This is a genomic window from Paenibacillus doosanensis, from assembly GCF_025060755.1.
Lineage (GTDB): Bacteria > Bacillota > Bacilli > Paenibacillales > NBRC-103111 > Paenibacillus_S > Paenibacillus_S doosanensis.
This window is the reverse complement of record NZ_JANYUY010000021.1, coordinates 1-57,671: the sequence shown is the minus strand read 5'-3', so window position 1 is coordinate 57,671 and position 57,671 is coordinate 1. Positions and strand designations below refer to the sequence as shown.

Here is a 57,671-nt window from a genome sequence, read left to right as displayed (position 1 = left end):
GTCCGCAGAGATACCCTTCGTCTGTGCTTCATCGCTCTCCTGCAGACTTTGCCTCCGCGGCAGCGCGCGGTACTCATTTTGAAGGATGTATTTGAATGGTCCTCCAAGCAGATCGCGGACACGTTGGCGATGTCGCCGGCAGCGGTGAACAGCGCCTTGCAAAGAGCCCGAGAGACGATGGATCGGGCGCAGCTTCGCTCGGATGAGCTCAGCAGCATGGACGTTCAACCGGAGCAGCTGCTGCTGTCCCGGTATGTGGAGGCCTTCGAGCAATTCGATATTGCTGCGCTCGTCGCGTTGTTCCACGAGGAAGGCTGCATGTCGATGCCGCCCTTCGAGATGTGGATTCGCGGCAAGGAAGATTTGTCCGCCTTCTATTCGCTTACTCGCTGGCATTGCGAAGGTTCGCGATTTGTGCCCATTTCGGTGAATGGCGGTTATCCGGCGTTGGCCCAGTATATGCCGAACAAAGAGGGCTCCTCTGGCCTGGTACCCTGGGGCATCCACGTTATCGAAACCAAAGAAAATCAAATTCTGCACGTTCAAAACTTCATTCATACGCCATTATTTTCGCGATTTGGGCTGCCTGAGCGAATTGACCGATGAATTTCGCCATCGGCTTACGTCTATACATTGAGAATAACCAAACGACGAATATCATGAGAGAGGTGTCTATTTAAAATGGAAATGAGTCAACCGACGAAAGTAACCGTGCAAGCCGTCATTCAAGCCCCTGTCGAGAAGGTATGGCGCTATTGGACCGAGCCGGATCATATCACGAAGTGGAATCAAGCGTCCGAGGACTGGCATGCGCCGAAAGCCGAAAACGATCTGCGGGTCGGCGGCAAGTTTCTGACACGGATGGAAGCGAAGGATGGCAGCATGGGCTTTGATTTTGGCGGCGTCTACGATGTCGTGAATCGGCATGAGGCGATCGGCTACACCATGGAAGACGGAAGAAGAGTGGATATTGCTTTCGTCGATCAAGAGAATGAGACGAAGGTCATTGAAACGTTCGACGCGGAAAGCTCCAATCCCGTCGAGTTCCAGCAAGCAGGCTGGCAAGCGATCATGGACAATTTCAAAGCCTATACCGAACAAAACTAATCATCGCGAAGAAGACGCAGGGGAAGATGCCCGGCGTCTTTCTTTTTGAACCTTAGTACGAGCGTGTTTTCCGTTAGCCTTAACCTTGTGCCGCATCCATGTTCATGTAGTTAATGGCCCACAGATGGCCGTCCAAGTCCACGAAGCCCCAATGATACATGAACCCATGATCTTCAGGTTCAGCGTGCAATTTCCCGCCCAAGGAGACCGCGGTATTTACGATTTCATCGACCTTTTCTCGGTTTACGAAGGCTAATGCGATCGTCATCTGCGCATACTTGCTCGTATCGACGGATTCCTTCTCCGTGAGTGTATTAAAGAATGCTTGATGGATCAGCATGACCTGCAGGTTGTCGCCGATCACGATGGCTACCGAATTCTCGTTGTCGGGGAATTGCGGGTTGAGCTCGAATCCGAGTCCGGTGAAGAACGCCTTCGATTGTTCTACGTTTTTTACAGGCAGGTTGAAGCTCGTGAATGCGGACGTTAATGCCATTTTCAAAACACCTCTTCGTCAAATTAGTTTGTGTTCATTTATGCCTTCGTTTATATAGACGACAGCCGATCCGGGAATTCATCGGTCTCATGGATTCGGAAGCGTCAATTTTGAAAAATAACTTGGTGTTGAGTTCGGATACCCGCCATTCCCGTAAGGTTGCTCATTCTTATTGTACAGGGATAAAGATCGAACCTCTCTAAAAAGGAATTCGTCTGAATATATGACAATTATAGGGTGGGTATGGAGTGACGGAATGAGGGCACGGTATGGAAACAAAACTGTCCCTGAATAAAAATTAGTATCCACCACTCACAAAGACTGGAAAATGCAAGGGCCTTTCCCCAAGCGTTTCTCCCGTCTTTTTCTTTGCCGCGGCATACAGAAGAAGGAAATTCCTGGGCGATCTCGAATTTTTTACCCAAGCCTAAACCTAAGTATTTCATCATAGTATGATGGGATGGTGAAAATTGTGATATGGGTGCCTGACGACATAACCAAGACTGGCCTCTATATGATCCATCCAGAATTCGTTGATAAACAAGGCGAGATTATTTTAGATCGCGAGATGGCGATTGCATTAGAAGGGACGGCAAGAATGTGGGTCGTGATTCCCGAAATGCGAGAAGCCGTACATCGACACCGAATTCAACCAGGGTTAAAGGATATTTCATGGAAGGGTCAAGGAAAGTTGGAGAGGTTGAAGTTATTAAGGTAGTAGGACTATTTGCGAGAAAACAAACGAATTGTCGGAGAAGAAATTCATCAAGCTGGCATAGGTTGGGTGATATTTTGAAGGATTCAAATAATGGAGATGAGGAATTCATAAATCAGGATAATCCCCCATTTATTTGGTGTCTTGTCGGCAATATTATTGAAGAAAGATATGTTGGAGAAGCAAAAGTAATAGGAAAAGGGACGAAGAAATTTTCCCCCAACTCAAAAGTGTATTGTTTTCCAGCGTTGTGGGGAGATGGATATGAGGAGATCAAAGTCATTGGAAGAACAAGAAGACGACGCAATTATTCGATTGTAATAACATCATCCAAGTATATAACCAATTGGAGATTACAGAAAGTGTTTGCTCCATATATTGTAAAGACAATGCTGGCTAATCGCGGATGGGATGGAACGGAAAAATCAAAGGATACGATAATGTCGATGTTAATGTGGTTGCCGAATGTAACAATGAAGATTATAGAAACTGGAGAAAATATGAAGTCTCAAGGGGAAGTAGGAGATCTTGACTGACTTCATCTTTATATCGATCTGGAAGATCGTGAAAATGATTCGCCAAGTGCGTCTCAGATCTGCGAATTTATGATGAAATATCCTCGAGTTGAACTTTGACTACGCTTACAAGGAACGGTGATTGGATGCGGTTGATTAAAAGAATAACGGATAGCGATTTTATGGGAGGCGCCCCTGTATGGATAGACAAGGTTTCACGCTATGGGTCCAGAGGCGTCTTGGTAGACGGAGAGATGAACGTAGCCATGATGTATATGGCCAAAACAAAACTTTACAAGTTGCCCGGCGGAGGCGTAGACGAAGGAGAAGATAGGCAAGCGGCATTCTTGCGCGAAATCAAAGAAGAAACAGGCTATGAGGCCGAAATTGTTCATGAATTAGGTTACATCGAGGAGCATAAGAACAGAAATCAGTTTATGCAATATTCCTACTGTTTTATAGCCAAGGCCTGTAAGAAAGGCGTCACGATGCTTAGTGAGAATGAAGCGCGGCTTGGTATGGAAACAAGATGGATGCCGCTGGACCAAGCATTAGAAGCGATGAATAACTCAGCTCGGAATTGTGAGGAGTACTCGGCTAAATTTATGATTTTACGCGATAAGACGATACTTGAAAAAGCAATGGAGTTCTTTTCCACGAAGCTATAGTCTCGATGGGCTGCTCTATTTTGGTTCAATCGAGCTTGACGATAAAACGATATGACGTTTGTAATTCAAGTAATTGATTGAATACATATTCGAAATCGCAGACTTTTTTGTCATCCTTATGAAGAATAAGCAGGCTGTGGAGATTATGCACAATGCGGGATTTACGGCATTTCGTGTGGAGGAAGGGGTATATGAATGGCAGGAATATCAGGCACAGATGCACTAAACTCGATTTATTTGGACTATAACGCAAGTACGCCGGTGGCTCCTGAAGTGCTTCAAGAAATGTGGCCGTATCTGCAGCGGCACTACGGCAATCCTTCCTCATCGCACTGGGCTGCAGCAACGCTCAAAGAGACGATAGAGACGGCGAGAAGCAAGATAGCTGCCGCTTTGGGGGCCAATGCCGGCGAGATTATATTCACAAGCGGCGGAACGGAAGCCAATAACCATGCTTTGAAAGGCGTCTTTTTTGCTGCACGTCAGCGGGAGCGGGGCTGTCATATTATTACAACGACGATTGAGCATCCGGCGATATTAAACCCCTGTGCCTTCCTTCAAACACTTGGCGCAGAGGTCACCTACGTTCCGGTCGATCGTTTGGGTAGAGTAGCGCCTGAAGATATCGAACGGGCGATTCGCAGCGATACGATCCTGATTTCCGTCATGCATGCCAATAGCGAGGTAGGAACGATTCAACCCATTGAGGATATTGCCAAAATCGCCGAGCACCATGGCATACTTTTCCATACGGATGCGGCGCAGACCTTCGGTAAAATTCCTGTCCGAGTCGACTCGCTGGGGGTGGACTTATTGTCCGTCGCCGGACATAAGCTGTATGCCCCCAAGGGCATCGGGGCGCTTTATGTGCGTGAAGGCGTAGAGCTTGCTCCTTTGGTGCATGGCGCCGGTCATGAATACGGAAGACGTGCGGGAACGGAGAATGTGCCTTATATTGTCGCGCTGGGCAAAGCTGCGGAGCTGGCAGCCGAGCAGGCGCACTCCCCGGCGGCACATGCCCTGAGAGAAGCATTGCGAGAAGGCTTCCGTTCTGCCTTTGGTGATCGGGTTCGATTCCATGGCGATCCGAAGCTGAGCCTGCCGAATACGTTAAACGTAAGCTTCGTAGGGATGAACGGCCAAGACATATTGCGTCAATTTCCGGAAATCGCAGCTTCCACCGGTTCAGCTTGTCATTCCGGAAGCACCTCCCTTTCTCCGGTGCTTCGGGCTATGGGGGTCAGCGAATATGAAGGATTGGGAGCCATCCGCTTCAGTTTGGGCCGATTCACGACGAGGGAAGAGATCGAGACCGTCCTCGCTTTGTTTCAAGAGCGTCTTCCGTCTATTATCGGCATGTGATTGCGGGATTGTAGATTGCTCCTTATTTGGAAAAGCTTTTTTGCAAGGCAAGGGATGTCTTTGGGGAGAGGGGGGGATATGCCGCTGGAGCGGTGCGTGGATTGATACGGATTTGGGGCTAATCAGAGATTTTTACCGATCATCCCTTCTCGTTTCATCTCGGTTATAGGGGACTTCAAGCAAATCATAGGCTGGAAATGGCTCGGTTTTTTACCCAAGCTTGTTTCCGGTCTTTTTTCATCCGCCGCGGTGAACAAGGCAGGCAATTCTCAGTTTGATGTGACGTTTGTTATCCCAAGGTCGAAGTCAGTGAAAAGACTGGCGCTAGGTTTGACGCGTCCTCATCACCATGTTCTTTGTAGCTTTTTTACCGCTAAAATATGGTCATATTCTTCCAGTTCTATGGTATTATAGAAACATTATGTAGGAGCTGGGAGAGGGATAGAGCTTATGTCGTTGGAGCTTATTGAGGATATTCATAAAGCGGTATATCATCAACTTGAAGAAATCGTGCGGAAGCTGGATGATCGGTTAGAGCTTAAACTGTACGCCATTACATGTCAGGAAGAAAGCAGCTCGCGGGCGGCTGCTAGAATTAAACGGGTCTTGACCGGATCGCGTGATGAAGAAACGCGGGTCATGCTTGAAAACCTGACCGGGCCTGACGAAGTATTGACCAAGCTCGGCCTAGCTGACCTGCCGTGGGACGATTCCGTAGAGCAGCTGAACCGGAGCATTACGGAAAAATCGCGCAACAGGAAGCCGGCGGCTGATGCTGCGGCAGAGTACCCAGCGGTGGACTCGACAGAGGACTCAGCATTGGAGGATTTTATAGGCAAGACTCAACCGGTTGCTGTTCCGGCTTCTATACAAGGCTCGATAAAAAGCATCCTATATCCTAACCAGTTAAATTTGACTCTGCAAGGGAAGCCGTTTGATTTGGTCTATATTTTGTCGATAGATTACGCCGGACCGCAAGTTTACGATATGTTTTATGAGATGCCGCAGTTCTCCTTTCTCCGGATGGTGCTTGATTATTATTTCGCCGATTACTACAAGGAGGATGCGGACGGCAGACTTGGAGAAGAGTTGGAGTCCAAGTACAAGGAGAATGAAGTCGGTTTCTTGCAGCGCATGGCACGGGTATTTCTAGGCAAGATTCAGCAGTATATTACGGAAGGGAATGAAGCTGACAGCGAATATTCGCTTGGCGGGTATCAAGAACCGAACCAACAATACTACGTGAATATGCTGATGGAGAAAATCGAAGGCATCGCTACCAGAACCTATGAGGGAGAAAGTCCGTTTGGCTGCATGCTGCTCATGAGCAGCGAGCTGTTAAGCACGCGGACCGGGCTGGTGAATTACGCGATTCAATTCGACGGGGAACAAGGAATTGCCCTGGAGGACGGTCATCGGATACGCAAATTGCTGGAGATGACCAATAACGAACGCGATTTGTTCCTTATTGCCGATGAGCAAACCATCTATGGGATCGGAGAAGTCGATTGGAGCTTGCTGGGAACCGATAGTGTGTTTAAGCTGGAATTCAAAGGCTTGTCCCGTTATGATCTGATGCTGATCACGCTGCAAAAAGAGGCAGCTACAGATAAACGAGTTGAGGCGGACGAAGATAAGAAGCTGTTCAAAATGACGACCAACCTTCGCATCGTTTCAACGAAACTGCTAGGGGTATCTTTTAAAAACCCGGAAATAGGGCGCGATCGGTTCGATCCGGATTTATTCAAGCGGATCGCTTCAGCCGTGTTTGCCGACGATACGACGATTCAAGAGAAAAATTTGGACAAGCTATGCAAATTAATAAAAGAGGCGACCCGGCAGCAAAGCGGCACGATGGTTGTCATCGCCAAACCGGATACGGCCGAGGCGGAAGTACGGCGATTGAAGAAGCAATCTACGCCAATTATTAAGACGCAGCTGAATCCTGCGTTCATTAAGCATTTGACGGCGATCGACGGCGCGTTGTATTGCGATACCGATGCTTCCTGCCATGCTATCGGCGTCATTCTCGACGGGCTGGCTCAAGAACATATCGGAGACGCCAGCCGCGGAGCCAGATTCAATTCAGCGCATCGTTATCTGGAGAAGCTGAAGCTGGAGCCGACGCCCTGCGTCATCGTTATTATCTCCGAAGACGGTATGGTGAATTTGATACCGGAGCCGATTACCGAAAGAACGGCACGGAAAGTCGTCAAGGAATATGTTGATTACATCAAGGAAACCGAGAAAGAGAAGATTGCGGAAGGAAAAGTAAAATCGTTCGAGGAACGGTTGGCGCAAGCGGGAAGAACCGTCGAAATCGACGATGAGAATTATTTTCTTTTGGGTGATACTTGGTTTAAAAAGGGGAATTATAAGAAATCTGCGGAATATTACGAAAAGGTTCTTGATCATAGCGAGAAGCCGTATATTTATTATCGCAGATTGCTGGTAAGGTCATACCTTAACTATTGTTACGAGGCAGTTGGGAAGGAACAGGTACAAATAGCACAAAAGTTTCTGGATATTACCGAGTATATTATTGCGAATGGATCTAAAGAAATCAACTATAATGATTACAATCGGCGTGCAATCGCCTTGCATGTTAATGGGGATATATCCGAGGATTCCAAGATGAAAGACGACTACTATAAAAAAGCGTTGGAAGATTATAATCAATCCATGAGACTTAAAGCCAGTCAAAAGAATATCTTGTTTGCCAACCGTGCTAGACTTTACGCTTCTATGACCAGATACGAAGAAGCAATAGACGATTTCATCAGCGCAATGTTTGAGAAGAACCTAGACTCGTACAACGAAGAACTTATGGTGGTGGCTAGCTTTAGCCCGGAACTTCTGATCTATGCACTTACTCGTTATGCAGAGCGTAAAGGGGAAGGCTGGGGTGAAACCGAACTGGGCAAGCAGTTGGTAGAGAAAGGAAAGCAATGGGAGTCGAAACATCCGGAGGTGGCTGCGGCATTGCAGCAATTAGTTACGGGGAACAGCATCTCGCCGGATTCCGAGTAGTAAGCAAAGCGGAATGTTAAATTAATCGTGAGATGAGGAGAGCAGCTATCATTTCTGTATAGGGATGAGCACCCTCGCACCGAATCCTGAAACGTTGGATTATCAAGCACGGTTGGTTTGAAGTATGAGAGTTGTCTAAAACTATGAATAATATAATAACATCGAATGTTATAAATTTAAGAACAAGGAAATTGAAATGCACATGGGATTTATTGGTAATTTTTTTTGTGCGGAGGGTTCATTTCCTGTCTGTTTAAGTAACGGCTGATTGATGGCAATCGGTGTCGCATCCCGCACGGGGGGCGCGGCTTAAAATCAACAATCAAAGGCCGAGGGGCCTATGAGTTGGAATTGCATCGACGTATGTCATATGAAATGACGTATATGTGACATGGATGAAAGCAGGAGGGAAACAGGAAGGCTGGAGCGCAATCGGGGGATTCCCGTTCGCGCTCCAGCCTTTTATATTTCGGATGAAATTGCATGTCGGTCAAGCTGGTTATCATCCGCAGCTTGGGCTACGTCGTGGTTGGCCGAATGTTCCTGGAATTCGCTGTCCGAGGTGACGAACCGGTTCACGAGCGCAAGGAGCTCACCGGACATGTTCAGCAGTTCTTCGGCCGAATCGTTGACTTTATCCATGAGATGAGCCTGCTGTCCGGATTTTTCTGCATATTCTTGATTGATACTGGAAAAATTGACGGTATACGTTTCAATCCGTTTGATCGATTGGTCAATTTGCTCGCTTCCGGCAGCCATTTCTTCGATGGTTGCCGTAATATCTTGTACTCTGTCGTTCATAGCTCGTATCCATTCAAAAATTTGCCGGAAAGCGGCGGATACCTCGCTTACTTTCGTATATCCCTCATTCATTTCGGCCGTTGAGGCTTGGCTGGAACGGGCAAGCTCCTGCGTACTCTCGAGAATACGCTTTATGACGGACCCAACGTGTCCGGCAGCGTTTTTGCTGTTTTCGGAAAGCTGGCGTACTTCGCTGGCTACCACGGCAAAGCCTTTGCCGGCTTCTCCGGCGCGCGCGGCTTCGATGGAGGCATTGAGCGCAAGTAAATTGGTCTCCTCGGCAATCTGTTTGATGGTGATCATGACACTTTCAATTTCTTGCGAATGCTGGCTTAAAGTTTGGACAACGGCATTGGTTTGCTCAGATTTGCGCTGTATCGTCTGCATGGTTTCAAGCGCGGTCGCAACGATCTTCTGGCCCTGATCCGACGCTTTCTCCATATCGCTTGACAAGCTGCTGACGTTGTCGATAGCGGCTGCTACCTGTTTTAAACCAAGGGACATTTCCTTGATGACGACGGCGTCGTCGGACACGCGAGCGGCCTGCTCGTCCGACATAACGGCAGCTTCCTTCAGTCCGCCGTAAATGTTCTGCGAAGCTTCGCCCGTCGTTAGCGCATCTTGGCGAATATCGCGGGCAACGGCAGATAATACGCCCACGGACTGCTTCGTTTGCGACACGATGGAGGCGACGCTTTGCCTCATGTTCTCAAAACCGGCGGCAAGCTGCCCCAATTCGTCCCGGCGGTTGATTTCGGCCTTTTTCGAGAGGTCCCCGGATTCCATGCTTCGGAATGCAGCTAACAGCCGGTTGATCGGCTTCAGCATGGAGAAGGTCATGATGGTGCCGACGATAGCGGACAGCAGCAGCGACACCGCCAGAATTATAATGGTGGACCATTTGATCGATTGATATTGGCCGAGAGAAGCCGAGTATCGGGTGTCGGCCTTTTGCTGGTTCAATTCGATAAAGCCTTGAATCGTTCGATCGATACCATCCTGCTTGGTCAACAATTCCTTCTCAAGCACCGACTTGGCAAATTCCGTTTGATTTTGGTCCGCAAGCTGCAGCACCTTCTCGATGGATGGAGGATAGGTGCTCCAGAGAAGTTTAACCAGCTCCAGCTCCTTCTGCTCCTGCTCGGTTATCGGCGAACCGGCAATGGATGCCATACGGTCTTTGATGATTTGCTGCTGTGCGGCGATCGTTTCTTTCGCGTTCGCTCTCGTGTCGCTGCTGTTCAAAAGCACATAGCTGCTTACGGAAGCGTTGACGAGATGGAAAGAGCTTGATATTTCGCCTAACTGCTTGATGGTTTTTAAATCATTTTCATACAAATTGACCAGATTGTTATTCATGTTGCCTGCATTCAGCAGCCCCATTCCGTTGCCGATCATCAAGATAATGAGAATGGCAGCAAAGCATCCAACAAACTTCACAGCAATGTTTAAATTATGAAACCACTTCATACTGCGCCTCCGTCTCCTGTCTTCTTCATGTAGTAATCCAAATATGTAAAATTTCACAAAGGCCATTATATAGCAGGAGGCTCGAAGAAAACAATTGAAATTTATTCAGGCGGAATTGGGGCAAACTGGTAATAATTAAATTATTAAAAAAACATTGACACTGAAAGCGCGATTAAATATGATAGAGGACGTAGATAGATCTAACATAGATCTAAGATAGATCCGAGATTCTGTTGCATAGTTTTGAACGCTAAATTCATCAATAGTTTTTTCAGAGACAGGGGGGATTCGATCTTGGAGCAAAATCGGATTTTGGCCTCTTACTACATTGAAACGGCTTATCCTCTGGAACACGCCGCCGAGGTTATGGCTGGCGAGCAATCGACGGGAACGTTCATATCCGTACCCGGTGAAACGCCGGAGCTGCAGGAGATGCACGGCGCTCGCGTTGTAAGCATTACCGAGCTTGAATCGGTCGACCATCCGTCCTTGCCTGGAGCAAAGGTTCCCAAACAGAGCGGCGCAGGCGCGGGCTATCGGCGAGCGATTGTCGTCCTGTCCTTTCCGCTTGATAATGTGGGTCCCTCGCTGCCGAATTTGATGTCGACGGTTGCCGGAAATTTGTATGAATTGGGCGAGTTCTCCGGTTTGCGGTTAATCGACCTGGAGCTGCCGGATGCATTCGCTAACAAATATCCGGGTCCGCAATTCGGTATCGAAGGTACGAGGACACTGAGCGGCGTGCACGATCGTCCGTTGATCGGCACCATTATTAAGCCGAGCATTGGATTGCATACGGAGGATTATGGACCATTGGTCAGACAACTGGCGGAAGCCGGAATCGATTTCATTAAGGACGACGAGCTGTGCGCTAATCCTGCATTTGCACTGCTGGAGCAGCGTGTAAGGGTTGTCATGGATGAAATTAACCGTGTGGCGGATCGGACAGGGAAGAAGGTCATGTACGCTTTTAACATTACAGGCGACATCGATGAGCTTCGCCGGAACCACGATCTTGTCGTGAAAGCCGGTGGAACCTGTGTAATGGCCTGTGTCAACAGCTTAGGCTTTGCCGGAACAGCCTACTTACGCAGCTTTTCCGAGCTTCCGATACACGGTCATCGTACCCAGTGGGGAGCGATGTCCAGAAGTCCGCTGCTGGGAATGAGCTTTACGGTATTCCAAAAGCTTTGCAGACTGGCCGGGGTCGATCATCTGCATACCAACGGACTTAACAATAAGTTTTCTGAGGATAATGCAACGGTTGCACGTGCGATTCAAGATTGCATGAAGCCGTTTTTGGGTGGATATCCGGTCATGCCGGTGCTATCTTCCGCGCAATGGGCCGGAACGGCCGTTCCTACGTACGAAGCTGTGCAAACGACGGATGTCATTATGGTCGCCGGCGGCGGGGTTCTTGCTCATCCGGGCGGCATTGCGGCCGGAGTTCGCAGCGTACGCCAAGGGTGGGAAGCGGCGGTACAAGGCATTCCGCTCGCAGACTATGCGGAGCGGCACGAAGAGCTGTGGCAGGCGATACGTACTTTTTCTAAATAACAAGCTGGAGGAAACATGATGACGAAAGACAACGGACTGCTGCTCGCATTTTACGGCGATGACTTTACCGGATCTACGGATGCAATGGAGGCGCTTGCAATAAGCGGTTACCGGACCGTGCTCTTTCTGGAGCCTCCGACGGCGGAGATGGTTGAACGGTTTGACGGCATCCGCTGCATCGGCGTTGCCGGAACGAGCCGGGCGAAAAATCCAACGGATATGGAAGCGGAGCTGCAGCCGGTGTATCGGCAGTTTGCAGATATTCAAGCGCCGATAGTGCATTATAAAACCTGCTCTACATTCGATTCGGCTCCGGAAGTAGGCAGTATCGGCAAAGCGATTGAATTAGCCAGAAGCTATTTCAAGGATCAGGCTGTCATTCCGCTGCTTGTGGGCGCCCCGCCGCTTGGCCGCTTTACTTTGTTCGGCCAGCATTTTGCCAGAATGCATGATACCGTGTACCGGCTGGACCGCCATCCGGTCATGTCCAAGCATCCGATTACACCTATGAAGGAAGCGGATCTTCGCCTTCATCTGGCCAAGCAGACCGATGAGCCGATCGAGCTTATGAACATTTTGGAGCTGGAAGGCGACATCGAAGCGGTTAAAGAGAGGTACAACGGCAAAGCGAACAAGCCGGGCGTGTTGCTGTTCGATGTGCTGGATGAGGAGCGCATGCGTGTAAGCGGCCGGCTCATCTGGGAGTCCGCTGCGGAGAGCGGGCATACTCATTTTGTGGTCGGTTCGTCCGGCGTCGGCTATGCACTGACCGCTCATTGGAATGCGGCAGGCATGGGTACGGGTGACAACGCGCAGCATAAGGCGCAAGTAAAACCGGCTAAGCAAGTATTTGCCGTATCGGGCAGCGCTTCGATGGTTACTCAGCAGCAGATTGAGAATGCCATGAAAGCCGGCTTTCATGCGATCCGGGTTTCGGTAGATCAAATCATGAACGCCGAGTCGGCGCCGCGAGAGCTTCTGGATGAGGCAATCCGCCTCGTCAAGCAGGGAGAAAGCGTCATTCTGTACACGGCGATGGGTCCGGAGGACGAAGCGATTGCTGCTACGCGCGAACGGTTCGCGCAACTCGGAATGCCTGAGCTTCAGTCGGGCGAATTTATCGGCAGACAGCTGGGCCGTTGGACACGGGAAGTGATGGAGGCTACCGGCATCCGTCGCGTCATTGTAGCAGGCGGCGATACCTCGGGATTCGTTACACGCGAGATGGGGATTTACGGTTTGGAGATGCTGCTCCCGATTTCTCCGGGCGCTCCGCTCTGCAAAGCCTATTCTGCGGAAGCGGAGATGGAGGGCGTCGAACTGGCGTTGAAAGGCGGGCAGCTTGGCGGACCGGACTTTTTCGAAAATGTAAGAAAGGCTTCCAGCCTGTAAGGATGGATGCCCTTTCGAAATACAAGAAGGCGGTATGAGGATGGACAAGGAACATACAAACGACAAGCCTGCATCCAGTCCTCTTCTGAAGGACGTGGCTTATCAGGTTATTAAAGAGCATATTCTGGACGAGCGTTTCGCTCCGGGGCGCTTTCTGTCCGAGCGTGAGCTGATCGAGCTGCTGGAGATGAGCAAAACGCCGATCAAGTCGGCGCTCGTGCGATTGGAAACCGAGGGATTTGTTACCGTCTTTTCCAAGCAGGGGGTTATCATCAACGATCTGACAGTAAATCGGATCATGGATATTTATAATCTCCGCATTGCTCTGGAGACGTATATCTGCGCGGAAATTACCGACAAACTGACAGAAGAGCAGTGCAGACTGGTGGAGGAGAACCTTCGCAAAACGGAAGAGAAGGTCAATGAGCTGGACGGCAAAGGCTTTGCCCAGCTGGATCACGAGTTTCACCGGCTGCTGTGCGAGTTTTCCGGCAATCAGGAAATTTACCGCGTGCTGCTCAATTATCAAGACCACTTGCTGCGCATTACATTGCGGCACTTAAAGAGAGATCCTCATCGGATGAGGCAGTTTTGGCAGGAGCATGTAGAGATTTACGAATTATTGAAAAACGGGGATCTTCGCAGTGTTGATAAAATGAGAGATCACCTGCAGCAGTCCAAACAAAAGCTATTTTTGTAGATCCGGAAGAAGGACAACAACAGAGAGAAGCACTTTATATTCAGTGGAGGGAAACCAGATGAAAGCTGTATTTGTCGACGATGCCTACAAGGTTGTCGTAAAAGATGTAGAAGTGCCTGAAATCGCTGCGAATGAAGTATTGATTCAAGTGAAAGTCACAGGAATTTGCGGTTCCGATATCCATACCTACAAAGGCTTGCATTTATTCCGGAAGCCGCCGGTTATCATCGGTCATGAAATTGCCGGTGAAGTCGTTAAGGTGGGTGACGCTGTAACTAAATTCCAGATTGGCGACCGGGTAACGGTTGAGCCTCAGACAGGCTGCGGAGTTTGCGAAAGCTGTTTGACCGGCAACTTGAACTACTGTTCACGCCGCGGCGCGCCGGGTCTCAACGGATGGTACGGCACCATGGCGGAATATTTCGCAGCTCCGGAGCAGACGGTCTTCAAGCTGCCGGAATCTATGAGCTACGATCAGGGCGTATTGGTAGAGCCGTTTGCGGTTGGCGTACATGCGGTTCGTAAAGCGGATATTCAGCTTGGCGACCGGGTAGCGATTCTTGGCGCGGGTCCGATCGGTTTGCTGGCTATGGCCGCTGCGAAAGCGGCGGGCGCAACAACGACTCTCGTGACCGACGTGATCGATTATGCGCTGGAAGGTGCGGTTGGCATGGGCGCCACACATACGCTGAACATTATGAACAAGCAGGATTGGACGACGGAAGCGAAGGAGCTTATCGGAGGGGAATTTGATAAGGTATTGGTCGCTGCCGGCGTTCCGGGTATCGTCGACAATGCGATTTCGCTGCTTCGCAAAGGCGGACGCTGCGTAACGATCGCCATGTTCCACGGCACGCAAACGTTCGATATCGTTAATCTTCAGCAGGGCGAGAAAGAAATTGTAGGCTGCATGACGTATACTCGCGAGGATACGATTTCGGCCATCGATCTGATCGCTGCAGGCCATGTGAAGGAAGATGTGATTATTACGCATAAGCTTCATTACAATGAAGCGGCCAAGGGCTTCCAGATGGTTGATAAGAAAGAGGATTCCTCGTTAAAGGTCCTTGTACACTTTTAATTCGTATTTCTACATTTATAATTAAACAAACTTTTGGGGGTATAACTCATCATGATGTTGAAAAAAATCGGCGTATTAGCATTGACTGTAGTTCTCGGCGCAAGCCTTGCCGCTTGCGGACAAAAAGGAGGCACTCAAGGCGCGGATAGCGCTGCCGGCGGAGCAAGCGCCAAGCCGGTGAAATTGAAGCTGGGTCACATTGCGGGGGAAGACGATCCGTGGAATACGGGCGCCAAGAAATTTGCCGAACTCGTCAAGCAAAAAACGAACGGCAGCGTACAAATCGATCTGTACCCGAGCTCTACGCTTGGCAATGACCGTGACCTGATCGAGGGCATGCAATTGGGCTCTATCGACTTCGCACTCGTTGCGGGCGTGTTGTCCAATTTCTACGAGCCGTTCTCGATCTTGGAGCTTCCTTATTTGTTCCGCGACAAAGAGCATATGGACAAAGTGCTTTACGGACCTGTAGGCGAGAAGCTGAAGGAAGATTTGTTGAAAAACGCGCAAATCCGCGGTTTGCAGTTCTGGGAGCGCACGCCTCGCGAGCTGACAGCGAACAAGAAGATAACGACGCCTGCCGACTTGAACGGTCTGAAAATCCGCGTTCCGGAAATTCCGGCTTCGATCGCCGCTTGGAAAGCAATGGGCGCTACACCGACGCCTATGGCATTTAGTGAAGTGTACTCTTCCTTGCAAACCGGCGTAATCGATGCGCAAGAAAACCCGCTTGCTTTGATGACAAGCTCCAAGCTGCAAGAGGTTCAAAAATATTTGATCAACACGAACCACGTTTACGGTTACGTTATGCTTACCATGAGCGACATTACGTATAAGAAGCTTACGCCGGATCAGCAAAAAGCAGTTGAAGAAGCGGCCAAGGAAGCTACAGATTTCGAAAACAAGCTTGTATTTGATCAAGAAAAAGAGCTTCTGAAGAAAGTAACTGACGCAGGCATGGAAGTTGTCGATATTGATACAAAGCCGTTCATTGAAAAAGCGAAAACCGTTCACGCTGAATTTGCGAAAAAATCTCCCGCGGATCAAGAGCTGTATGACGGCATCATGAACACGAAGTAATAAAAGGCGCCGAGGATAACCGATCCGCGCGAGCGGATCGGGAACCTCTTTCTTTTTCGAACTTGGAAACAAAGGGGATGCATCATGCAACAAGTAGTCAAAATTATCGATGGCTTGAACAAGGTCGTCGGCATAATTCTTGCTATTATGCTCGGGGTTATGTCGCTTTTGATCATCGCACAGGTTATCTGCCGTTTTTTCATCCACTTTCCACTCACCTGGTCTGAAGAGCTATCGCGTTATTTGATGGTGTACATCGTTTTTTTGGGTGCAAGTCTCGCTATGCGTCACAATAAATTGATTTCCATTGAGCTTCTTCCGGAGCTTTTGACCGGCATGAAGCGCAAAGTTCTTCTTTGCCTTGTTTTTATCGTTTCAATTGTGTTTTTCGTAATACTGTTCAAACAGGGGATCGATATGCTAAGCCGGGTAAAAATGCAGTCTTCCGCATCGCTGGGAATTTCGATGGCTTTTCCTTACGCGGCCATACCGATCGGGGCTGTGCTCCTCACCATTAACACCATTGCGGCGCTCCTGGATCAGTTTATTCCTAAGAAGGAGGACGCTCACTAATGGCTGTTATATTAATGATTACGATGCTGCTCCTCTTCATTATCAGCGTACCGATTGCCGTATCTATGGGTCTGGCCTCCGCGGTCGCCTTGTGGTGGGACGGCGGCACGCCGCTTATCGTATTGGTTCAGCGTTCGTTTACCTCTATTGACTCGTTCCCGTTGATGGCTATTCCATTTTTTATTTTGGCAGGTACGTTAATGGAGTTCGGCGGTATTTCCAGACGGCTGATTGCGCTTGCCAACGCATTAACCGGACACCTGCCGGGCGGTCTTGCGATCGTAACGATCGTAACGGCTATGTTCTTCTCTGCGATTTCCGGTTCGAGCGCGGCGACGACGGCAGCGTTGGGAAGCATGCTGATTCCCGCTATGATCCAGCGCGGTTACCATGCTAATTTTGCCGGCGCGACGCAGGCGGTATCCGGCGAGCTCGGCATCATCATTCCACCAAGTATTCCTATGATTTTATTTGGTGTATCCGCTTCCGTATCGATTGGCGACTTGTTTATGGCCGGCTTCATACCGGGTATTCTGATCGGTCTTTCATTAATTGTTACCGTACTGATCATTGCCAAAAAACGCGGCTATAAGCGCAGTCCGCGGAAATCGTTCCGTGAAGTGCTGGTTGCGTTTAAAGAATCTTTCCTGGCATTGCTGATGCCGGTCATCATTCTTGGCGGTATTTACGGCGGAATTTTTACACCGACAGAAGCGGCGGGAGTTGCCGTAGGATATGCGTTTATTGTCGGTGTTCTCATTTATAAAGAGATCAAGCTGAAACAAATTTTTACCATTTTGACCCAATCTACCGTTACGACGGCGACCATTATGTTTATTATCGCCAGCGCCGGCTTGTTCGGCTGGATCATTACGCGGGAGAATGTGCCGCAGATGGTCGCTCAATTCTTTATGAGCATCTCCGATAACCCGATGGTGTTCCTGCTGCTTGTGAACGTCTTCCTGCTGATCGTAGGGATGTTCATGGAAACGAATGCGTCGATTATTATTTTGGCACCGCTGCTGCTGCCGGTTGCGATTAACTTGGGTATCGATCCGATCCATTTCGGTATTGTGATGATCGTGAACCTTGCGCTTGGGATGTGTACACCGCCGCTGGGGGTCAACTTGTTCATATCTGCGCAGCTGGCTAAGATCAGGCTTGACCAAATATCCAGGGGAATGCTTCCGTATTATGTGGTGCTGCTTGTCACGCTGCTGCTGTTGACGTTTATACCGCAGTTGTCGATAGGTCTTGTTCATTTGTTAAAATAGCTTTGAATGAAGGGCGAAGGTGAGTGCAAATGCCGGATCTGGAATCCGTTAAACAGGAATTAAGAAAAACCGGAAAATATATGATGGAATACGGTCTTGCATGGGGGAATGCGGGCAACATCAGTGCCCGTACAACGGATGACCGCTATGTCATTACGGCAAGCGGCACATTCCTGGGCGAACTGGAGGCTTCCGATCTTGTGGAATGCTCGCTCTCCGGTGAAGTACTGGAGAGCGACGGCAAGAAACCGTCCAAGGAAACCCCGATGCACCGGGCCATTTACGACAATCGTCCGGAAATCGGAGCGGTGCTGCACGCATCTCCTTTTTACAGTACGCTTGTTGCCTGCTCCTCGGTGGACATTCCATCCAATTGGTTTGTCGAGACGATGTATTATCTGGAGCGTGTGGCGCGGGTGCCATATTGTCATCCCGGCAGTACCTCATTGGGCGATGCGGTAGCGGCGAAAGCGAAGGAGGCCAACATTCTGCTGTTGGAAAATCACGGCGTGCTGGTCTATGACGTGAGCATCCGCGAGGCACGGATGGCATTGCAGACACTGGAGATGGCCTGCCAAATGCTTGTTACTTCGCAAACGGCTAACATAAAAATGAACGGCCTGTCTCGTGAAGTGGAGCGAGATTTCGTCGAAAACGCGGGCTACAAGCCGCGAAGAAATTGGAATGTGTAATTCGCTTTCGGCGAAGCACCAAATGACTGGAGCATGTCTCGGACAATCGTCCGGGATGGATTCCAGTCTTTTTGTTTTCCGCCGCCGCGCACTCTACCTCGAATGATTACGGAACCTGAACGGGGTCTGACCGGCTGCCTTGTGGAAAAATTTGACGAAATGGGACGGCGAGGAAAATTGCAGCTCTTCGGCGATCTTCTCCACGCTCCAGTCGGTGTCGATCAGCAGCTCTTTGGCGCGGCGCATCTTGACCTGCGTCAAATAATAGCGAGGGGATACGCCGTACACTTTCTTGAAGCTGGTCGCCAGGTGGCAGCGGTCTACATGCAGTTGTGCCGCCAGCTCGCCGATTCTCATGTTATGCGCGGCCTGCTTTTCGATCCAGTAGGCGGCCTCATGCGCCAGATGAATTTGCGACGGCTTGACCGCCGGCTGAGCGGACGCGAGTCCCAGTTCTTCCGTTCGGGTATATGCGTAGGTTGCCAGCAGCCCGATCAGGCTTAAGATCGCTGATTGCACCTTCAGCATTTGGACGGCCGTATATTTGGATTCCGCCGGTTTGCTCGCTTGTTCGCCTGTGAGGTTGTGGAGAAAGTAGCCGTACTTGGCGATGAACGAACGCACGAAGAGATGGATGCTTTCTTCCTCTTCTTGCGTGATAACGGGATAAGGCAGCATCTGCAAAATTTCACGGATCGTCTTGTCCTCGATTTCGAAGTGTAACACGAACCACTCGGCCTCATGCGGGGTAGGAGGGGTATGATGGTACTGCCCCGGCTTGATCACCAGGCAGTCGCCCGCGTTCAGCGATAAGGGCTGTTCGCCCACCCATTTATGCAGCGTTCCGGAAATGATGTACATAAACTCGAAGATGGAGTGGCGGTGAGTAGGGAACGAATAGCCCTTGCGGCCGATCGTGTATTGAAGGTCGACCAGGCGAATGGACCCGACTATGCTGGAGATCATGAATAATTGTTGCACGGAAATCACCGCTTTCCCCGTTAGAATGGCAGCGCATACATTGAATGTACCATAAAACCGGACAACAAATGTATCATTTTTAACGCCAAAATGAAATGTTGCTTTGCGGCGCAAGGAGCTATTCTTGTGGTGTGACATCCATTCTTAAAATGACCGAAGGAGCGGTGGCTGACGATGAAAGAGCAAATTCGCTGCGCAGTGCTTGGGCTTGGGAGATTGGGGTATTGGCATGCCGAGAATTTGGCGTCCAAGGTGAAAGGAGCCAAACTGGTCTATGTGGCGGACCCGTTCGGCGATTTGGCGGAGAGAACGGCGAGGGAGCTCGGTATTGAAAAATTCGCGACCGATGCGAATCGGGTGCTGGAAGACCCGTCGATCGATGCGGTCATTATCGCCACGCCCACCCCTGTTCATGCGGAAATGCTGGAGAAGGCGGCGCAGCACGGCAAGCATATTTTTATTGAAAAGCCGCTGACACAGAGCCTGGCTGAAGCCGACCGGGCGATTGCCGCGGTTAGAAAGCATCGGGTCAGCTGCCAGGTAGGGTTTATGCGAAGATTCGACGGCGCTTATGCGGAGGCGAAGCGGCGGATTCAAGCCGGGGACATCGGCACTCCGCTCTACTTCAAGGGCGTCTCCCGGGACCCGGGCTCTCCGCCGGAGGCTTTCATTAAAAACAGCGGCGGCATCTTCCTGGATATGTCGATCCACGATTACGATATAGCGAGGTTTTTGCTGAGCGCGGAGGCGACTTCGGTATCGGCTCATGGAAACGTTTTGGTCCATTCGTTCATGGAAGCCTATGGCGACGCGGATCAAGCGATCGCTTATTTGAGCTTCGATTCGGGTGCCGCCGCGGACATCGAGGCGAGCCGAAACGCCTTTTACGGCTACGATATTCGGGGAGAGGTCATCGGCAGCGAAGGCAGCCTGCTGATCGGCTCGCTGCGGCATCATGACGTGCAGCTGCTGACTCGAAACGGGAGCACGCACGATATTGTTCCGGCGTTCCCGCAGCGCTTCAAAGACGCTTATTTGAATGAAATATGCCATTTTATCGATTGCTTGCGCCGAGGCGAGGCCCCTTCCGTCAACGAACAGGACGGCAAAATAGCGCTGGAGATCGCCCTTGCCGCAAGAGAGTCCTACGAGACGGGGCAAAGGATCGCTCTTCCCGGTTACGCCTAACTAACGGTCACGATCGTATTTTGGATTTTGTTAAGGAGCTGGGGCATTTAAAAGATACGACGCGAACGGCCTGGACGCAGGAAGGAAGACGGGAAAGCGTCGCCGAGCATTCGTGGCGGTTAGCGCTGTTCTCCCTCAATCTCTCCTACGGCAAGGAGTTGGCGACACGGATTCCGCTTCTGAATCCGATCCGAGAATCGATAGACCGGGAGACCGGAGATAAAATCAAACAGCGGCAAGGATTCAAGGAGGTTTGATATGAGCGGAATTGCCCGAACACCAAAGCCGCCTTATTATGCGGTCATTTTCACATCCGAGCGGACAGAGGGGGATCATGGTTACGCTGAAATGGCGGAAGAAATGGAGAAACTTGCCTCAATCCAGCCCGGACGGATTTTTGGGAATGGAATTGAATGTTTATTATAGCGACGTTAGCGAAATGAGCCGCCTTTTGATAAGGCGGTTTATTTGTGTTGAACATCCGCCATAAGGGAGTTCAAGCACGGAGACTTGACTTTTGTATCGGTTCAAACTTTATAAAGTAGAAAATGTTTCCTGTTTTCGTTCTCCGACTCACCGAATTTGGGCTGCCGCTGCGAATGATTTGCATACAAGGATGAATCCGCCTCTGGGAAAGATAATGAAGGAAGGAGCTGAAGCAGGATGAACAGCGCAGACGAGGTGAAAAATGCTTTAACGAGGCTATTTGCGGCGATCGACTTGAACAGCCGCAGGCCGCTGGACAAAATTGCGGTTTATACCGCCGTTGTTTCGAGGCTCGACGAGAGAGAACGGCAGACGCTGGAGCAAGCGAGAGCGCTGATGGAGAATCGGCTGATCGAGGAACCGGCCGGATTTGCCCGCCGTGCCGCAGTATTGGCCGCAAAGCTCGAAGGGATCGGGGACGAGCTGCAGGCGGAGCTGGAAGCGCTGCGCGAGACGAAATAGATGTTGGAAGCTGCAAGACAAAGATAGCGGCTTCCTGTTGACGGATTCGCAGTTTTCGATTACATTGTTAATATACCTATACGGGTATATGTAATTTCGCGAGGTATTGCCAAGAAGCAAGCCTCATTATTTTTGCTGAAAATAATACCCATAGGGGTATTTGAGGGGGGAGTTACAGCGAACAAGTCAAGTTTCATTCATAAATAAAGGAGGCTAACGTATGTCCGCTCTCTCATTGATTACTGCGGAGCAACTGTATGCACAGATGCAATCCGGCCGGGAGGCCGTTATCTTGGACGTCCGCAATGCGGACGATGCGGCCGCGTGGAAGATAGAAGGCAGGCGGCTGACGCATATTCATATCCCTTATTTCGATTTTCTGGAGGAGGATGAGGAGCTGTTCCGCGCTCTGCCGCGGGATAAGGAGATTATCGTCGTCTGTGCCAAAGGCAACTCGGCCCAATTCGTCGCAGGGCTTCTCGAAGAACGCGGTTATATGGCCGCCGTCCTGCAAGGAGGCATGCGCGGCTGGAGCGAGCTGCATCATACCGCCGTTATTGCCGAGGATGAGACGATGAAGCTGATTCAGATCGTCCGGCCTGCCAAAGGCTGCTTATCCTATGCGATCGTATCGGAAGGGAAGGCGATGATCGTCGATGCAAGCCGCAGAACCGGCGTGTATCTTCAGCTTGCGGAAGCGTCGCCGTTCGAGATCGAGCATGTCGCCGACACCCATCTGCATGCCGATCATATATCGGGAGGCAGGTCGCTGGCGGAACAGACGGGGGCGGTGTATTATATATCCTCCGGCGAAGCGGACGGAACCGGCCTGGCGTTTGAGCCGCTGGAGCAGCATCCGGTTATCCGCGTAGGGCGGGCGCGGATCGAGGTACTTGCGATCCCGACGCCGGGGCATACGCCGGGCTCGACTTCGTTTTTGCTGAACGGCCGGTACTTGCTGTCGGGAGACACGGTATTCGTCAGCGGCTTGGGAAGGCCAGACCTCGGAGGGAAGGCGCGGCAATGGGCGGACGATCTGTACGAAACCTTGATCGGCCAAGTGAACCGATTATCCGATGAGGTGCTGGTACTGCCTGCGCATTTTGCCGGTATCGACGAGATGCGCGAGGACGGAACGGTTGCGGCACCGCTGGGACAAATCCGCGAGATGAACGCGATGATGCATCCGAACGACCGCGAATCGTTCATCGAGCAGGCGGCGGGAGCGGTATCGACGGAGAAACCGCCTCACTTTGAAGAAATTGTCGCGATTAACCGCGGCGAGCTGCAGGCAGACGACGAGCGCGCCGCCGAGCTGGAGCTCGGGCCCAACCGCTGCGCCGTCCATCACCGGCATTAGCACTGGCGACAAGAGCGATCGGAAGACGTTTCCGAACGCGTAGTCGGCGTTTTTCACCTTTTTTAATCAAAGGAGGACATAAAATGAACACTCGAATTATAGACGCCAAAGGGCTTGCTTGCCCTATGCCGATCGTCAAGGCGAAGAAAGCGATCGATGCGATGGAAAGCGGCCAAATGATGGAATTGTTAACGACGGATCAAGGCTCGCTGAACGATGTTCAGGCTTGGGTCAAGCGCACCGGCCACGAGCTGGTCGAAATACGGGAGGAGCAAGGAGCGTATTCGTTCCGAATCCAAAAGAAGTAATCGCTTGTGCATCATACCCTTGAGGGTATACAATAAGACAGATGCCGACCAAATGAATTGGAGGAGGAGTATTCGTTTGAACCTGATCCTTATTGCGGTTGTAGCTGTCAGTTTGTATTGGATGTATAGAAACCGGCCGGTCCGCGGCGTGCCGTCTATCGAGGCGAACGTGCTGCTGCAGCGTCTGCGAAATGAAGCCGGCTTTTTGCAAATCGTCGATGTCCGCGATCAGAACGATTACTATGCGGATCACATCGAAGGCTCGGTCAACATATCGCTCGGGAGACTGCCGTTTATTAAGAAGCATGGGCTGAATAAGGAAGCCGAAACGATCATTATCGCCGATGTAAATAGAGAGAGCCGGCAGGCTGCACGAATTTTGCGCAAATCCGGATTTACGCGGCTTGTTTACTTGGAGCATGGCATCCAATCGCTGAAACGGGCGGAGCGGGGCGTCAGAGCGGCCCAAGCTCATGTGTGCTGCTGTTCCAGAGGCTGCTGAAGATAGAGAAAGACTAAATTTTTTTTGAATTTATTAATACCTATACGGGTATATGTAAAATAACAAGCGGGAGGAGCCGTTCCTATGGAGGAGCATCCGGAGAAAACGACGATCGTTCTGTTCAGCGGCGATTTGGATAAAGCGATTGCGGCCTTCATTATCGCCAATGGCGCCGCGGCTTACGATCATGAAGTGACGATCTTTTTTACCTTCTGGGGATTGAACACGCTGCGTAAGGACGCCCCGGTACGTTTGAAAAAAGGCTGGCTGGAGAGCCTGTTCGCCAAAATGATGCCGCGCGGAGCGGATAAGCTGGGACTTTCCCGGATGAATTTTGCCGGTATGGGCCCGCAGATGATCAAGCATGTGATGAAAAAGCATCGGGCGCTTTCGCTGCCGCAGCTCATTGAACTCGCCCGGGAGCAGGGAGTCAAGCTGGTGGCCTGCACGATGACGATGGATTTGCTCGGCCTTCAGAAGGAGGAACTGCTGGACGGAATCGAGTATGCCGGCGTAGCCGCTTATTTGGGCGACGCCGCCGAGGCGAAAGTAAATTTGTTCATTTGACGATGGCGGCTTTCTCGCGGCATATTGTGTTCATCGCGCGTATCGGCAATAATATACCTATACAGGTATACGACGAAAGGAATGAAATACGCCATGTCGATGACATATGACGACGATGTGAAGAGAAGGCTGAAACGGATGGAAGGGCAAATTCGCGGCATTTTGAAAATGATGGAGGAAGAGCAGGACTGCAAGGATGTGGTCAGCCAGCTGTCTGCGGTGCGCAGCGCTGCGGACAAGGCGATCGCCTACGTCGTTGCGGTCAATTTGGAAAGATGCATTACCGAGGAGAAGGAAGCGGGCAGAGATTCAAGCAAGATGGTGAAGCAGGCGGTAGAGCTGCTGGTGAAGAGCCGGTAGCTCTTTCTCTTTGGCTGTGTTCCGGACGAACCGCGGTGTAATAGACGGAATGAAAACGGGCATATTAAAGCTAGAGGTGAACCGTATGCTGCATCCCGAATGCGACGTATCCCCGATGAGAGAACAGCTGAAGCAGCAGATGCGTCATATTGCCGATGAGCTTCAGCGCAGCCTGGACGAGATGAACGACGAAGACTACTGCATGCTCAGCCAATTCGATGACATCCGCGAAGCGTTCAGGCAGGTGCAGGCCAAGGCGGCGTCTTTTTATTTGCAGTGCTACTTGTCTGCGTTTACGAACAATTTCATGGACTTGTCCATTTGCATTCAGCATTTGTCCGAACGGCGCCACGGCGCGCTCATTGTCGTGCAGCGAAACGATCCGCTCGACGGAATTTTGCATTCGGGCATTCCGATGCAGGCCAACCTGTCGTATCCGCTGCTCGAATCCGTGTTTTACCCAGGGAACCCACTGCATGACGGAGCCGTGCTCATCCATTCCGACCGGATCGTGTCGGCGGCCAACGTTCTTCCGGTTTCCCATGTGGCCGTGACCGGCAAAAAAATCGGCACCCGGCACCGAGCAGCAATCGGGCTCGCGGAGCAGACGGACGCGCTCATTCTGGTCGTGTCCGAGGAAACGGGCGACGCCTCGTTCGCGTTCAAGGGAAAGCTGCATCCGCTGAGCGGCATCGATGCTTTGGTGGAGGAAGGAATGCCGCAATAAGCGGCAACAGATTTTAGGAGAACAGGCTGCGGGGAGCCCGTTCTTTTTTTAATTGTTTAGGAAATGATGTGCAGCAATATCCTGTAGATATCCGGGGGGCTCCCCCGAAAGTAATGTCTAACCATAGAACGATCCCAGCGGAATGGTTAGACGCCGATCCAGCCTAGGCTGGATGCGGACGGAATAAGCTTCAGAGCATCACGTCGCTTTTGGGGGATTTGTTCTGCCCGAGCCTTAAGCGCGGCTCTTCTGGATGTTCAGCCGGTATTGGTGCGGCGTCGTGCCCATCGTTTCCTTGAACACGCGGCAAAAATACGACGGATTGGGCAGGCCCGCACGAAGGCCGATCTCCGGCACGGTTAGCGACGTCGTCGTCAGCAGCAGGCAGGCGTGCCTGATCCGCGTAGCTGTCACATAGGCGAGAATCGTCGTTCCCGTAGCCTCCTTGAACAGATGGGCGATATGGTAACGGGACAAGTGCAGCTCCTTAGCCATCTGCTCCAGCCGAAACGGCTCGGCGTAATGCCGCTCGATCCACTGCATGATCTGCTCGGCGCGGTGAGGATGTCTTGCCGACAGCGTAGTCTGCTCGTCCGGCTCTTCCCGCTTGGCCAGCTCGGCGCGGCGAAGCTGCCGCATCAAACCGAGGAGGAAGAACATCCATTCCTCCTGTTTTTCCGCCGGAAGGATGGTTCTGCGCGCTTCGTGAAACGACTTCATCCATAAGAGGGCCGGGTCCGCTTCATCCAGCATACGGATGGGCCGGGCCGCTTTGGCATGCTGCTTAAGCGACGCGAAGAAGCTCTTGAGCAGCGGGAACGTCTCCCAATACGGGGTGAGCAGAGCCGGGTCGAACATGATCACGCTGCGGATGAACGGCCGCTCCGCGGTGACGTGAATTTGTACGCGGTGCAGCTGAAACGGGTGGAATACCATCAGCGTTCCCGGACCGATGGGATAGGTGCGGCCTTCGACGATCAAGTTGCCGACGCCTTCATGGATATAGGTGAACTCCATTTCGAGATGCGCGTGAAACACCTCCTTGAAGGCGCTTTCGGAAGTGCGTTTGTAGTCAAACGAGAACGGTTCGGCGGTCATCCGGTTCATCTCCCCAAGCATAGTTATGGCGCGGCGCGCCAGGCCGAATAACTTGGTTCCATTATAGCAAGATCTGAGCATTTTTACACAATATCGGATCATAAAAATATCCCGCTCTCGCTTATGATGGAAGTATGATGACGAGGGAGGAATGTACGATATGATTCGTGTTGCGATTATTGGCGCGGGAGCGATTTCGAGAGCGCATATCGAAGGATATTTGGCGTTTCCGGAGCGATGCCAGATTGTTGCGGTTGCCGATATTTTTGTGGAAAAGGCCGAGGAAGCGGTCGACAAATTCGGATTGGCGGGCCAAGCCCGAGCCGCAGCCGACTACAAGGAGCTGCTCGGTCAAGGAATCGACCTTGTCTCCGTCTGCACGCCGCCGTATACGCATGCCGAAATTGCCAAATCGTTCTTGCTGGCGGGCTCTCATGTGCTGGTGGAGAAGCCGATGGCCGCCTCGCTCCGCGAATGCGACGAGATGAACGAAGCGGCGGCGCAGAGCGGCAAAATATTGTCCGTCGTAGCGCAGAACCGCTTCCGTTCGCCGATGATGAAGCTGAAGCAGGTGCTGGATGAAGGACTCGCCGGCAAGATCGTCCACGCCCAGGTCGATTCGTACTGGTGGCGGGGCCATTGCTACTACGATCTGTGGTGGCGCGGCACCTGGGAGAAGGAAGGCGGGGGCTGCACGATCAACCACGCCGTTCATCATATCGATGCCTTGCAGTGGATGATGGGGATGCCGAAGGAAGTGCAGGCGCTGATGGCCAACACCTCGCACGACAACGCCGAAGTGGAGGATTTGTCGGTAGCGGTTCTGCGCTTTGACAGCGGGGCGCTCGGCCAGGTGACCAGCTCGGTCGTGCATCACGGGGAGGAGCAGCAGCTGATCTTCCAAGGCGCGGCGGCGCGTATTTCCGCTCCGTGGAAGGTCAAGGCGTCCGTCTCCAAGGAGAACGGCTTTCCCCAGCCGAATCCGGAGCTGGAACGGCAGCTTCAGGAGCTGTACGACCGGCTGCCCGAAGTGGAGCATGAAGGGCATAAAGGTCAGATCGACAACGTGCTTCAAGGGATCGAGCAGGGCACGCCGGTACTGATCGACGGGCATAGCGGACGCAGCACGCTGGAGCTGATTACCGCGATCTATAAATCGGCGAGCACGAACCAGCTGGTGAAGCTGCCGCTTGCTCAGGAAGACCCTTTTTACACAAGAGAGGGGATTCAAGCCCATGCCACGCATTTTTACGAGAAAACACGCTCCGTTACCGGGTTCAGCAAAAATGAAATTACCGTATCGGGAGAGAAATAAGCGATAATCGCATAGCGCAGAATGAAGGAAAAGCGGCCTCGCACGGCTGCTTTTTCTTTTTTTTCGTATAACGGTTTGGGCTGTGTACGGTTTTCGGAGCCATGCAATATCCAAAAATTGGATAAAACTTTTTGCCACTCCATTCATATTTAGTTCATATTAGTGCAGTAAGATAATGTAGGGAAGTTCTTGCCTATTTATGGTATGGTGGATGAAATGAAGTGACGTGGGGGAAGAAAGTCATGACCAAAATTTTAATCGTTGACGACGATCCGTTTATACGCCAGTTGATTAAGCTGGCCCTGCGCGGCGAGGAGATGCAGCTTCTGGACAGCAGTAACGGCGTGGAAGCGCTGGAGATGCTCGAACGGACGCGCGTAGATTTGATGATTCTGGATATTATGATGCCGCAGATGGACGGCTGGGAGCTGTGCAGGGAAGTGCGGGCGCGTTATCCCGATCTGCCGCTGCTGATGGTCACCGCCAAGAGCGAGCAGGCCCATAAGGTCAAAGGCTTCCAGCTCGGGACCGACGATTATGTGGTCAAGCCGTTCGATCCGCTGGAACTGGCGATGAGGGTCAAGGCGCTGATGAAGCGCTATAAAATTAACGTATCGCAAACCGTTCAAATAGGCGATGTCGAGCTCAACCGGAGCAATCTCGAGGTCGTTCAAGGAGGACAGCGGCAAACGCTGCCTTTGAAGGAATTCGAGCTGCTGTTCAAGCTGGCCGGGCATCCGAATCAAGTGTTTACCCGCAACCAGCTCGTCGATCAAATTTGGGGAATGGACTACGAGGGCGAAGAGCGTACGGTAGATGTACATATTAAAAGGCTGCGCGAGAGATTTCCCGAAGAGACTTCATCCTTCGCGATCGTGACGGTGCGCGGGCTAGGCTACAAACTGGAGCTGAGAGCATGATCCGTTCTTTATATGTCCGGGTTGCGCTGACGTTTATGCTGTCCGTCATATTGGGGCTGATTATCGCCTTCTATGCCTCGAATTACTGGTTCAGAGATATGTTCGAATCGGGGATGCAGAAGGATTTGTCCAATGCGTCGGAGGATATTGCCGCTATTTTCCGGGAAATGAAAGGCGTGGATATGGACGCTTATTTGCATCATTTGCATTGGGTGCAGCGGTATTACATTACGGTGTTCGACGAGCAGCTGCACCGGACGGTGCTAGGTCCGGACCAGCCGCTCCCGGAAATTCCGCAGCAGGCGGTGGAGCAAGTATTGAAAGGACAGCAAGCCGCCCAGTCCGGGGAGCCGATCGAGCAGTGGGTCGGACGTCCTCTGTCCTTGAACGGGCACAGCTACGCGGTTTTCGTACAGCCGGTCATGCGCAATAACGAGGACAATTTTCGCTATATTTTGTTTACCGTCCTCGCAATTACGCTCATTATGGGCAGCTTGTTCGTCCTGATCGCGGCGCGTTATTTGGTGCAGCCGCTGAAGCTGATGACGCGCGCTACGCAGCGCATATCGAAGGGAGACTTCGACATTACGTTCACCTGGCTCGAGCGCAAGGACGAGGTGGGGGAGCTGGCGCGCAGCTTCAGCCAAATGGCGGGCGAACTGAAGCAGCTCGAGCTGATGCGACAAGATTTCGTCTCCAGCGTGTCGCACGAGATTCAGTCGCCGTTAACCTCGATCGCCGGTTTTTCCAAAATGATTCGGTACTCGGATTTGCCGGAGGAGGAGCGCAACCACTATTTGGATATTATCCAAACGGAATCGGAGCGCTTATCGCGGCTCAGCGAAAACTTGCTCAGCTTAGCTTCGCTGGAGTCGGAGCATCACCCGTTCCATCCCGTCGTATACCGGCTGGACGAGCAAATCCGGCGCATTATTGTCACCCAGGAGCCGATCTGGTCGGCTAAGCGGCTGGACCTGCAGCTGAATCTTCCGCCCGTCATGCTGTCGGCCGACGAAGACCAGCTGAGTCAGGTATGGATTAATCTGCTGCATAACGCGATCAAATTTACTCCCGAGGGCGGCGTCATCCGCGTGAAGCTTGAGGCGCTGGTCGACCGGGTGCAGGTGACGGTGCACGATTCGGGCATCGGTATGGGACCCGAGGAGCTGGCGCATATATTCGACCGCTTCTACAAAGCGGACCGCGCCAGACAGCGCGAAGTCGGGGGCAGCGGGCTGGGGCTGGCGATCGTCCGCAAAATCGTCGATCTTCACTGCGGGATCATTACGGTCGACAGCAAGCCGGGCCAAGGCTCCCTGTTTAAGGTGATGCTGCCCGGCGCGGTGAAGAAAAGAAACGCCGGCGCTTGAAAGGCCGGGAGACTATTTTGCGCATTGTGCTCTTCGCATTGTGCTCTTAAGAGCTTGCGGAAGAATGCGGTGAACTGCCTGAAGGCGCAGCCCGCAAAGATGGTTAAAGACTGACGGTGAAGTTCTCTGTCAGTTTTTTGGTTGTTTAGGAAATGATGCGCAGCCATATCCTGTGGAAATCCGTGGGCTCCCCCGAAAGGAAAGTCTACCCATAGAACGATCCCGGAGGAAGGGTTAGACGCCGATCCAGCTTAGGCTGGATGCGGACGGAATAAGCTTCAGTGCATCACGTCACTTTTGGGGGATTTGTTCCGCTTATTCTCACCGTCTGCGTTACCCATAAAATTTAACGGACACCATGGCAGCTAATCTCGTTACAAACGGCCGTTTTCAAATGGCAACGGTCGCCACGGCGCTTATTAGTCCCGATTTGCTTATCAAGAGAGATATTTCTATTAAGTAGCTGCAATCATGTCCGCTAGAATTCAAGAAGCTGATTATAGGGTCCAATAACGGCATCAGTGTCCGTTGGAGGCTTGCGCAACGGTTACAGCCGCAGTTGTGGCCATACAGAAGCCGGTTCCCGACAAAATATGCGCCAGTTCATATTCAGTTCATACTTCCATATTATTCTATTCTGGTGTACATACAACCAAAAGATAAATCAGGAAAGGACCGAGGGGAGTGCTGAAATGAACCGATTAACCCATTTTTCGATGAAAAATGTCTCCGCCTTGTTCATCATCATGATTCTCTTGTTCGGCAGCGGCGTCTACGCCACGAGCAAGCTGAAGGTGGAGAACATGCCGAACGTATCGTTCCCGGTCGTTATGGTAAGCGCGACCTATACGGGCTCGCCGAAGGACGTCATGGAACAAGTGACCGAGCCGTTGGAGAAGAAGCTGGCCAATATCGAGGATTTGGACTCGATGTCGTCGACTTCCAGCGAGAACAATGCCAGGGTCATTTTGCAGTTCAAGCAAAATGTCGATACGGATAAGAAGAAGCAGGATGTCGAGAGCCTGCTGCAGGAAGTTCAGCTTCCTGATTCGGCGGGTACGCCGAAAGCGTCGACGTTCGGAGCGTCCTCGATGCCTTCGATCTACCTGGTGGCTTATGCCGAGAACGGAATGAGCCAGACCGAGCTGGACAAGCGTTATGAGGATACGATCAAGCCGGACCTGGAATCGGTCAAAGGGATCGACCATCTGGATTCGATCGGCGTCAGAGATACCAGTCTCGACATTGAACTGGACGCAGACGCCCTGAACGCGTACGGATTAACGCCGCCTCAGGTGACGAGCGCCTTGCGGGCTGCCGTGACGAAGAGTCCGATCGGCAGCGTCGAAATTAGCGGGAACGACAAGAGCGCCCGCGTGACGGGCGATATTCAGAGCGTCTACGATATTGAACAAATCGAAATAACGACTCCTAAGGGAGATATTATTACACTGGATCGCGTGGCTAAGGTTAAAGCGATTACCGAGTCCAACTTCTCCGGACGTTTGGACGGCAAGCCGGCCATTGCGATGATTTTGTACAAAACCGGCAGCGCAAACGCCGTCGATTTCTCGAACAGTGTCGAGAAGCTGAAGGAGCAGTGGAAGCAATCTATGCCTAACGCTGTGTTCAAAACGACCTATGACGGCGCGGACGAAATCAAGGAATCGATCAACGGGATGCTGCGGGAGGGCGTCGTCGGAGCGCTTCTGGCTTCCTTTATGATTCTCCTGTTTCTGCGCAACGTGCGGATGACGCTGATCGTGCTCGTGTCGATACCGTTGTCCATTTTGATTACGCTGCTGCTGATGTGGGAGCTCGGGCTGACGCTGAATACGATGACGCTCGGCGGCATGTTCATCGCGGTCGGGCGCGTCGTCGACGATTCGATCGTCGTTATCGAGAACATCTATACGACGCTGGAGAAAGCTCAGGAGCGCAAGGAATCGGTCATCGTCCTGGCCACGAAGCAGGTGGCGATGGCAATCACTTCGTCTACGCTGGCTACGGTCGGCGTGTTCGCTCCGATCGGGATGGTCAGCGGCGTCGTCGGCGGATTTTTCCGGCCGTTTGCCATTACGCTGGCCTGCGCGCTGCTCTCGTCCTTGCTCGTCGCATTGACGGTCATTCCGATGCTGGCGAAGCTGCTCGTGCTGCGCGGCAAGGTGAAGCATGCATCCCATGATCAGGAGAAGCAGGGCAAATTTATGACCGTTTACGAGAATGTCCTTCATTGGTCGCTGACCCATCGAATCAAATCGCTGCTTCTGGCGGCGCTGTTGTTCGTAGGCACACTGGCTGCGACCATTCCTGCGCTCGGCGTATCGTTTCTTCCCGACGGGAAGCCGTCGCGGACGATGTATTTTGTCATGAAGCTGCCCAATGAAACGGCATTCGAAGCGACCAAGGAAAAGACGCAGGAGCTGGAGCAGCTGCTGATGGACGCCAAGGACAGCCAAGGCAATAAGTTGTTTACTTATGTCGAAGGCTTGGCGGGGTATAACGGCAACGGGGATAACCGGGTCGCTTACGCTGCGCAAATTTATGTGGAAGTTAATGAGCAAGTAGACCCCGATCAAGTGAAGGAGCAGGCGAAGCAGTTCATTCTCTCGGAGCTTCCCGCAGGGTCCGAGGTACAGCCGAGGGGAGTCGGAGGCGGCAACGGCGTGTCGAGCACCGACTTTTCCTATAACCTGAAAGGGGAAGATCAGACGAGGCTGGAGGAGGCTGCGGCCATCATCAAGACGAAGATGGAGGAGTTTCCCGAGCTTAGCGAAATCGAAGACAGCCTGAGCGACGGCAAAACCGAGGTAGAGATCGCGGTCGACCAGAAAAAGGCGAGAGCGTTCGGTTTGACGGCCTCGTCGGTGCGGGAGACCGCCAGCACGTGGATTCAAAAGCAAAATCTCGGCGATCTGAAGCTGGACGGCGTAACTTATACGACAACCGTGTCGATGGATAAATCCGATAAAAACTCGCTGGAAAAGCTGGGCAATATTCCGCTCGCAGGTACGGGCGGCCAAACTGTCTACTTGAAGGAAGTCGCCAAAATTAGTCTCGTTCCCGGCGCCGTATCGCTTGGACGCGACGACCAGAAGCAGCTGGTGCGGGTGACGGCGAAGATTAAAGCGGAAGACAAAAACGCCGTAAGCGGCAAAGTATCGGCCGCCTTGCGTTCCGTTGAACTGCCTGACGGCGTAACCCGCGAGGTCAGAGGCGTTAACGAAGATATTAACGAAAGCTTCACCCAGCTGTTTATGGCTATGGCCGTCGCCGTCTTCATGGTGTATCTGGTCATGGTGCTCGCTTTCGGAAATGCGGCGGCACCGTTCGCCATTCTGTTCTCGCTGCCGCTTGCCGCCATCGGTGGATTGATCGGTCTGGTCGTTACGCGGCAGGCGCTGAACGTGACGTCCATGATCGGCTTCATGATGCTGATCGGGATTGTCGTTACCAATGCGATCGTGCTGGTCGACCGCGCCCAGCAGCTAAGAGAAGAGGGTTATACGGTTCGTCATGCCTTGATCGAAGCGGGTAAAGTCCGCCTAAGACCAATCATTATGACGGCCGGCGCTACGATAATGGCGCTATTCCCGCTCGCACTGGGCTTATCCGGAGAAGGCGCGCTGATCGGCAAAGGACTCGGCGTCGTCGTTATCGGCGGGCTGATCACCTCGACGATTTTAACGCTGATCGTCGTTCCGATTGTGTACGAGCTGATCGAGGAGATCAAGGCGCGCATATCCCGCTTGCTGCATAAAGCGGACCATTCGGCCGCTCCGACAAGCACGCTGGAAGGATAAAAGGTCGGTGCACGAATCCGATCCGTATAGAATGCAAGGAATCAATCAGGGGATTTGGAAAAGCATGGAGGAGGCAGAACGATGAAGAGGATCAGCATGGGAAAGGGTACAAGGCAATATCACGCCGTCCGCATTCTGGCCGTATTGACGCTGGCGGCCGTCATGGCGGCCGGCTGCTCGGCCCCCGGCGGGCCCAAGGGAGCGGCGCAGGCGCAGCTGCAGGTAAGAGCCGTTAAGACGGAGCCGGTGGCCAAGCAGCGGATCAGCGATCCGGCCGAGCAGGTGGCGGATATTTCGGCCGGAACCGCGATTGATATTGCAACCAAAGCGAACGGGGAAGTCATTGAAGTATTGAAGAAACGCGGGGATTATGTCGAAAAAGGCGAAGTATTGTTCCGTGTCGACAGCAAGGATGCGGAATCGGCCAAGCGGAAAAACGAGCTGGCGGTAAGGAGCTCGCAAGAGTCGCTGCAGAAGGCGAAGGACGATCAGATCAACAACCGCAAGGATTTGGCCGATGCGGTGCAGAAGGCCGAAACGGCGCTGAAGAACGCGCAGCAGGATTATAACAAAATGCGCAACGATTACGACAACGGTTTGGCAAGCGACCATCAGTTGGAGCAGGCGCAGCAGCAGGTGGACAATGCCCGCATGAGCCTGGAATCGGCTCAGAACAAGCTGGCCGCAAACGATAACAACAATACGATCGCTTCGGCCGAGACGCAGGCGGAAACCAATCAGCTGGCGCTGGAGGATTCCATCCGCGCGCTGGACAATTATAACGTCAAGGCTCCGGCCAGCGGGGTGCTGACCGATTTTACCCCCGAGGTCGGGCAGACGGTCAACACCGCATCGAAGCTCGGTCAGGTGCTGCAGATCGACCCTGTGAAGATCACGACGGAGCTGAGCGAGACCAATATGAAGCTGGTCAAAAACAAGAAGGAGCTCGTTTACTATAGCCCGGATAACCCGGACAAGAAGGGAACGGCTCAAATCAGCTACCTGGCTCCGGTCATGAGCGCGCAGACGAAAACTTATACGCTGGAGCTGGAGGTCGCCAATCCGGACCATACGATCACGCCTGGGACGCGCGTGATGGTTCAGCTGACGACGGAGGAAGAAGAGAAGGTCGTCGTTGTGCCGACGTTAAGCATTATCCGGGAGGAATCGGACGCGTTCGTCTTCGTGCAGCAGGGAGATACGTATCAGAAGCGCAAAATCAAGCTGGGCCGTATCAACGGCTCTTATCAGGAAGTGCTGGACGGCGTGAAGGAAGGCGAGCAGTTGGTCGTTACCGGACAGCATCAGCTTAAGGACGGACAGAAGGTAGAAGCCGCGTCTGCGGCGCCTTCCCCGTCTCCGGCTCCGGCGGGAGCCGCCCCGGACGGGCAGAAGCAAGCCAAATAATCCGACAGTGAGGAGTGGACACAATGAATGAACGATGGAAAATGACACTGACATCGGTTATGCTGGGCACCGCTATTATCGTGCAAGGAGGCGCGGCGCTGCCCGCAGCGGCGCTCGCGGCGGAGCCGTCCGCAACGGAGGCCGGCGAGAATGCGGCAGCGGAACCAGCTGCAACGGAGGCCGCGGCCGAGACGCCGGCGGACAATCATTTGACGGAGAATATTCAGGCCGCCGTCAAAGGGGCATCTGTGGAGTCGACGCCGGACGGGCTGCGCATCGCCGTCACGGTCAGACTGTATAACGGCGGCACGGAGAAGCAGCGCGTGCCCGATTACGAGCTGAGGGTGCAAACGGCGGACGGTCTCGATTATACCCTCGATGCCAGCTCCGATAACAAGAAGGCGCTGAAGCCCAAGGAAATCGGAGAGCTCGTCTATATGAGCGTCGTGGACAGCAAGGCGGCGATGAAGCTGGCCGGCGTCTCCTTCGTGAAGGTGGACGAATACGCCTATCCGAAGACGGAGACGACGCTGCTCGGCTTCCCGCTAGGCCCGGAAGTATGGTACGGCTCCAGCGGCAGCGCTCTTCCAACCACGCAGCTGGCATGGGGGCAAACGTTCTCCATTCCCGGCCTCAATTCCGATTTGCTCTATACGCCGGCCGGTTTGACTACGGAGAATACGGATAAGGGTCCGGTAGCGGTCGTCACGCTGTTGACGCAAAATCCCGGACTCGGACGCGAGACGGTGCCCGATTTCCGCTTGGACGTCCGCGCCGGGCAGAAAACTTTTGCGGGAGCGCGCACGGAGAAGGATGACGTAACCGTCGAAGCGGGCGAGCAGAAATATATTCATTTTGCCGTTCCGATGGAGAATAACGCGGAGCCGTCCAGCTTGATCCTCATGACTACCGATACGTTCCTGCCGGGCTCGGGCTCCGGCTCGTCTCAGACGAGCGGCGGACAAGCCGCAGCGGGCACACAGATCGATACGGGCCGTCTGGCCGTAACTTTGCCCGCTGGGGCGCAGGCTGACCCGGCCTCTACGGCAAGTTATACGTTAGGCTCGCCGATCGCCGTAGATCCGTTGTCGAAATTGATCGATCATACGCAGGTGACGCTGATGGAGCTGCATATGCAGCAAAATCCGGGAGAAGGCTACAAGACCGCCATCGGCAAGTTTGTGCTGACGAACAAGAGCGATAAGCCGGTACCGACGCCGGCTTTCGAAACCGAGCTGGTCGGCGGCGGCGGAGCTGCCTATTCCGGCGTAAGGCAGACGAACGTTGCGGCGACGCTTAACCCGGGTCTCAGCTATGTCGTAAGCTATTCGTTTAACATCCCGCAGACCGAAAGCGGAGACGGGCTCGTGCTGAAGCTGCTGGACGGCCAGACGGCGTCTCCTTACAAAATAGCGATCGCGTCGGTGCAGGCGCCGCTCCAGAAGGAAAGCGACGATAATACGCTCCATCTGTACCCTTACGATATTCATTTGACGGATTGGACGGTCGGCACGAACTATGGAACGACGACGGCATCTTATTCTTATAAAATGAAGTTGACGCTCGACATGAAACAAGCGGAGAACGTGGTCGTCGATCAAAATTTCTCCAAGCTTCATTTCGAGGTCGTAGACAAGCTAGGACGGGTGCTGGGCACGGCGGACGGCAGCTTCACGGGAAGCCAGAAGCTCGTTAGCGGCACGCAGACGATTGTGACGAACAGCATTGCCAGCGAACAGTTCGAATTCCCGATTACTGTCAATATGTACGAAGTTATCGAAACGCCTGACGGACAAGCGAAGCGGCTGCTGAAAACGTTGAGCTAGGGTGTTATCCCTCTGGGACAGTCTCTTTTAAAAGAGGCTGTCTTTTTTCTTTGTTTAGGAAATGATGCGCAGCAAATTCCTGTGGAAATCCGGGTGCTCCCCCGAAAGGAATGTCTACCCATAGAACGATCCCAGAGGAATGGTTAGACGCCGATCCAGCCTAGGCTGGATGCGGACGGAATAAGCTTCAGAGCATCACGTCACTTTTGGGGGATTTGTTCTGCGAGGGAAGTTTTGTGAGACGGGTATTCGCTTTATTTTACCAATGGTTAAATAAATCGGGCGACGACAAGCGACATGATGCGACGAAAAGGAATGGAGCGTGCGAGTAGGATGAGCCGGTTGGGCAGGGAAAGAAAAAATTTCCTTGGCGCTAAAATGCCGCAATCATCGAGGGGACGGCAACCGCACTTGTTGGGCGAGCGGTACGGCTTGGCATAAGACAGGGGAGGCTATGCGGTTAAGGCGCTGCGAAGGCCGATTTATCCATTTTGCCATTGGGATCACTCCGCGATATGCCTTCTGAATGTGATTTTAGCTGCAATAAATGCCGATCAGGGACATCTTTTGATATAAAGGAGTCATTTATCATTACCAATACCATATTGGCTTAAAAATCGAAAATGGAGAGTTATACACGATATGGGACGATAGGGAAGGAAAAAGGAGCATAGGCCGGGTAATCCCCCCATACCCTAGGACAGGAGGGATTTACTGGAAATACCCGGTGTCAGCCTGTATGACACAGCCCAAAAAACTGTGTTAGCATTATAACTGTTCGCGCGAACGAATTCTTAAGAGAGGTAGTGATGCTGCTTGAGAAGGGGTCTAGCGATGGTGCTGTTTCTAACGCTTCTCACATCAGTCGTCGGCTGCGGAAGCGCCGGGCAAGCGGGCGCCGGAGACGGCAATGCAGGCAAACAGGCGTCCGAAGCGGGCAACGATACGTTGGCTCAAGCCAAACAGAAAGGCTCGGTGACGGTGGGCTTCGCTAACGAGAAGCCATACGCCTATAAGACATCCGACGGTCAATTGACGGGAGAAGCGGTAGAAATTGCCCGGGTAGTTCTGGGCAAACTCGGTATCAACGAAATGAAAGGCGAATTAACGGAATTCGGATCATTAATCGGGGGCCTTCAAGCCAAACGGTTCGACATGATTACGGCCGGCATGTTTATTAATCCTCAGCGCTGCCAAGCGGTTCTCTTCGCTAATCCGGAGTACAGTATCGGAGAAGCTATCGCGGTTCAGGAAGGCAATCCCCACAAGCTCCGCAGTTATCAAGACATCGCCAACAACAAAGAGGCCAAAGTGGCCGTTATGACCGGTGCGATCGAGATCGGTTATTTGGAAAAATCGGGCGTCGCCAAAGAGCAGATGGTGCTCGTGCCCGATCAGGCGTCGGCTTTGAACGCTCTTCAAGCCAACCGGGCGCAAGCGGTAACGATGACCGGGCCTGCGCTGCAGGCGATGCTGGATTCGGCCAATGACAGCAAGCTCGAACGCGTCGCCGATTTCGAGCAGCCGCTTATCGATTCCAAGAGTGTCAGGGGATACGGCGCAACGGCGTTCCGTCCCGAAGACAAGAGCTTCCAGGAAGCGTTTAACGCCGAGCTGAAGAAGTTGAAGGATTCCGGAGAGCTGCTCGAAATTTTGCAAAAATTCGGATTTACGGAACAGGAGCTTCCCGGCGACATGACATCCGAAGCGCTCTGCAAGGAGCAGTAGCATGGTAACCTCATGGACGCAGTTCATCCCGCTGCTGGCGGAAGGAGCGAAGGTGACGATTGCGATCGCCTTCATCTCCTCGGCGGTTGCGATGGCGGTCTCGCTGCTGATCGGCTTGTGCAGACTGTCCAGGTTTAGGGCGGTAAGAGCGGTATCTGCGGTGTATGTGGAATTTTTCCGGGGCAGCTCGCTGCTTATTCAGCTGTTCTGGATCTATTTCGCGCTTCCGTTCATCGGAATCGAGCTGCCGAAATTCGCTGCGGCCGTCGTCGCCTTCGGGCTGAACTACGGCGCGTACGGCTCCGAAATCGTCAGAAGCTCCATTCAGGCGATTCCCAAGGGGCAATGGGAGGCCTGCACGGCCTTGAATATGAAGCCATGGCAGACGATGAAAACGATTATTTTGCCGCAGGCGTTTCTAAGAATGCTGCCTCCGTTCGGCAATTTGCTCGTCGAGCTGATCAAAGGCACGTCGCTCGTCTACTTCATCACGCTGGCCGACTTAACGTATCAGGCTATGGTGCTGCGCAACAATTACATCTCCTGGTCGCCGGTCATTATGGTGCTGCTGCTTCTGATGTATTTTGCCATCGCTTCGCTCGTCTCGTTCGGGGTACGGCTGGCCGAACGTAAAATGGCGGCGGGAAGGATGTAAGGTAAGCATGTGGAACTGGGACTACGCAATGCAAATATTGCCCGAGCTGCTGCGGGCATTGAGGATGACGGTGCTCGCGACATGCTGCGGCTTCGCGCTCTCCTGCTTCGGCGGTCTGCTGCTGGCAATGGCCTCGGCCTCCCGCTGGGCCGTGATATCCGCGGTCTCGCGGGGAGTGGTGAGCTTTATCCGCAACACGCCGCTGCTCGTGCAAATTTTTTTCCTGTATTATACGCTGCCCAAAGTCGCCAACATCTCATTGTCTGCTTTTGCCGTAGGGATTATTGGACTTGGGCTTCATTACAGCACGTACATGTCCGAGGTGTACCGCTCCGGTATCGAGGCGGTGCCCAAAGGGCAGTGGGAGGCGGCGGTCGCTTTGAATTTTCCGAAGGCGAAAACATGGATGACGGTCATCCTGCCGCAAGCGATACCGCCCGTCATTCCCGTAATGGGGAATTATCTCTTGGTGATGTTCAAGGAAACCCCGGTTTTGTCTGCGATTACGTTGGTCGAAATGCTGCTGACCGCCAAAAATATCGTCTCCGAATCGTATCGCGTATTCGAGCCTTACACGATGGTCGGCGTCTTGTTCCTGATCGTCAGCTATCCAGCCTCGCTGCTCATTCGCGCCTTGGAGAAGCGGCTTACGCTTCAGCCGGGGCAGCGGCCGGGGAGCGGACGGGGGCAGGCCGGGAGGAGCGCCGAGAAGGCGGTGGGCTCATAAAGCAGCTAGGACAACGAAGGGGGGCAGGCAGAGCATGCAGCCAATAGTGAAATATTCGCAAGTAACCAAATCGTTCGGCGATCTCAAAGTGATCAAAGGCATCGATCTGGAGATGGCGCCGGGCGAGAAGCTGGCTCTGATCGGTCCGAGCGGTTCGGGTAAGACGACGCTCGGGCGGATGCTGATGACCTTGGAGGAACCGACCTCGGGCACGATCGAGCTGGACGGCGAAGGATTGTGGCATATGCCCCGCAAGGGGGCGTTCGTGCGGGCGGACGAACGGCATCTGCACCGGATGCGCGGGAAGGTCGGTATGGTGTTCCAGCATTTTAACCTGTTCCCGCATATGACGGTGCTCCGCAACGTGACGGAAGCGCCCCGCAAGGTGCTCGGGCTGTCCAGGGAAGAGGCTGCCGAGCGGGCGGTCAGCATGCTGGGCAAGGTCGGCTTGCAGGATAAGCTGGATATGTATCCGGCCCAATTGTCCGGGGGACAGAAGCAGCGGGTGGCGATCGCCAGAGCTTTGGTCATGCGGCCGATGGTGATGGTGTTCGACGAGGTGACCTCGGCGCTGGACCCGGAGCTGGTGGGCGAAGTGCTCGAAGTCATTCGTGAAATCGCCGAGGAAGGCAGCATGGCGATGATGCTGATCACGCATGAAATGGATTTTGCCAAGGATGTCGCCGACAGGGTCATCTTCGGAGCCGAAGGAAGGATCGTCGAACAAGGTCCTCCGGAAGCGATTTTCGAAAATCCGCAAAGCGAACGGCTGCAATCGTTTCTCAAACGATTCCGTTCGTCTTGAAGGGAGGGAGAGGCTTCATGGAATCGCCTGTCATACGTTACCGCCACCCGGTCAAGGAAGACGGGGCGGCGGTGTGGAGCCTCGCGAAGCAGACGGGGGCGCTCGACGTCAATTCCGTCTACTGCTACATTTTGCTGTGCGATTACTTCAGGGACAGCTGCATCGTCGCCGAGGATGAAGCGGGCATTGCGGGCTTCGTGTCCGCATTTCGCATTCCCGGCAAGCCGGACCGCTTGTTCGTATGGCAGATCGGCGTCGCGCCGGACCGGCAGAGAAGAGGCATTGCCAAACAGCTGCTGCGGGAGCTGTTCTCATCGCCCTGCTGCGAAGGCGTCCGCTATGCGGAGACGACGATCAGCCCCTCGAATCGGGCTTCGCAGGCGCTGTTTCTGGCCGTTGCTGAGGAACGGGGAGTCGAGGTTCAGCTAACCGAAGGATATCCGGCTTCGATGTTCTCCGAAGGGCAGCAGCACGAGGATGAAATATTGTTCGTATTGGGGCCGAAATCAGCCCCGGGCATATAGCCGCAGATTCACAGTTATAAAAAGAACCGCACACAGGGAGGAAAACCGATGAAAACGCTAACGCTGGAAAAGCCCTCTATGCACGTATTCGAAGAGATGGAATCCGAGGTTCGCAGTTACTGCCGAAGCTTTACAACGGTTTTCGACAAAGCCAAAAACGCCAGGCTATGGGATAAAAACGGCAATGCATATATCGATTTTTTTGCCGGAGCGGGAGCGTTGAATTACGGTCATAACAATGAACGCATTCGCGGCAAACTGCTTGATTATATGCTGAAGGACGGCGTCACGCATAGTTTGGATATGGCGACAAGCGCCAAAGAGCGGTTTTTAACGAGATTTAACGACGTTATTTTGAAGCCCCGGGGGTTGAGCTATAAGGTTATGTTCCCGGGTCCGACCGGAACGAACGCGGTAGAGAGCGCGCTGAAGATCGCGCGGAAAGTAACGGGGCGGTCCACGGTTATCTGCTTTACGAACGCCTTCCACGGCATGAGCCTCGGTTCCTTGGCCGTCACCGGCAACTCATTCAAACGCAAGGGCGCGGGAGTGGAGCTGAGCCACTCTGTCTTTATGCCGTATGACGGCTACTTCGGCCCGGATGTCGACACCGTGAAGTATATGGAGAAGCTGCTGGACGATCCGGGAAGCGGCGTCGACCTGCCGGCCGCCGTCATCCTGGAGACGGTTCAGGGCGAAGGCGGACTGAATGCGGCGAGCCCGGCTTGGCTCAAAAGTATGGAAGCCTTGTGCCGAAGCAAAGGCATCCTGCTGATCGTCGACGACGTTCAGATGGGCTGCGGCCGGACCGGTTCCTTCTTCAGCTTCGACGATACCGGATTGGAGCCGGATATCGTCTGCTTGTCCAAGTCGATCGGCGGATACGGTCTGCCGATGGCGCTTACGCTGCTGAAGCCGGACATCGACCAATGGTCGCCCGGCGAGCATAACGGCACCTTCCGCGGGAACAATCTCGCTTTTGTGGCGGCCGCCGAGGCGCTGCAGTATTGGGCGAACGACGAGTTCAGGAAGGCGATCGAGCTTAAAAGCCGAACCGTAAGGGCGGCGCTGGAGCGGATGGCAGCCCGCCATCCCGAGCTGCAGGGGGAAATTCGCGGCAGAGGGATGATTCAGGGCATTGCGTTCGCGGAAGACGGCTTGGCCGAGCGGTTATGCCAAGCGGCATTCGATAAGGGCTTGATCATGGAAACTTCGGGACCGCGCAGCGAGGTCGCCAAGCTGATGCCTCCGCTGACCATTGAAGACGGGCTGCTGGAGCAAGGGCTGCAGATTATGGCGGAAGCCATGAAAGAGCTGGCTGAACAGGCGCAGGGACAGTAATCCTTGTCCCGGTAATTTATTCGAAATAAAAGGAGCGGATCATCATGATTGTGAAGCATTTGGAGCAACTGATTCATACGGTCGACGATGTGGATACGCAGACATGGAATTCGAGAAGACTGCTGCTGCGCAAGGACGGCGTCGGCTTCTCCCTGAACGACACGATCATCAAAGCGGGGACGGAGACGCTGATCTGGTACCAGAACCATATTGAGGCGGTGTACTGCATCGAAGGCGAAGGCGAGATCGAGGTCATCGGAGGAGAGACATATCCGATCAGTCCGGGCATGCTGTATGTGCTCGACGGGCATGAGAAGCATTATTTGCGCGGCAAGACGCAGATGCGCATGCTCTGCGTGTTCAATCCCCCGCTTGTCGGGCAGGAAGTGCACGATGAGAACGGTACGTATCCTTTGCTGCCTTAACCCGCTTAACCCGCTTAAACCCGATGCCGGTCTAAGCTTGATCTAATTTTACTAAAACCTGCGAGGAGGAATATCTTATGAAAAGCACGCATCCTGCAAGCGAAGTCCAGCACGCAACGGATTTGTATCCTTCACGGATCTCCGATACGCCGTCGATTACGGAACGCCGGGACCCCGTCGTCTACTCCGCATGGTCGCCCAATTGCTCCATCACCGAGGAGCAGTCGGAATTTTACCGCCGGAACGGCTACTTGTTTATCGAATCGTTCTTTTCCCCGAGCGAGGTGCAAGGGCTGAAGGAGGAGCTGAAGCGGATGTGGGCGGCAAGCCGTGACTCGGCCGACGGAGAGGTCATACGCGAGCCGGACAGCGACGAGGTAAGATCGATCTTTAACGTTCACCGCAGCAGCGATGTGTTCGAGGCTCTCTCGGGCCATTCCCGGCTGAAGAGCATCACCGACTACATTTTGGGAAGCGAGACGTACATCCATCAATCGCGGATCAACTTTAAGCCGGGTTTTACCGGCAAAGAGTTTTATTGGCATTCCGATTTCGAAACATGGCATGTGGAGGACGGTATGCCGAGAATGAGGGCGCTCAGCTGCTCCATCGCGCTGGAGGACAATTACCATTTTAACGGCCCGCTGATGGTCGTGCCCGGCTCGCAGATGGATTACGTCTCCTGCGTCGGACGGACGCCGGACAATCATTATGAGAAATCGCTGCGCCGGCAGCAGTACGGCGTGCCCGACCACGATAGTTTGGCTGAGCTCGTGCAGCGCTACGGCATCGATACGCCGGTAGGCAAGGCAGGATCGATCGTTTTGTTCGATTGCAACATTATGCACGGCTCGAACAGCAACATTACGCCGATGCCTAGAAGCAATGTTTTCATCGTCTATAACAGCGTGGAGAACAAGCTGCAGCCGCCATACTCGGGACAGCCGCCGCGACCGGAATTTATCGCTGCCCGCGAAGACTAGGCACGATCCAATTTGACTCATCCACTTTCGTAGTGTATGATAGTACTACGCTTAATTTCCGGTTTATGGAACCGGGAAGCGGGGGAACCATTATTTGGGGCGAATCAGTAACGATTGTAGGGAACCATCTTTCCCGAGCCCGGCAGCTAACCTCGTCAGCAGTGGATGGGTCAAGTTATTATTTATGCATGAAATTGCATTCATTGACCCGTGGAAATCGGGTCTTTTTGCATATGAGGACCCGAGGCTAGAGCCAGGAGGAGAACCATGCAGCGCTTACGGCTTGCATGTTCCGAATGGAGCACGGGTCTTTTTTGAATGCAATTTTATACATAAATTAACTTTTCAGTTCATTCATGGAATTATCGTTTGCGCTGAATGTAAGCAGCAAGCCGGCGCAGACGAAGCTGACGCAAGCTTATTCATACCGCGTGGAAGGAGGGAGTACAAGGAGGCGTAAGCAGGAGCAGGTTAGCAGACTGGCTTTATCGGACCGGAGCCGCAGAAGGATATGCAAGCGTTTACCTTGATATTCCGCTAATGACGCCGATTCCCCATAACCAATCTGTCATTTCAAGGAGGATACTCTATGCCGCAGCCGAAATATTTGACCGATATTGACAAAATCCTGGAGATTCCCGAGCAGGAGAGAAAAAAGCTTAAGCAAATAACGGAGAAGTTCGTGTTTCGCGTAAACGATTATTACTTGAACCTGATCGATTGGAGCGATCCCAACGATCCGATCCGCAAGCTGGTCATCCCCAATGAAGGCGAGCTTTCCGAATACGGGCGCTGGGATGCGTCCGACGAAGATACCAACTATGTGGTGCCGGGCTGTCAGCATAAATACAAGACGACGGCGCTGCTCATCGTATCCGAGGTGTGCGGGGCGTACTGCCGTTACTGTTTCCGCAAAAGATTGTTCCGCAACGATGTCAAGGAAGCGATGTCGAACGTCGATCCCGGGCTTCAATATATCGAGAACCACCCCGAAATCAATAACGTGCTTCTGACCGGAGGGGACAGTCTGATTCTCGGAACGCCCAAGCTGCGCGGTATACTGGAGCGGCTTAGAGCGATCGAGCATGTTCAGATCATCCGGCTCGGCTCGAAGATTCCGGTGTTTAATCCGATGCGGATTTACGAGGACGAGGCTCTTCTGGAGACGATCCGCGAGTTTTCCACCGCCAACAAGCGCATTTATGTGATGGCGCACATCAATCATCCGCGAGAAATTACGCGCGAGGCGAAGCTCGGCTTCGAGGCGCTGCATCAGGCAGGAGCCATCGTCGTTAACCAGACGCCGGTCTTGCGCGGAATCAATGACGACCCGGCCGTGCTCGGCGAATTGCTCGACAAGCTGTCCTGGGCCGGCGTAACCCCGTATTATTTCTTCATCAACCGCCCCGTTGCCGGCAACCGCGATTTCGTGCTGCCGCTGCAGGAAGTGTACCGAATCGTAGAAGGCGCCAAGGCCAGAACTTCCGGCCTCGGCAAACGAATCCGCCTGTCCATGAGCCACACTTCGGGCAAAATCGAAATTTTGGCTATCGAGAACGGCAAGGCTTATCTCAAATACCATCAGTCGCGGGACGATGAATACGGCAAATTTATGGTGCTCGATTGCCCCGAAGACGCCGCTTGGTTTGACGATCTTCCCGGCAGCGAACGCTTCTGGAAGCGTCCGAAGAAACGGACCGACGACGTCGTATCGGTCAACGAGCTTCCCGATATGCCGCGGGCGCAAACGCAGACGCGCGGCGTTATGCAAGCGTAACCCTTCCTGCCCGCGCCGCGGTCATGGCGGGACGGCCCTCTCCTCCTGCCGCACAGCCGCAGGCGCTTACAGAGAAGCGAGAATCCCGGACGGATCATCGTTTGGGCAGCAGCTTCACGTAGTCATCGGACATTTTCATCAAGTTCATAATATAGTCGAAGTCGCTTCGGTACGGCTGAATGTTGGCCGGAGCCAGCGTGCGAAGCGTGACGGCCGTACCGTCGTCGAACGCCTTGCCCGGTTGGAACATAATGATGTTGTTGAAGAAGGAGCCTGTCGGCATATAATATCTCATCCCGAGCACATTATGGCGCATATTCAGCAAATCCTGCCCGAAATGAAGGAATTGCTGCTGCTGCAGCGAAATGCCGAGCAGGTTGGTTATCGTCGGCATAATGTCGAGCTGCCCGCCCACCTGGTTCACCACTTGGGGGGCCGTTTGCCCGGGAACATGGATGAACAGCGGGATGTTGAAGCGGGAGATTACCGGATGGTACGTCATTCCGAGCTGCTCGCTCAGCTCCTTCGGATCGTTGTCCTCCGGCTGCAGGCCGAAATGATCGCCGTAAGCGACGAATATCGTGTTATCCCATATGCCGGCCGCCTTCAGACGGTCGATAAACGTGCCGACGGCATAGTCGGTATAATTGACGGACAGCAAATAATCGCCGAGCTGTTTGCCTTCGAGATCGGCCGGGATCGTCATTTTGCGGCGATCGTTCGGAATCTTGAACGGAAAGTGGCTGGATACCGTAATAAACTGGGCATAGAACGGTTTGCCCTGCTTGTGCAGCTCGCTTAGCTTTTCTGCCCCGACACGGAACAATTCCTCGTCCGATGCTCCGAAGGAGTTGAAGAAGTCGTTGTTGTAATAGGGCTTGTCGTAGTAATGGGTGAAGCCGAGCGCCGGATACAGCTTATACCGGTCCCAGAAATGAACCTCGTTTACGTGAAACGTATCGGCTTCATAGCCGATCGCTTCGAGCAGACGGGGCAAACTGGGCAGCACGCGGTCGCCGTAACCGGTCGACATCGGAATCGTCCCTGTCGGATAAATCGACGTGTTGGACATGAATTCGGCATCGGACGTATTCCCTTGGCCGATCTGCTGGAAAATGTGAGGGAAATAGTAGCTTTCGGCAGCCAGCTTGTTCAATACGGGCGTAACCTCCTGACCGTGGAAGTTAAGATGGATCGGGAAGTTCTGGAACGCTTCCAACTGCACGACGATCACATTTTTCCCCTGCTGAGAGCCGAAATATTTTGGCGTTTCTCCGGCGTTCGGATTGTATCCGTAGCTCGCTTCATAATCGCTTACGACATTCAAAGCTTCCGATGTGGTGCTGAAGTTGGTCGTTTTTCTGCCTTTAATGCTATTGGCCAAAACCGACGCTTCATAGTTGAGCAGCCCCAACTGATTGGCGCGAACCAGCTCGTTGACGATGCCGAGGTTCAGCTTGATGAAGACGGCGCAGACGATGAGGCAGGCGGCCGTCACGGCGATGACCGCATACTTGCGCAAAGCGACGGCAAGCAGGATATGAGCCCCGCTGCGTCTAAAAACAAGCCATAACAAAAAAAACACGGCAAAATCAAGGAAAAATAAATAATCCGCAAGCCGGATCGTCGCCTTGACGCTGGAGGAAATCTGCAAAACTTGTTTGATCTCCAAAACGGAGGTATAGGTAATAACGGAGCCGAAATGCTCGAAATAGAGCGTAGCGGCAAAAAAGATCAGCGACATCACCGCATTAACAATCCAGTAGGCGGTTTTCTTGGCCGGATAACGGAATAACAGCTCGACGCATCCTGACAACACGGCAAGACTGGCGAGATCGAGCAGCCACCAGGAAACGATCACTTCGTCGAATAAAAAATATCTCAGCAGGGCGACCTTGACCCACAGCAGCAAAGTAATGATAATATAAGGACTTCTCCATATCCGAACCCAGCTTGCTTCCATTATAGACCCCCATTTTGTTTTGAACGTTCTATCTAAAAGCGAGATGAAAAAGTCCGCTGCGGCGCCCATTTGGTCTTCCAATAACTGTTGAAACCGGATTTTTGGAGTGTCGTCTCCTTTTTCTATGGACAAAATCCGTTTTCAAAGGCGAGCGCTAACGCTTTTCCAGCTTCAAATGGCCCCTCCGCTCTTTTTTCACCACGCTTCTCATGCTTCTATACATTCATTTACCAAATAAGCGGATATTAAACATTGCGATTAGTTCTCCGCAGCGCAAGCCTTCCGCCTTACTCCCGAGCTTTCCAAATCGGCCGGCTTGCTGTATACTACAGAAACATACGTTCCCTTTGGTGGAGGTGAGACTTGTGTTTCTGAAAAGCGTGGAAATTTTAAGAAGCCGGTTTCCGCAACCGGCGGAATATCCGTTCTCGATTCCTGTGCTGCGGGATGCCGGCACGATCGCTTTGAACGGCAACGTGACGTTTTTCGTCGGAGAGAACGGTTCGGGCAAGTCGACGATTTTGGAGGCGATCGCCTATCAATGCGGCTTCAATACGGCCGGAGGCGGGAGAAACAACACGTACGAAGTGGAAGCTTCCGGAGCTTCGCTCGGAGATTATATGCGGCTGTCCTGGATGCCTAAAGTGACGAACGGTTTTTTTCTGCGCGCGGAGACGTTCTATCATTTTGCCACCCATATTGACAAGATGCCGGAGAGCCTTAAATATTACGGAGGTCGTTCCTTGCATAAGCAATCGCACGGAGAAGCGTTTTTGTCGTTGTTCCGGCACCGGTTCGGCAAAAAAGCGATCTATTTGCTCGACGAGCCGGAGGCCGCGCTGTCTCCAGCCCGTCAATTGGCGCTGCTGCGCATTATCAAAGATTTGGAGAAAGACGCGCAATTTATTATCGCGACCCATTCGCCGATTCTGCTCGGTTATCCGAACGCGCAAATCTGGAATTTCGACAGCTCGCCGCTGGAAGAGATCCGTTACGAGAACACGCTGCATTATATCGTCACCCGAAGATTTTTGGAAAACCGGAAGGCGGTTTTGGCCGAGCTGTTCGAGGATTGACGCTAATATCGGGCATATTTTAAGGAAAACATAACCTTCCTTTCAGGTGATTTTAAGCATCGTTCTGTATTATAGACAGTGACCCCCCTTAATATAGATTTGCGACCCGCAGTCCATGGCTGCGGGTCGCACTCGTTTTATATAGACCGCATATCCCCATGATGCCTCCCCAAAAGGTTTGAAAATAGTTCAACCTTTTGAGCCCCTCGGACCTCCTCTATAATTAGCAGTAATCCCACTCGCAAATCAATTGGCAGGAGGCATCAGTCATAATGAGAATCATTTATTTGGACATCGACTCGCTGCGGCCGGATCATATGGGCTGCTACGGGTATCACCGGAATACGACGCCCAACATCGATGCGATCGCCGCGCAAGGCGTCCGCTTCAACGATTGCTACTGCGCTTCATCACCTTGCGTGCCGTCGCGGGGCAGCTTCATTTCCGGCCGGTTCGGCATTCATCACGGCGCGCTTACGCACTGGGGACCCGGGGGAGAATTCCAATATCCCGAAGGGGACGGACACAGCAAGGAAATCCCTTTTTTCACCCGTTATTTGCGTGAAGCAGGAATGAAAACGGTTACGTTTTCGACCTTCGGCGACCGTCACCATGCTTGGTGGTATTTTGCCGGATGGAATGAAGTGCACACCCATTCGCTAAAAGAAGGCAACGAAAACGCCGACGAAGTGAACGCTTCGGTCATTCCGTGGCTGCGGCAGCACGGCAAGGAAGACAATTACTTCCTGCACATTCAATATTGGGACCCGCACACGTTCTATACGTATCCGATCGAGTATATGGAGCAGTGGAAGGATTCGCCGGCTAAGGCGTTCCCGGATGAAGCGGCGATTGCCGCGCAGCAGGAACACAGCTTTCCGCGATCCGCGCCGTTCCTGCATTGGGGGGATAAATATCCGGCGACGATGCCGGGGCAGATCGCAAACCGCAGCGATTTCAAGCATGCGGTCGACGGCTACGACGGCGGCATCAGCTACATGGATAAGCATGTCGGAGAGCTGCTGGAGACGCTGAGGGAGCTCGGCATCGAGGATGAGGTATGCTTCATTATCAGCGCCGATCATGGCGAATCGATGGGAGAGCAAGGAATTTATGCCGAACATGCAAGCGCTACCGAAGCGGTGCATCATCTGCCGTTGATCATCAAGGCTCCGGGGATGGAGAACAAGGGAACGGCCATCGACGGGTTCGTCTACAATGTCGACGTCATAGCGACGATAGCGGAGATGGCCGGGCTCAAAGTACCGTCGGGCTGGGACGGTCAGTCGTTCCTTCCGGCGCTGCATGGCGAGCATTGGCAGGGACGCGACTATCTGGTGATGGATCACGCTCTGTACGTATGCCAGAGGGCGGTTCGGGACGAGCGCTGGTATTTTATCCGCACGTATCATCCGGGATTGTATCTGCATTTTGACGAAGTGACGCTCTATGACATGATCGCCGATCCGAACCAGACGACGAATGTAGCCGACCGGCATCCCGAGATCGTGAAAGAAATGGATCACCGGCTGTCCCAGTGGCAGCATGAGCAGGCCCGCAAGCCGGGCTATAAGGTCGATCCGATGCAGAAGGTGATCGAAACGGGCCCTTGGAAATATCTGAGCGCCAACGATTGGGTGCGGCGGCTGAATCAGAAGGGCTGGAAGGAAGCCGCCGAGAAGCTGCGGAGCACCTACAGCAGAGAAGCCGTGCAGCCGGCATACGACGGATAAGGAGGACAACGACCATGAAAAAGATGCCGCACTCCCTGCTTACGGCCGTCTCGATCGTTATCGGGATCGTGCTCTGGTATATCTTGTCGGCCATTCCGGCGATTGGAGCCATTATTACCAATCCGACCATTGTCGTCAAAACCTTCATCTCCGAAACGGCGAGCGGACGCATGTGGACGAATGTAGGCGCAAGCTTGTTCCGGGTTCTCGGCGGCTTCTCGCTCGGACTGATCGTAGCGATACCGGTCGCTTTCCTGATGGGCTGGTACAGCGTCGTCCGCTCCGTAGTGGAGCCATGGATTCAGTTTTTCCGGACAATTCCGCCGATCGCCCTCATTCCGCTCGTTATCGTAGCGCAGGGGGTTGGAGAATCGGCCAAAGTGACGGTTATCTTCGTTTCGACCTTCCTGGTTATGGTCATTTCGATCTTCCAGGGCGTCCGCAACGTGGACCCGACCTTAATCCGCGCTTCGCGGGTGCTGGGAGCAAGAGATAGAGATATTTTCTTCGAAGTCATCGTACCGGCATCGTTTCCCTATATTCTTGTCGGCGTAAGACTCGGTCTTGCCGCCGCGTGGACGACGCTGGTGGCGGCGGAGCTGACGGGAGCGAACAAGGGGCTCGGCAATATGATTATGGAAGCGAGCCTCTACTTCCGGATGGAAGTCGTCATTCTCGGCATTATCGTCATCGGCATCATCGGCTTGGCCATGGATAAGTTCGTTCTCTTCTTGGAAAGGAGGCTAACCGGATGGCAGGAAGTACGCAACGCCTAGAGATCGCGAAGGCTCAGCAGGAGCAGAGCCGTCCCAAGATTGAAATCAGCGGATTGTCCAAAATTTATAAAGGGCGCAGCGGCGACGTGACCGCGCTGCAAAACACCGATCTGACCATTCATCAGAACGAGTTCGTCTGCGTCGTCGGCCCGAGCGGCTGCGGCAAAACGACGCTGCTCAACATTATCGCCGGTCTCGAAGAGGCGACCTCCGGCTCGGTGAAGGTCGACGGGGTGGAAGTCAAGGGGCCGGGCAAAGAACGGGGCGTCGTCTTCCAGCAGTATGCGCTGTTCCCGTGGAAGACGGTGCTGAAAAACGTCGAATTCGGATTGAAGCTGCGCGGCCTTAGCAAGCATGAGCGGAAGGAGACGGCGGAGAAATATTTGGAGATCGTCGGGCTGAAGGATTTCGCCCACGCTTATCCGAAGGAGCTGTCCGGCGGGATGAAGCAGCGCGTGGCGATTGCCAGAGCTTACGCGGTGCAGCCGGAGGTGCTGCTGATGGATGAACCGTTCGGCGCGCTGGACGCCCAGACGCGGGCGCAGCTGCAGGAAGAGCTGCTCAAGACGTGGCAGACGGAGAAAAAAACCTGCTTCTTCATCACGCATGATGTCGAGGAAGCCGTCATTTTGGCCCAGAAGGTGATCATCATGAGCGCCAGACCGGGACGGATCAAGGAAATTATCGACGTCGACATTCCTTACCCGCGGGATCAGGCGACGAAGCTGGACGAGCGGTTCGTGCAAATCAAGAACGAGATCTGGTCCAAGGTGTATCGCGAATACCTGGAAGTGGCAAAATAGTCTCATATTTAAAGGAGAGATTCTTATGGTTCGCAAGTCGAAATTATCGCTTAAGCTTCCTATCGCCGCCATTATGCTCAGCATCCTGCTCGTGCTGGCCGCCTGCTCCTCGGGCGCCCCGAGCGGCGGAGGCGGCGCCGCCTCTCCGGCCCAGACGCCGGAGCCGAACAAACCGGCAGGCAAGCTGCCTACGATCAATGTAGCTTATATGCCGGATATGAACGGCGCGACTCCGATCGTCATCGGCGAGGAGAAAGGTTATTTCAAGGAAGCCGGAATCAACGTCAACGCCGTGAAATTTTTAAGCGGCCCGCCGGAATTCCAGGCGATGGCTTCGGGCGATATCGATATCGCTTACATCGGACCGGGAGCTACGTTCCTGGCGGCGCAGGGCAAAGGGCATATTATCGATATCGTCAGCTTAGGCAAGAGCGACATGGTGTTCGCCACCAAGAAATCGGGCATTAAAGAATGGAAAGACCTGAAAGGCAAGACGGTCGGCGTGCCGAAAGGAACGTCAGGCGAAATGGTACTGAACCTCGGTTTGGAAAAAGGCGGTTTGAAGCCGAGCGATGTGAACATTGTCAATATGGACGTAGCCGGTGCGGTTTCCGCGTATGTCGCCGGCAAGGTGGACGCGGTGGCGATCTGGTCGCCGTATACGCAGGAGATCGAGAAGCAGGTCGGCAAAGAAAATATGGTGAAGCTGGGCGATAACAGCGACTTTTTCCCGGACTATATATTCCCGGCCAGCTGGGTTGTGAATCCGAAGTTTTTCCAGGAGAAGCCGGAGCTTGTGCAGCAATTTCTGAAAGCGATCGCACAGACGACCGACTACAAATTGAAAAACAAGGACGAAGCGATCAAAATGACCGCCGCCTATACGCAGGTTCCCGAAGAATCGTTGAAGCTGCAGCTGGACTCGCTCGAATGGCTGGATAATAAACGGGTGGCCGATGCGTTCAAGGACGGAACGGCGAAGAAATGGTATGAAAATCTGGAGAAGCTGTTCGTACAGAACGGCAGCCTGAAGGAAGTCGTGCCGGCGGATCAGTTCATCGTCACCGATCCGTTCCTCAAAGCGACGAGCCAATAATCGGCGTCATCATGGAAAAAGCCAGTGGAAGGGATGACCTTCCGCCGGCTTTTTGTCTTTTACTCTTCCGAAAGACTGCTTTCCTTCAAAATGACGTCATGCGCTCCGCCTTCGACAAGGCTTGTCGCCGAAACGAGCGTAATCCGCGCGACGAGCTGCAGCTCCTCAATGCTGGTGGCGCCGCAGTTGCACATCGTCGATTTGATTTTGCCGATCGTCTTGTCGAGATTTTCCTGCAGGCTGCCCGCATAAGGCACGTACGAATCGACGCCTTCCTCGAACAAGAGACCGCTCTTGCCGCCGGTATCGTACCGCTGCCAGTTGCGCGCCCGGTTCGAGCCCTCGCCCCAGAACTCCTTGACGAAGTTGTTGCCGACTCTCAGCTTGCGGGTCGGGCTTTCGTCAAAGCGCGCGAAATAGCGGCCCATCATAACGAAATCCGCGCCCATGGCCAGCGCCAGCGTAATATGGTAGTCGTGCACGATGCCGCCGTCCGAGCAGATCGGCACGTAGATGCCCGTTTCCTTGAAGTATTGATCCCTCGCTTCGACGACCTCCATCACGGCGGAAGCTTGACCGCGCCCGATGCCCTTCTGCTCGCGGGTGATGCAGATCGATCCGCCGCCGATGCCGACCTTGACGAAATCGGCTCCCGATTCGACCAGATACAGGAAGCCTTCGCGGTCGACGACGTTGCCGGCGCCGATCTTCACGTCGAAGTTTTCCTTGACGTACTGCACCGTTTCGCGCTGCCATTCGCTGTAGCCGTCCGACGAATCGATGACGAGCGCGTCTACGCCGGCTTCGACGAGCGCAGGCACGCGTTCTTTGTAGTCTTTGGTATTGATGCCGGCGCCGACGATATAGCTTTTGTTGGCGTCCAGCAGCTCAAGCGGATTTTCCTTGTGGGCGTCGTAATCTTTGCGGAATACGAGGTAATCGAGGCATTGCCGCTCATCCACGATAGGCAGACAGTTCAGCTTATGCTCCCAGATGAGATCGTTGGCCTCGGATAGCGTAATGCCGGATTGGCCGTAAATCAGCGAGGCGAAGGGGGTCATGAAGTCGCGGATCGGCTTGTCTTGCGAATCGCGGCTGATCCGGTAGTCGCGGCTCGTTACGATGCCGAGCAGCTTGCCCTTGGCGGTGCCGTCTTCCGTGACGGCGACGGTGGCATGGCCGGTCTGCTCTTTGAGCGCCAGCACGTCGGCGAGCGTATGCTCCGGAGTCAGGTTGGAGCGGCTGACGACGAAGCCGGCTTTGTAGCCTTTGACCTTGCGGACCATTGCGGCCTGATCCGCGACCGACTGCGAGCCGAAGATGAACGAGATGCCGCCGCAGCGGGCGAGGGCGATAGCCATGCCGTCGTCGGATACGGCCTGCATGACGGCGGAGGAGAACGGGATATTGAGCGAAATTGCCGGCGCTTCCCCTTGCTTGTACTTGACCAGAGGCGTCTTCAGGCGAACGTTCGCCGGAGTGCACTCCTTGGTCGTCAAATTCGGAATTAACAGAAATTCGCTGAACGTGCGGGACGGTTCCAAATAATACGTAGCCACTTCATTGATTCCCCCTTGGATCGTTTTTGGACAGGCTCGACAAGTAAATTTTTTCAATCTTATCATTGAACCTCGCCTGGGGTCAATGGCTTTTTCGGGACGATTTCAGCTTCCGCCGCGCACTTTATGAATGAGCTGCTGCACGTTCAGATCGCGCAGCATCGCCGTCACTTCCTTGGATCGCTTCTTGTTGAATTTTTTGAGGATCATGTTGATCTGCGATTTGATCGTCGACAGCTCGACCTGCCGGTATTTGGCGATTTCCGCGACCTTCATGTCCTTAAGCAGCAGCTCGAGAATTTCCAGCTCGGTCGGAGTCATCTGCGACAAAATAATCGTCGCCTTCAGCAAGCTCTCCTCGTTGCGGCGGATGCGGGAAAACTCGTTCTTGATCTTATACGAAAATTCCGGCCGGATCAGGACGATGCCGTCGTAAGCGTTGCGGATGCTGCTTATGATCTCCTCGGGCGAACTGGTCTTCAGCACGTAATCGACGGCCCCCGTCTCGAAGGCGTTGAACACCGTCTCGTCATCCTCGTGAACGGTCAAAAATACGATTTTCATATACGGGTACTGCAGCAGCACCTTCTGCGCCGTAATAATGCCGTCATGCTTCATATCCATCTCGATGTCCATCACAATGATGTCCGCCTGCTTCTCCTGCAGCAGCTGCAGCACCTGCTTGCCGCTCGATGCCTGCGCTACGATCTCCATATCGCGTTCCCGCGAGATCAGCTCGCAGAAATGATCCCTCAGCACGTCGAGATCCTCCGCCACAATGACCCGAATCGGTGTCGTCATCGTCCCATTCATCTCCCCTGTTTTAAGGTTTAAGCACATACAGCGGCAAAATCACCTGAAAGACGCTGCCTTCGCGCCGCTTGCTCTCCACATGTATCCGGCCGTAATGGCCCATCACGACATGCTTGCTGTAAGACAAGCCGATACCCCAGTTTTTCGTCGTGTTTTTGCTTGTGTAAAAAGGATCGAAGATCGCCTCCAGCAGCTCCGGCTCAATGCCGGGTCCGTTATCGATAATCTGGATGATGACCCAGCTCTCTTCGACATAGCCGTGCACGCGAACCAAGCCTCGCTTCTCCTCGTCGATCGCTTCGACCGCATTAATGAGCAGATTGTACAGCGCTTCGGACAAATGCTCGACATCGGCCAGCACCATCGCCTCTTCCGGAGGCAGCTCCGTCTCCAGCGCGATATGGGGAGGAAGCGCGGTAAGCCGCTCCAGCGTAAGGCCGATCAGCGTTCGAACGGATACCGCCCGCAGCTGCAGCTGATTCGTCTTGAACGAGTTGTACAGCTGGTCGAGCCTGCCGAGCGTATGCGTGACGATATCGCCAGCTTTGTTCAGCGTCTCTTGCGGGCCGTTCGAGGCGCCCTCTTGCCCGGCAGCCGCAGCCGTCTGCTGCTTGGCCTGCTGGATGAGCAGCTGAATCATAATCAGCTGGTTTTTGATCGCATGGGTGAAGACGCGCGCCCCCATATTGGCCGTGTTCAGCTTGCGCTGCAGCTGCAGATCGCTCTTGCCCATCGATTTCTCCACTTCCGTATAGCGCCAAATGGATAAAATGCTGATGAGCGACAGGACGCCGGTAAAGCCGATGCTGGCGTACCAGCCGAACAGCGTCAGCGGCGGATTGAAGTTGGAAAAATCGGAATAGAGCACATAATAAGTGCGCACGTCGAATACTTGCAGAGGACCCATGAATCCGAGATAAAAGTAGAAGAGCACCAGGGAAAACACGCCGTATAAAATATGCTTGCTCTGCTTCTTGACCCAAGGCACCGTCATTTTGCGGTATTTCTGAATCATCAGCGCAAGCGAGACGAGCAGCGAGACGACGAGCCAGCCGCGGGTCACCCAGCCGATCGTATAGGTGAAGCTGCGGTCGAGCGCGGTCAGCGCCCATTTGTACACAACCGGATCGTAGAAAACAATGTTGGCGAGCGGAAACAGCGTGTTGAGCGCAAAAATTTTCCACAGCTGCTTGAAAGGGCGGTAGTAGAAGAGAGTGACGGACAGTCCGATGAGACTGAAGACGAAGAGGGAACGCCCGATCGTTATCATGCGGCTGATGCCTTCGATCTTGATCGGCAGATCCAGCAGGAAGTTGCGGATGCTGTCGTTGAAGAACAGAACGATGTTCACTTTATAGTAAAACCCGCCGTATTTGGCGATAAACAGGATGAGTCCGGCCATGCTGAGAAACCAGCCTACGAGGACAAAGCCCATCCAATAGGCGGACGGATTGCGCGACTTGGTAATGAACAGCACAATGGCCGCGAGCATGAGCACTATGAGCAAGATCGTCAAGGAATTTCCCGCCTTTTGTAAGCGATGATTGGAAGTACGTCTATTTTAACATAGGGCTTGCTGAACGGGTCGCAATTTACGGCATCACGGGTAAGCGGAATGAGAGGGTCGACCAGAGCCATTGCAAAAAAGGCAAAAAGAGAACCCGGAGTCTCTTTTCGAGGTTCATGACTAGCAG

52 protein-coding genes, 1 pseudogene and 1 riboswitch (1 of these 54 running past the window's edge) are annotated in these 57,671 nt (G+C 53.2%); of the genes and pseudogenes, 44 read left to right on the top strand and 9 right to left on the bottom strand.

Features of this window, described 5'->3' with window-relative positions; genetic code table 11:
* Together N0M98_RS16365 and N0M98_RS16360 are read left to right on the top strand one after the other, a co-directional pair.
* A protein-coding gene (locus N0M98_RS16365) for a sigma-70 family RNA polymerase sigma factor (protein ID WP_259618567.1) crosses the window boundary here: on the top strand, positions 1-606 show its 3' portion. The gene continues 354 nt to the left of window position 1, outside the view; 606 of the gene's 960 nt are visible here — the last part of the coding sequence; its start codon lies off the left edge, out of view; its stop codon occupies positions 604-606.
* A gap of 75 nt (positions 607-681) precedes the next feature.
* Positions 682-1,107: an SRPBCC family protein gene (locus tag N0M98_RS16360; RefSeq protein ID WP_249865593.1), complete on the top strand. Its 426-nt coding sequence runs from the start codon at positions 682-684 to the stop codon at positions 1,105-1,107.
* Between the two features lie 79 nt (positions 1,108-1,186).
* Here the strand turns inward: N0M98_RS16360 and N0M98_RS16355 are convergent, their stop codons facing one another.
* Positions 1,187-1,603 carry a VOC family protein gene (locus tag N0M98_RS16355; RefSeq protein WP_249865592.1) on the bottom strand — a complete coding sequence of 139 codons (417 nt, stop codon included), beginning with the start codon at positions 1,601-1,603 and terminating at the stop codon, positions 1,187-1,189.
* A gap of 672 nt (positions 1,604-2,275) precedes the next feature.
* Between N0M98_RS16355 and N0M98_RS16350 the strand changes: the two genes are divergently transcribed.
* The 4 genes from N0M98_RS16350 to N0M98_RS16335 all read left to right on the top strand — a co-directional run bounded on the left by N0M98_RS16350 (position 2,276) and on the right by N0M98_RS16335 (position 7,893).
* Positions 2,276-2,854 (top strand): hypothetical protein, encoded by a 579-nt coding sequence (locus N0M98_RS16350; RefSeq protein ID WP_259618566.1) that lies wholly within the window; start codon positions 2,276-2,278, stop codon positions 2,852-2,854.
* Between the two features lie 125 nt (positions 2,855-2,979).
* Positions 2,980-3,501 carry an NUDIX hydrolase gene (locus N0M98_RS16345; protein ID WP_249865589.1) on the top strand — a complete coding sequence of 174 codons (522 nt, stop codon included), beginning with the start codon at positions 2,980-2,982 and terminating at the stop codon, positions 3,499-3,501.
* A 195-nt stretch (positions 3,502-3,696) separates the two neighbouring features.
* A complete protein-coding gene (locus N0M98_RS16340; RefSeq protein ID WP_259618565.1) occupies positions 3,697-4,863 on the top strand; it encodes a cysteine desulfurase family protein in 1,167 nt (388 codons plus the stop codon).
* A gap of 450 nt (positions 4,864-5,313) precedes the next feature.
* Positions 5,314-7,893: a tetratricopeptide repeat protein gene (locus N0M98_RS16335; RefSeq protein ID WP_259618564.1), complete on the top strand. Its 2,580-nt coding sequence runs from the start codon at positions 5,314-5,316 to the stop codon at positions 7,891-7,893.
* Positions 7,894-8,355: 462 nt separating this feature from the next.
* Here N0M98_RS16335 and N0M98_RS16330 read toward each other — a convergent pair whose 3' ends face one another.
* Entirely contained in the window at positions 8,356-10,164 is a 1,809-nt protein-coding gene (locus N0M98_RS16330; RefSeq protein ID WP_259618563.1) for a methyl-accepting chemotaxis protein, read from the bottom strand.
* 294 nt (positions 10,165-10,458) lie between these two features.
* On the opposite strand from N0M98_RS16330, the gene N0M98_RS16325 reads away from it, so the two are divergent.
* The 8 genes from N0M98_RS16325 to N0M98_RS16290 all read left to right on the top strand — a co-directional run bounded on the left by N0M98_RS16325 (position 10,459) and on the right by N0M98_RS16290 (position 18,513).
* A complete protein-coding gene (locus N0M98_RS16325) occupies positions 10,459-11,721 on the top strand; it encodes a ribulose-bisphosphate carboxylase large subunit family protein (RefSeq protein WP_259618562.1) in 1,263 nt (420 codons plus the stop codon).
* Positions 11,722-11,736: 15 nt separating this feature from the next.
* A complete protein-coding gene (locus N0M98_RS16320) occupies positions 11,737-13,113 on the top strand; it encodes a four-carbon acid sugar kinase family protein (protein WP_259618561.1) in 1,377 nt (458 codons plus the stop codon).
* Between the two features lie 40 nt (positions 13,114-13,153).
* On the top strand, positions 13,154-13,813 hold the full coding sequence (locus N0M98_RS16315) for a GntR family transcriptional regulator (RefSeq protein ID WP_259618560.1): 660 nt from the start codon (positions 13,154-13,156) through the stop codon (positions 13,811-13,813).
* Positions 13,814-13,871: 58 nt separating this feature from the next.
* Positions 13,872-14,894 (top strand): zinc-dependent alcohol dehydrogenase, encoded by a 1,023-nt coding sequence (locus N0M98_RS16310; protein ID WP_259618559.1) that lies wholly within the window; start codon positions 13,872-13,874, stop codon positions 14,892-14,894.
* A gap of 51 nt (positions 14,895-14,945) precedes the next feature.
* On the top strand, positions 14,946-15,974 hold the full coding sequence (locus N0M98_RS16305) for a TRAP transporter substrate-binding protein (protein ID WP_249865581.1): 1,029 nt from the start codon (positions 14,946-14,948) through the stop codon (positions 15,972-15,974).
* 84 nt (positions 15,975-16,058) lie between these two features.
* Positions 16,059-16,547 carry a TRAP transporter small permease gene (locus N0M98_RS16300; protein ID WP_259618558.1) on the top strand — a complete coding sequence of 163 codons (489 nt, stop codon included), beginning with the start codon at positions 16,059-16,061 and terminating at the stop codon, positions 16,545-16,547.
* On the top strand, positions 16,547-17,821 hold the full coding sequence (locus N0M98_RS16295) for a TRAP transporter large permease (RefSeq protein ID WP_259618557.1): 1,275 nt from the start codon (positions 16,547-16,549) through the stop codon (positions 17,819-17,821). The genes N0M98_RS16300 and N0M98_RS16295 overlap by 1 nt, the downstream gene beginning before the upstream one ends.
* Before the next feature lie 29 nt (positions 17,822-17,850).
* Positions 17,851-18,513 carry a class II aldolase/adducin family protein gene (locus N0M98_RS16290; RefSeq protein WP_249865578.1) on the top strand — a complete coding sequence of 221 codons (663 nt, stop codon included), beginning with the start codon at positions 17,851-17,853 and terminating at the stop codon, positions 18,511-18,513.
* Positions 18,514-18,606: 93 nt separating this feature from the next.
* On the opposite strand, the gene N0M98_RS16285 is transcribed toward N0M98_RS16290, so the two are convergent.
* Positions 18,607-19,494, bottom strand: a complete 888-nt coding sequence (locus N0M98_RS16285; RefSeq protein ID WP_259618556.1) for an AraC family transcriptional regulator — start codon at positions 19,492-19,494, stop codon at positions 18,607-18,609.
* 174 nt (positions 19,495-19,668) lie between these two features.
* Here N0M98_RS16285 and iolG point away from each other — a divergent pair, with 174 nt between their 5' ends.
* The 10 genes and pseudogenes from iolG (at position 19,669) to cdaS (ending at position 25,454) form a co-directional block, all read left to right on the top strand.
* On the top strand, positions 19,669-20,682 hold the full coding sequence (gene iolG / locus N0M98_RS16280) for an inositol 2-dehydrogenase (RefSeq protein WP_259618555.1): 1,014 nt from the start codon (positions 19,669-19,671) through the stop codon (positions 20,680-20,682).
* 20 nt (positions 20,683-20,702) lie between these two features.
* A complete protein-coding gene (locus tag N0M98_RS16275; protein ID WP_259618554.1) occupies positions 20,703-20,939 on the top strand; it encodes an HD domain-containing protein in 237 nt (78 codons plus the stop codon).
* Position 20,940: 1 nt separating this feature from the next.
* A pseudogene (locus N0M98_RS16270) lies at positions 20,941-21,072 on the top strand (antibiotic biosynthesis monooxygenase); the annotation flags it as partial.
* Between the two features lie 273 nt (positions 21,073-21,345).
* Positions 21,346-21,630 (top strand): hypothetical protein, encoded by a 285-nt coding sequence (locus tag N0M98_RS16265; RefSeq protein WP_249865574.1) that lies wholly within the window; start codon positions 21,346-21,348, stop codon positions 21,628-21,630.
* Between the two features lie 220 nt (positions 21,631-21,850).
* Positions 21,851-22,990, top strand: a complete 1,140-nt coding sequence (locus N0M98_RS16260; RefSeq protein WP_259618553.1) for an MBL fold metallo-hydrolase — start codon at positions 21,851-21,853, stop codon at positions 22,988-22,990.
* 83 nt (positions 22,991-23,073) lie between these two features.
* Positions 23,074-23,298 (top strand): sulfurtransferase TusA family protein, encoded by a 225-nt coding sequence (locus N0M98_RS16255; RefSeq protein WP_259618552.1) that lies wholly within the window; start codon positions 23,074-23,076, stop codon positions 23,296-23,298.
* Positions 23,299-23,374: 76 nt separating this feature from the next.
* Entirely contained in the window at positions 23,375-23,800 is a 426-nt protein-coding gene (locus N0M98_RS16250) for a rhodanese-like domain-containing protein (RefSeq protein WP_259618551.1), read from the top strand.
* A gap of 84 nt (positions 23,801-23,884) precedes the next feature.
* Complete coding sequence (locus N0M98_RS16245; protein WP_249865570.1) at positions 23,885-24,367, top strand: DsrE/DsrF/DrsH-like family protein; 483 nt, start codon at positions 23,885-23,887, stop codon at positions 24,365-24,367.
* A gap of 93 nt (positions 24,368-24,460) precedes the next feature.
* On the top strand, positions 24,461-24,727 hold the full coding sequence (locus N0M98_RS16240) for a metal-sensitive transcriptional regulator (RefSeq protein WP_375295495.1): 267 nt from the start codon (positions 24,461-24,463) through the stop codon (positions 24,725-24,727).
* Positions 24,728-24,812: 85 nt separating this feature from the next.
* A complete protein-coding gene (cdaS, locus tag N0M98_RS16235) occupies positions 24,813-25,454 on the top strand; it encodes a sporulation-specific diadenylate cyclase CdaS (protein ID WP_249866290.1) in 642 nt (213 codons plus the stop codon).
* A gap of 234 nt (positions 25,455-25,688) precedes the next feature.
* On the opposite strand, the gene N0M98_RS16230 is transcribed toward cdaS, so the two are convergent.
* Complete coding sequence (locus tag N0M98_RS16230) at positions 25,689-26,552, bottom strand: AraC family transcriptional regulator (protein ID WP_259618550.1); 864 nt, start codon at positions 26,550-26,552, stop codon at positions 25,689-25,691.
* Between the two features lie 160 nt (positions 26,553-26,712).
* On the opposite strand from N0M98_RS16230, the gene N0M98_RS16225 reads away from it, so the two are divergent.
* The 15 genes from N0M98_RS16225 to N0M98_RS16155 all read left to right on the top strand — a co-directional run bounded on the left by N0M98_RS16225 (position 26,713) and on the right by N0M98_RS16155 (position 46,158).
* Positions 26,713-27,867: a Gfo/Idh/MocA family protein gene (locus tag N0M98_RS16225; RefSeq protein ID WP_249865568.1), complete on the top strand. Its 1,155-nt coding sequence runs from the start codon at positions 26,713-26,715 to the stop codon at positions 27,865-27,867.
* 242 nt (positions 27,868-28,109) lie between these two features.
* The gene (locus N0M98_RS16220; RefSeq protein ID WP_259618549.1) at positions 28,110-28,787 is read left to right on the top strand and encodes a response regulator transcription factor; all 678 of its coding nucleotides are present in this window, start codon (positions 28,110-28,112) and stop codon (positions 28,785-28,787) included.
* A complete protein-coding gene (locus tag N0M98_RS16215; RefSeq protein ID WP_259618548.1) occupies positions 28,784-30,157 on the top strand; it encodes a sensor histidine kinase in 1,374 nt (457 codons plus the stop codon). Before N0M98_RS16220 ends, N0M98_RS16215 begins: the two co-directional genes overlap by 4 nt.
* Before the next feature lie 692 nt (positions 30,158-30,849).
* Positions 30,850-33,960 carry an efflux RND transporter permease subunit gene (locus tag N0M98_RS16210; RefSeq protein WP_259618547.1) on the top strand — a complete coding sequence of 1,037 codons (3,111 nt, stop codon included), beginning with the start codon at positions 30,850-30,852 and terminating at the stop codon, positions 33,958-33,960.
* 81 nt (positions 33,961-34,041) lie between these two features.
* The gene (locus N0M98_RS16205; protein ID WP_249865564.1) at positions 34,042-35,367 is read left to right on the top strand and encodes an efflux RND transporter periplasmic adaptor subunit; all 1,326 of its coding nucleotides are present in this window, start codon (positions 34,042-34,044) and stop codon (positions 35,365-35,367) included.
* A gap of 23 nt (positions 35,368-35,390) precedes the next feature.
* A complete protein-coding gene (locus N0M98_RS16200; protein ID WP_259618546.1) occupies positions 35,391-37,193 on the top strand; it encodes a hypothetical protein in 1,803 nt (600 codons plus the stop codon).
* A gap of 834 nt (positions 37,194-38,027) precedes the next feature.
* The gene (ehuB, locus tag N0M98_RS16195) at positions 38,028-38,921 is read left to right on the top strand and encodes an ectoine/hydroxyectoine ABC transporter substrate-binding protein EhuB (RefSeq protein WP_249865562.1); all 894 of its coding nucleotides are present in this window, start codon (positions 38,028-38,030) and stop codon (positions 38,919-38,921) included.
* 1 nt (position 38,922) lies between these two features.
* Positions 38,923-39,576 (top strand): ectoine/hydroxyectoine ABC transporter permease subunit EhuC, encoded by a 654-nt coding sequence (gene ehuC, locus N0M98_RS16190; protein ID WP_259618545.1) that lies wholly within the window; start codon positions 38,923-38,925, stop codon positions 39,574-39,576.
* 7 nt (positions 39,577-39,583) lie between these two features.
* Positions 39,584-40,303 (top strand): ectoine/hydroxyectoine ABC transporter permease subunit EhuD, encoded by a 720-nt coding sequence (gene ehuD / locus N0M98_RS16185; RefSeq protein ID WP_259618544.1) that lies wholly within the window; start codon positions 39,584-39,586, stop codon positions 40,301-40,303.
* Positions 40,304-40,337: 34 nt separating this feature from the next.
* Positions 40,338-41,108, top strand: a complete 771-nt coding sequence (ehuA, locus tag N0M98_RS16180; protein ID WP_259618543.1) for an ectoine/hydroxyectoine ABC transporter ATP-binding protein EhuA — start codon at positions 40,338-40,340, stop codon at positions 41,106-41,108.
* A gap of 17 nt (positions 41,109-41,125) precedes the next feature.
* Complete coding sequence (ectA, locus tag N0M98_RS16175) at positions 41,126-41,632, top strand: diaminobutyrate acetyltransferase (protein ID WP_249865558.1); 507 nt, start codon at positions 41,126-41,128, stop codon at positions 41,630-41,632.
* Positions 41,633-41,680: 48 nt separating this feature from the next.
* Complete coding sequence (gene ectB / locus N0M98_RS16170; protein ID WP_259618542.1) at positions 41,681-42,973, top strand: diaminobutyrate--2-oxoglutarate transaminase; 1,293 nt, start codon at positions 41,681-41,683, stop codon at positions 42,971-42,973.
* A 44-nt stretch (positions 42,974-43,017) separates the two neighbouring features.
* Entirely contained in the window at positions 43,018-43,398 is a 381-nt protein-coding gene (locus N0M98_RS16165) for an ectoine synthase (RefSeq protein ID WP_249865556.1), read from the top strand.
* 77 nt (positions 43,399-43,475) lie between these two features.
* A complete protein-coding gene (gene thpD / locus N0M98_RS16160; RefSeq protein ID WP_259618541.1) occupies positions 43,476-44,381 on the top strand; it encodes an ectoine hydroxylase in 906 nt (301 codons plus the stop codon).
* A gap of 38 nt (positions 44,382-44,419) precedes the next feature.
* A riboswitch (cyclic di-AMP (ydaO/yuaA leader) is annotated at positions 44,420-44,557 on the top strand.
* A gap of 413 nt (positions 44,558-44,970) precedes the next feature.
* Positions 44,971-46,158: a KamA family radical SAM protein gene (locus tag N0M98_RS16155; RefSeq protein ID WP_259618540.1), complete on the top strand. Its 1,188-nt coding sequence runs from the start codon at positions 44,971-44,973 to the stop codon at positions 46,156-46,158.
* A 94-nt stretch (positions 46,159-46,252) separates the two neighbouring features.
* Here N0M98_RS16155 and N0M98_RS16150 read toward each other — a convergent pair whose 3' ends face one another.
* Positions 46,253-48,121 (bottom strand): LTA synthase family protein, encoded by a 1,869-nt coding sequence (locus N0M98_RS16150; RefSeq protein WP_249865552.1) that lies wholly within the window; start codon positions 48,119-48,121, stop codon positions 46,253-46,255.
* Between the two features lie 365 nt (positions 48,122-48,486).
* Here N0M98_RS16150 and N0M98_RS16145 point away from each other — a divergent pair, with 365 nt between their 5' ends.
* From N0M98_RS16145 to N0M98_RS16125, 5 genes are all read left to right on the top strand, one after another.
* A complete protein-coding gene (locus N0M98_RS16145) occupies positions 48,487-49,197 on the top strand; it encodes an AAA family ATPase (RefSeq protein ID WP_249865551.1) in 711 nt (236 codons plus the stop codon).
* 272 nt (positions 49,198-49,469) lie between these two features.
* The gene (locus N0M98_RS16140) at positions 49,470-50,930 is read left to right on the top strand and encodes a sulfatase family protein (protein WP_259618539.1); all 1,461 of its coding nucleotides are present in this window, start codon (positions 49,470-49,472) and stop codon (positions 50,928-50,930) included.
* Positions 50,931-50,944: 14 nt separating this feature from the next.
* On the top strand, positions 50,945-51,706 hold the full coding sequence (locus N0M98_RS16135; protein WP_249865549.1) for an ABC transporter permease: 762 nt from the start codon (positions 50,945-50,947) through the stop codon (positions 51,704-51,706).
* Positions 51,682-52,509 carry an ABC transporter ATP-binding protein gene (locus N0M98_RS16130; RefSeq protein WP_249865548.1) on the top strand — a complete coding sequence of 276 codons (828 nt, stop codon included), beginning with the start codon at positions 51,682-51,684 and terminating at the stop codon, positions 52,507-52,509. Before N0M98_RS16135 ends, N0M98_RS16130 begins: the two co-directional genes overlap by 25 nt.
* Before the next feature lie 25 nt (positions 52,510-52,534).
* Positions 52,535-53,605: an ABC transporter substrate-binding protein gene (locus tag N0M98_RS16125; RefSeq protein WP_259618538.1), complete on the top strand. Its 1,071-nt coding sequence runs from the start codon at positions 52,535-52,537 to the stop codon at positions 53,603-53,605.
* 59 nt (positions 53,606-53,664) lie between these two features.
* Here the strand turns inward: N0M98_RS16125 and N0M98_RS16120 are convergent, their stop codons facing one another.
* The 4 genes from N0M98_RS16120 to N0M98_RS16105 all read right to left on the bottom strand — a co-directional run.
* Entirely contained in the window at positions 53,665-55,164 is a 1,500-nt protein-coding gene (locus tag N0M98_RS16120; protein WP_259618537.1) for an IMP dehydrogenase, read from the bottom strand.
* 105 nt (positions 55,165-55,269) lie between these two features.
* Complete coding sequence (locus N0M98_RS16115; protein WP_249865545.1) at positions 55,270-55,965, bottom strand: response regulator; 696 nt, start codon at positions 55,963-55,965, stop codon at positions 55,270-55,272.
* A 22-nt stretch (positions 55,966-55,987) separates the two neighbouring features.
* Positions 55,988-57,493, bottom strand: a complete 1,506-nt coding sequence (locus tag N0M98_RS16110; RefSeq protein ID WP_259618536.1) for a sensor histidine kinase — start codon at positions 57,491-57,493, stop codon at positions 55,988-55,990.
* Positions 57,490-57,671, bottom strand: a 182-nt coding sequence (locus N0M98_RS16105; RefSeq protein ID WP_259618535.1) for a hypothetical protein, incomplete at its 5' end; no start/stop codon positions are given. The genes N0M98_RS16110 and N0M98_RS16105, both read right to left, overlap by 4 nt.

Bases quoted from the DNA above. Each gene is read 5' to 3' on its own strand.
- N0M98_RS16360 (WP_249865593.1), top strand. From the start codon at position 682: ATGGAAATGAGTCAACCGACGAAAGTAACCGTGCAAGCCGTCATTCAA.
- N0M98_RS16355 (WP_249865592.1), bottom strand. From the start codon at position 1,603: ATGGCATTAACGTCCGCATTCACGAGCTTCAACCTGCCTGTAAAAAAC.
- N0M98_RS16350 (WP_259618566.1), top strand. From the start codon at position 2,276: ATGGAAGGGTCAAGGAAAGTTGGAGAGGTTGAAGTTATTAAGGTAGTA.
- N0M98_RS16345 (WP_249865589.1), top strand. From the start codon at position 2,980: ATGCGGTTGATTAAAAGAATAACGGATAGCGATTTTATGGGAGGCGCC.
- N0M98_RS16340 (WP_259618565.1), top strand. From the start codon at position 3,697: ATGGCAGGAATATCAGGCACAGATGCACTAAACTCGATTTATTTGGAC.
- N0M98_RS16335 (WP_259618564.1), top strand. From the start codon at position 5,314: ATGTCGTTGGAGCTTATTGAGGATATTCATAAAGCGGTATATCATCAA.
- N0M98_RS16330 (WP_259618563.1), bottom strand. From the start codon at position 10,164: ATGAAGTGGTTTCATAATTTAAACATTGCTGTGAAGTTTGTTGGATGC.
- N0M98_RS16320 (WP_259618561.1), top strand. From the start codon at position 11,737: ATGATGACGAAAGACAACGGACTGCTGCTCGCATTTTACGGCGATGAC.
- N0M98_RS16315 (WP_259618560.1), top strand. From the start codon at position 13,154: ATGGACAAGGAACATACAAACGACAAGCCTGCATCCAGTCCTCTTCTG.
- N0M98_RS16310 (WP_259618559.1), top strand. From the start codon at position 13,872: ATGAAAGCTGTATTTGTCGACGATGCCTACAAGGTTGTCGTAAAAGAT.
- N0M98_RS16305 (WP_249865581.1), top strand. From the start codon at position 14,946: ATGATGTTGAAAAAAATCGGCGTATTAGCATTGACTGTAGTTCTCGGC.
- N0M98_RS16300 (WP_259618558.1), top strand. From the start codon at position 16,059: ATGCAACAAGTAGTCAAAATTATCGATGGCTTGAACAAGGTCGTCGGC.
- N0M98_RS16295 (WP_259618557.1), top strand. From the start codon at position 16,547: ATGGCTGTTATATTAATGATTACGATGCTGCTCCTCTTCATTATCAGC.
- N0M98_RS16290 (WP_249865578.1), top strand. From the start codon at position 17,851: ATGCCGGATCTGGAATCCGTTAAACAGGAATTAAGAAAAACCGGAAAA.
- iolG (WP_259618555.1), top strand. From the start codon at position 19,669: ATGAAAGAGCAAATTCGCTGCGCAGTGCTTGGGCTTGGGAGATTGGGG.
- N0M98_RS16265 (WP_249865574.1), top strand. From the start codon at position 21,346: ATGAACAGCGCAGACGAGGTGAAAAATGCTTTAACGAGGCTATTTGCG.
- N0M98_RS16260 (WP_259618553.1), top strand. From the start codon at position 21,851: ATGTCCGCTCTCTCATTGATTACTGCGGAGCAACTGTATGCACAGATG.
- N0M98_RS16255 (WP_259618552.1), top strand. From the start codon at position 23,074: ATGAACACTCGAATTATAGACGCCAAAGGGCTTGCTTGCCCTATGCCG.
- N0M98_RS16245 (WP_249865570.1), top strand. From the start codon at position 23,885: ATGGAGGAGCATCCGGAGAAAACGACGATCGTTCTGTTCAGCGGCGAT.
- N0M98_RS16240 (WP_375295495.1), top strand. From the start codon at position 24,461: ATGTCGATGACATATGACGACGATGTGAAGAGAAGGCTGAAACGGATG.
- cdaS (WP_249866290.1), top strand. From the start codon at position 24,813: ATGCTGCATCCCGAATGCGACGTATCCCCGATGAGAGAACAGCTGAAG.
- N0M98_RS16230 (WP_259618550.1), bottom strand. From the start codon at position 26,552: ATGACCGCCGAACCGTTCTCGTTTGACTACAAACGCACTTCCGAAAGC.
- N0M98_RS16225 (WP_249865568.1), top strand. From the start codon at position 26,713: ATGATTCGTGTTGCGATTATTGGCGCGGGAGCGATTTCGAGAGCGCAT.
- N0M98_RS16220 (WP_259618549.1), top strand. From the start codon at position 28,110: ATGACCAAAATTTTAATCGTTGACGACGATCCGTTTATACGCCAGTTG.
- N0M98_RS16215 (WP_259618548.1), top strand. From the start codon at position 28,784: ATGATCCGTTCTTTATATGTCCGGGTTGCGCTGACGTTTATGCTGTCC.
- N0M98_RS16210 (WP_259618547.1), top strand. From the start codon at position 30,850: ATGAACCGATTAACCCATTTTTCGATGAAAAATGTCTCCGCCTTGTTC.
- N0M98_RS16205 (WP_249865564.1), top strand. From the start codon at position 34,042: ATGAAGAGGATCAGCATGGGAAAGGGTACAAGGCAATATCACGCCGTC.
- N0M98_RS16200 (WP_259618546.1), top strand. From the start codon at position 35,391: ATGAATGAACGATGGAAAATGACACTGACATCGGTTATGCTGGGCACC.
- ehuB (WP_249865562.1), top strand. From the start codon at position 38,028: ATGGTGCTGTTTCTAACGCTTCTCACATCAGTCGTCGGCTGCGGAAGC.
- ehuC (WP_259618545.1), top strand. From the start codon at position 38,923: ATGGTAACCTCATGGACGCAGTTCATCCCGCTGCTGGCGGAAGGAGCG.
- ehuD (WP_259618544.1), top strand. From the start codon at position 39,584: ATGTGGAACTGGGACTACGCAATGCAAATATTGCCCGAGCTGCTGCGG.
- ehuA (WP_259618543.1), top strand. From the start codon at position 40,338: ATGCAGCCAATAGTGAAATATTCGCAAGTAACCAAATCGTTCGGCGAT.
- ectA (WP_249865558.1), top strand. From the start codon at position 41,126: ATGGAATCGCCTGTCATACGTTACCGCCACCCGGTCAAGGAAGACGGG.
- ectB (WP_259618542.1), top strand. From the start codon at position 41,681: ATGAAAACGCTAACGCTGGAAAAGCCCTCTATGCACGTATTCGAAGAG.
- N0M98_RS16165 (WP_249865556.1), top strand. From the start codon at position 43,018: ATGATTGTGAAGCATTTGGAGCAACTGATTCATACGGTCGACGATGTG.
- thpD (WP_259618541.1), top strand. From the start codon at position 43,476: ATGAAAAGCACGCATCCTGCAAGCGAAGTCCAGCACGCAACGGATTTG.
- N0M98_RS16155 (WP_259618540.1), top strand. From the start codon at position 44,971: ATGCCGCAGCCGAAATATTTGACCGATATTGACAAAATCCTGGAGATT.
- N0M98_RS16150 (WP_249865552.1), bottom strand. From the start codon at position 48,121: ATGGAAGCAAGCTGGGTTCGGATATGGAGAAGTCCTTATATTATCATT.
- N0M98_RS16140 (WP_259618539.1), top strand. From the start codon at position 49,470: ATGAGAATCATTTATTTGGACATCGACTCGCTGCGGCCGGATCATATG.
- N0M98_RS16135 (WP_249865549.1), top strand. From the start codon at position 50,945: ATGAAAAAGATGCCGCACTCCCTGCTTACGGCCGTCTCGATCGTTATC.
- N0M98_RS16130 (WP_249865548.1), top strand. From the start codon at position 51,682: ATGGCAGGAAGTACGCAACGCCTAGAGATCGCGAAGGCTCAGCAGGAG.
- N0M98_RS16125 (WP_259618538.1), top strand. From the start codon at position 52,535: ATGGTTCGCAAGTCGAAATTATCGCTTAAGCTTCCTATCGCCGCCATT.
- N0M98_RS16115 (WP_249865545.1), bottom strand. From the start codon at position 55,965: ATGACGACACCGATTCGGGTCATTGTGGCGGAGGATCTCGACGTGCTG.